This is a genomic window from Dysosmobacter sp. HCP28S3_G4, from assembly GCF_052065175.1.
Classification (GTDB): domain Bacteria; phylum Bacillota; class Clostridia; order Oscillospirales; family Oscillospiraceae; genus Oscillibacter.
On the sequence record NZ_JBQHUP010000017.1, the window covers coordinates 1 to 46,977 of the forward strand.

Annotated in this window: 57 protein-coding genes; all 57 read left to right on the top strand. The window is 63.6% G+C overall.

Features of this window, described 5'->3' with window-relative positions; genetic code table 11:
- On the top strand, window positions 1-847 hold an 847-nt coding region (locus ACTNBU_RS05755), incomplete at its 5' end, for a hypothetical protein (RefSeq protein WP_441031695.1).
- Between the two features lie 215 nt (window positions 848-1,062).
- A complete protein-coding gene (locus ACTNBU_RS05760) occupies window positions 1,063-1,707 on the top strand; it encodes a DUF7172 family protein (protein WP_441031697.1) in 645 nt (214 codons plus the stop codon).
- Window positions 1,708-1,731: 24 nt separating this feature from the next.
- Entirely contained in the window at window positions 1,732-3,579 is a 1,848-nt protein-coding gene (locus ACTNBU_RS05765) for a hypothetical protein (RefSeq protein WP_441031699.1), read from the top strand.
- 2 nt (window positions 3,580-3,581) lie between these two features.
- Complete coding sequence (locus ACTNBU_RS05770) at window positions 3,582-4,232, top strand: hypothetical protein (RefSeq protein ID WP_441031701.1); 651 nt, start codon at window positions 3,582-3,584, stop codon at window positions 4,230-4,232.
- A gap of 1 nt (window position 4,233) precedes the next feature.
- Entirely contained in the window at window positions 4,234-4,926 is a 693-nt protein-coding gene (locus ACTNBU_RS05775; RefSeq protein WP_441031703.1) for a LamG-like jellyroll fold domain-containing protein, read from the top strand.
- Between the two features lie 189 nt (window positions 4,927-5,115).
- A complete protein-coding gene (locus tag ACTNBU_RS05780; RefSeq protein WP_441031704.1) occupies window positions 5,116-6,471 on the top strand; it encodes a peptidoglycan DD-metalloendopeptidase family protein in 1,356 nt (451 codons plus the stop codon).
- Window positions 6,472-6,915 (top strand): hypothetical protein, encoded by a 444-nt coding sequence (locus tag ACTNBU_RS05785; protein ID WP_441031706.1) that lies wholly within the window; start codon window positions 6,472-6,474, stop codon window positions 6,913-6,915.
- Between the two features lie 11 nt (window positions 6,916-6,926).
- Window positions 6,927-8,120 (top strand): DUF4185 domain-containing protein, encoded by a 1,194-nt coding sequence (locus ACTNBU_RS05790; protein WP_441031708.1) that lies wholly within the window; start codon window positions 6,927-6,929, stop codon window positions 8,118-8,120.
- Window positions 8,121-8,573: 453 nt separating this feature from the next.
- A complete protein-coding gene (locus ACTNBU_RS05795; RefSeq protein WP_441031710.1) occupies window positions 8,574-8,948 on the top strand; it encodes a hypothetical protein in 375 nt (124 codons plus the stop codon).
- A 77-nt stretch (window positions 8,949-9,025) separates the two neighbouring features.
- Window positions 9,026-9,313 carry a hypothetical protein gene (locus tag ACTNBU_RS05800; protein ID WP_441031712.1) on the top strand — a complete coding sequence of 96 codons (288 nt, stop codon included), beginning with the start codon at window positions 9,026-9,028 and terminating at the stop codon, window positions 9,311-9,313.
- 52 nt (window positions 9,314-9,365) lie between these two features.
- Window positions 9,366-10,376, top strand: a complete 1,011-nt coding sequence (locus tag ACTNBU_RS05805; RefSeq protein ID WP_441031713.1) for a helix-turn-helix domain-containing protein — start codon at window positions 9,366-9,368, stop codon at window positions 10,374-10,376.
- Entirely contained in the window at window positions 10,369-10,869 is a 501-nt protein-coding gene (locus tag ACTNBU_RS05810) for a hypothetical protein (RefSeq protein ID WP_441031715.1), read from the top strand. Before ACTNBU_RS05805 ends, ACTNBU_RS05810 begins: the two co-directional genes overlap by 8 nt.
- A 328-nt stretch (window positions 10,870-11,197) precedes the next feature.
- Window positions 11,198-12,097, top strand: coding sequence for a YqaJ viral recombinase family protein (locus ACTNBU_RS05815; RefSeq protein WP_441031717.1), 900 nt, complete (start codon window positions 11,198-11,200; stop codon window positions 12,095-12,097).
- Between the two features lie 80 nt (window positions 12,098-12,177).
- Window positions 12,178-12,456, top strand: coding sequence for a hypothetical protein (locus ACTNBU_RS05820; RefSeq protein WP_441031719.1), 279 nt, complete (start codon window positions 12,178-12,180; stop codon window positions 12,454-12,456).
- Between the two features lie 2 nt (window positions 12,457-12,458).
- Window positions 12,459-13,334: a phage recombination protein Bet gene (gene bet / locus ACTNBU_RS05825; protein ID WP_441031721.1), complete on the top strand. Its 876-nt coding sequence runs from the start codon at window positions 12,459-12,461 to the stop codon at window positions 13,332-13,334.
- Window positions 13,335-13,336: 2 nt separating this feature from the next.
- Complete coding sequence (locus tag ACTNBU_RS05830; protein ID WP_441031723.1) at window positions 13,337-13,801, top strand: single-stranded DNA-binding protein; 465 nt, start codon at window positions 13,337-13,339, stop codon at window positions 13,799-13,801.
- On the top strand, window positions 13,801-14,196 hold the full coding sequence (locus ACTNBU_RS05835) for a hypothetical protein (protein ID WP_441031725.1): 396 nt from the start codon (window positions 13,801-13,803) through the stop codon (window positions 14,194-14,196). Before ACTNBU_RS05830 ends, ACTNBU_RS05835 begins: the two co-directional genes overlap by 1 nt.
- Complete coding sequence (locus ACTNBU_RS05840) at window positions 14,180-15,481, top strand: replicative DNA helicase (protein WP_441031727.1); 1,302 nt, start codon at window positions 14,180-14,182, stop codon at window positions 15,479-15,481. The genes ACTNBU_RS05835 and ACTNBU_RS05840 overlap by 17 nt, the downstream gene beginning before the upstream one ends.
- A gap of 123 nt (window positions 15,482-15,604) precedes the next feature.
- A complete protein-coding gene (locus tag ACTNBU_RS05845; protein ID WP_343095466.1) occupies window positions 15,605-15,892 on the top strand; it encodes a hypothetical protein in 288 nt (95 codons plus the stop codon).
- A 51-nt stretch (window positions 15,893-15,943) separates the two neighbouring features.
- Window positions 15,944-16,243 carry a hypothetical protein gene (locus tag ACTNBU_RS05850; RefSeq protein ID WP_441031730.1) on the top strand — a complete coding sequence of 100 codons (300 nt, stop codon included), beginning with the start codon at window positions 15,944-15,946 and terminating at the stop codon, window positions 16,241-16,243.
- Window positions 16,244-16,295: 52 nt separating this feature from the next.
- Entirely contained in the window at window positions 16,296-16,478 is a 183-nt protein-coding gene (locus ACTNBU_RS05855) for a hypothetical protein (RefSeq protein WP_428280620.1), read from the top strand.
- A gap of 20 nt (window positions 16,479-16,498) precedes the next feature.
- Window positions 16,499-16,930: a hypothetical protein gene (locus ACTNBU_RS05860; RefSeq protein WP_441031733.1), complete on the top strand. Its 432-nt coding sequence runs from the start codon at window positions 16,499-16,501 to the stop codon at window positions 16,928-16,930.
- 421 nt (window positions 16,931-17,351) lie between these two features.
- Complete coding sequence (locus tag ACTNBU_RS05865) at window positions 17,352-17,675, top strand: hypothetical protein (RefSeq protein ID WP_441031734.1); 324 nt, start codon at window positions 17,352-17,354, stop codon at window positions 17,673-17,675.
- Between the two features lie 157 nt (window positions 17,676-17,832).
- Window positions 17,833-18,138 (top strand): hypothetical protein, encoded by a 306-nt coding sequence (locus tag ACTNBU_RS05870; protein WP_343100140.1) that lies wholly within the window; start codon window positions 17,833-17,835, stop codon window positions 18,136-18,138.
- A gap of 45 nt (window positions 18,139-18,183) precedes the next feature.
- Window positions 18,184-18,954 (top strand): pentapeptide repeat-containing protein, encoded by a 771-nt coding sequence (locus tag ACTNBU_RS05875; protein ID WP_441031736.1) that lies wholly within the window; start codon window positions 18,184-18,186, stop codon window positions 18,952-18,954.
- A 2-nt stretch (window positions 18,955-18,956) separates the two neighbouring features.
- The gene (locus ACTNBU_RS05880; RefSeq protein ID WP_441031738.1) at window positions 18,957-19,814 is read left to right on the top strand and encodes a helix-turn-helix domain-containing protein; all 858 of its coding nucleotides are present in this window, start codon (window positions 18,957-18,959) and stop codon (window positions 19,812-19,814) included.
- A 17-nt stretch (window positions 19,815-19,831) separates the two neighbouring features.
- A complete protein-coding gene (locus ACTNBU_RS05885; RefSeq protein WP_441031740.1) occupies window positions 19,832-19,984 on the top strand; it encodes a hypothetical protein in 153 nt (50 codons plus the stop codon).
- Between the two features lie 193 nt (window positions 19,985-20,177).
- The gene (locus tag ACTNBU_RS05890) at window positions 20,178-20,492 is read left to right on the top strand and encodes a hypothetical protein (RefSeq protein ID WP_441031741.1); all 315 of its coding nucleotides are present in this window, start codon (window positions 20,178-20,180) and stop codon (window positions 20,490-20,492) included.
- Window positions 20,489-21,076: a pentapeptide repeat-containing protein gene (locus tag ACTNBU_RS05895; RefSeq protein WP_441031743.1), complete on the top strand. Its 588-nt coding sequence runs from the start codon at window positions 20,489-20,491 to the stop codon at window positions 21,074-21,076. The genes ACTNBU_RS05890 and ACTNBU_RS05895 overlap by 4 nt, the downstream gene beginning before the upstream one ends.
- Window positions 21,073-21,453 (top strand): hypothetical protein, encoded by a 381-nt coding sequence (locus tag ACTNBU_RS05900; protein WP_441031745.1) that lies wholly within the window; start codon window positions 21,073-21,075, stop codon window positions 21,451-21,453. Before ACTNBU_RS05895 ends, ACTNBU_RS05900 begins: the two co-directional genes overlap by 4 nt.
- On the top strand, window positions 21,450-21,938 hold the full coding sequence (locus tag ACTNBU_RS05905; RefSeq protein WP_441031747.1) for a hypothetical protein: 489 nt from the start codon (window positions 21,450-21,452) through the stop codon (window positions 21,936-21,938). Before ACTNBU_RS05900 ends, ACTNBU_RS05905 begins: the two co-directional genes overlap by 4 nt.
- Window positions 21,935-22,255: a hypothetical protein gene (locus ACTNBU_RS05910; protein ID WP_435546304.1), complete on the top strand. Its 321-nt coding sequence runs from the start codon at window positions 21,935-21,937 to the stop codon at window positions 22,253-22,255. Before ACTNBU_RS05905 ends, ACTNBU_RS05910 begins: the two co-directional genes overlap by 4 nt.
- The gene (locus tag ACTNBU_RS05915) at window positions 22,252-22,527 is read left to right on the top strand and encodes a hypothetical protein (protein WP_343095450.1); all 276 of its coding nucleotides are present in this window, start codon (window positions 22,252-22,254) and stop codon (window positions 22,525-22,527) included. The genes ACTNBU_RS05910 and ACTNBU_RS05915 overlap by 4 nt, the downstream gene beginning before the upstream one ends.
- On the top strand, window positions 22,524-22,784 hold the full coding sequence (locus tag ACTNBU_RS05920; RefSeq protein ID WP_441031748.1) for a hypothetical protein: 261 nt from the start codon (window positions 22,524-22,526) through the stop codon (window positions 22,782-22,784). Before ACTNBU_RS05915 ends, ACTNBU_RS05920 begins: the two co-directional genes overlap by 4 nt.
- A complete protein-coding gene (locus tag ACTNBU_RS05925; RefSeq protein WP_441031750.1) occupies window positions 22,781-23,236 on the top strand; it encodes a hypothetical protein in 456 nt (151 codons plus the stop codon). The genes ACTNBU_RS05920 and ACTNBU_RS05925 overlap by 4 nt, the downstream gene beginning before the upstream one ends.
- A 139-nt stretch (window positions 23,237-23,375) precedes the next feature.
- Entirely contained in the window at window positions 23,376-23,954 is a 579-nt protein-coding gene (locus ACTNBU_RS05930; RefSeq protein ID WP_441031751.1) for a 6-carboxytetrahydropterin synthase, read from the top strand.
- Window positions 23,955-23,983: 29 nt separating this feature from the next.
- Window positions 23,984-24,745, top strand: coding sequence for a 7-carboxy-7-deazaguanine synthase QueE (locus ACTNBU_RS05935; protein ID WP_441031753.1), 762 nt, complete (start codon window positions 23,984-23,986; stop codon window positions 24,743-24,745).
- 3 nt (window positions 24,746-24,748) lie between these two features.
- Window positions 24,749-25,336, top strand: a complete 588-nt coding sequence (gene folE, locus ACTNBU_RS05940; RefSeq protein WP_441031755.1) for a GTP cyclohydrolase I — start codon at window positions 24,749-24,751, stop codon at window positions 25,334-25,336.
- Window positions 25,329-25,802: a hypothetical protein gene (locus tag ACTNBU_RS05945; RefSeq protein ID WP_441031757.1), complete on the top strand. Its 474-nt coding sequence runs from the start codon at window positions 25,329-25,331 to the stop codon at window positions 25,800-25,802. Before folE ends, ACTNBU_RS05945 begins: the two co-directional genes overlap by 8 nt.
- 71 nt (window positions 25,803-25,873) lie before the next feature.
- Window positions 25,874-28,270 carry a terminase large subunit domain-containing protein gene (locus ACTNBU_RS05950; protein ID WP_441031759.1) on the top strand — a complete coding sequence of 799 codons (2,397 nt, stop codon included), beginning with the start codon at window positions 25,874-25,876 and terminating at the stop codon, window positions 28,268-28,270.
- 13 nt (window positions 28,271-28,283) lie between these two features.
- Window positions 28,284-28,562 carry a hypothetical protein gene (locus ACTNBU_RS05955; protein WP_417935921.1) on the top strand — a complete coding sequence of 93 codons (279 nt, stop codon included), beginning with the start codon at window positions 28,284-28,286 and terminating at the stop codon, window positions 28,560-28,562.
- A 60-nt stretch (window positions 28,563-28,622) separates the two neighbouring features.
- The gene (locus ACTNBU_RS05960; RefSeq protein WP_343095454.1) at window positions 28,623-28,934 is read left to right on the top strand and encodes a hypothetical protein; all 312 of its coding nucleotides are present in this window, start codon (window positions 28,623-28,625) and stop codon (window positions 28,932-28,934) included.
- A 3-nt stretch (window positions 28,935-28,937) separates the two neighbouring features.
- Window positions 28,938-30,389, top strand: a complete 1,452-nt coding sequence (locus tag ACTNBU_RS05965) for a hypothetical protein (RefSeq protein WP_441031761.1) — start codon at window positions 28,938-28,940, stop codon at window positions 30,387-30,389.
- Window positions 30,376-32,577, top strand: coding sequence for a phage head morphogenesis protein (locus tag ACTNBU_RS05970; protein WP_441031763.1), 2,202 nt, complete (start codon window positions 30,376-30,378; stop codon window positions 32,575-32,577). Before ACTNBU_RS05965 ends, ACTNBU_RS05970 begins: the two co-directional genes overlap by 14 nt.
- 259 nt (window positions 32,578-32,836) lie before the next feature.
- A complete protein-coding gene (locus ACTNBU_RS05975; RefSeq protein WP_441031765.1) occupies window positions 32,837-34,537 on the top strand; it encodes a major capsid protein in 1,701 nt (566 codons plus the stop codon).
- A 31-nt stretch (window positions 34,538-34,568) separates the two neighbouring features.
- Entirely contained in the window at window positions 34,569-35,291 is a 723-nt protein-coding gene (locus ACTNBU_RS05980) for a hypothetical protein (RefSeq protein ID WP_441031767.1), read from the top strand.
- A gap of 2 nt (window positions 35,292-35,293) precedes the next feature.
- Window positions 35,294-35,539 (top strand): hypothetical protein, encoded by a 246-nt coding sequence (locus ACTNBU_RS05985; RefSeq protein ID WP_343095443.1) that lies wholly within the window; start codon window positions 35,294-35,296, stop codon window positions 35,537-35,539.
- A 3-nt stretch (window positions 35,540-35,542) separates the two neighbouring features.
- A complete protein-coding gene (locus ACTNBU_RS05990) occupies window positions 35,543-36,301 on the top strand; it encodes a hypothetical protein (protein WP_441031769.1) in 759 nt (252 codons plus the stop codon).
- 691 nt (window positions 36,302-36,992) lie between these two features.
- Complete coding sequence (locus tag ACTNBU_RS05995) at window positions 36,993-37,385, top strand: hypothetical protein (protein WP_441031771.1); 393 nt, start codon at window positions 36,993-36,995, stop codon at window positions 37,383-37,385.
- Complete coding sequence (locus ACTNBU_RS06000) at window positions 37,385-37,888, top strand: hypothetical protein (protein ID WP_441031773.1); 504 nt, start codon at window positions 37,385-37,387, stop codon at window positions 37,886-37,888. The genes ACTNBU_RS05995 and ACTNBU_RS06000 overlap by 1 nt, the downstream gene beginning before the upstream one ends.
- 10 nt (window positions 37,889-37,898) lie before the next feature.
- Window positions 37,899-38,210, top strand: a complete 312-nt coding sequence (locus ACTNBU_RS06005; protein WP_441031775.1) for a hypothetical protein — start codon at window positions 37,899-37,901, stop codon at window positions 38,208-38,210.
- 64 nt (window positions 38,211-38,274) lie between these two features.
- Window positions 38,275-38,631, top strand: coding sequence for a hypothetical protein (locus ACTNBU_RS06010; RefSeq protein WP_441031776.1), 357 nt, complete (start codon window positions 38,275-38,277; stop codon window positions 38,629-38,631).
- A 47-nt stretch (window positions 38,632-38,678) separates the two neighbouring features.
- Window positions 38,679-39,227, top strand: a complete 549-nt coding sequence (locus ACTNBU_RS06015) for a hypothetical protein (RefSeq protein WP_441031778.1) — start codon at window positions 38,679-38,681, stop codon at window positions 39,225-39,227.
- A gap of 3 nt (window positions 39,228-39,230) precedes the next feature.
- A complete protein-coding gene (locus tag ACTNBU_RS06020; protein ID WP_441031780.1) occupies window positions 39,231-39,779 on the top strand; it encodes a DUF7240 domain-containing protein in 549 nt (182 codons plus the stop codon).
- Between the two features lie 40 nt (window positions 39,780-39,819).
- Window positions 39,820-45,285: a tape measure protein gene (locus ACTNBU_RS06025; protein WP_441031781.1), complete on the top strand. Its 5,466-nt coding sequence runs from the start codon at window positions 39,820-39,822 to the stop codon at window positions 45,283-45,285.
- Complete coding sequence (locus tag ACTNBU_RS06030; RefSeq protein WP_441031782.1) at window positions 45,282-46,577, top strand: hypothetical protein; 1,296 nt, start codon at window positions 45,282-45,284, stop codon at window positions 46,575-46,577. Before ACTNBU_RS06025 ends, ACTNBU_RS06030 begins: the two co-directional genes overlap by 4 nt.
- A gap of 2 nt (window positions 46,578-46,579) precedes the next feature.
- A partial coding sequence (locus ACTNBU_RS06035) for a hypothetical protein (protein ID WP_441031784.1) occupies window positions 46,580-46,977 on the top strand: 398 nt, incomplete at its 3' end.

Consider the following 46,977-nt stretch of genomic DNA (forward strand, 5'->3'; position numbering starts at 1 on the left):
CTGTCTGTTCAAGCGCCGTCGGCTCCCGTCCGGGCGGTTCTGGGATCAACGCGACGCATCGCAGGTGATGCAGCAGCTCGTGGTGGATGGGATGGGCCCGTCCGACCCGCTACACATCGCTGATCACATTCACGCCCTGGACTCCCGAATCTGGGTCGTGGTGAACGAGACGGCTAACAGTGTCCTCGTGGATGATGTGGTCGATGATCTGACCGAGGTTGGGTTGGAGTGGACGTTTGTCGGCGGGTCGTTGATGGTCGGACCGGTCGGGGCTCGGCATCGTACCGCACCACTGTCGGATCGGCACCTCGGCGATGATGTCGTCGTGACGAAGGTGGGCAAGGATGTGGTCACCGACGTGCTCGTCAAGGGTGAGGGTGTGTGGGCGCAGCGGGCGATTGAGGATGACCGGATCGTCCTCCAGTCCATCGTGAAGGGGAACAAGCTCGTGACGGTTCAGGAGTGCGAGACGAAGGCGCAGGCGACGTTGGACCAGTTCGCGGTCGCCCCGGTGGCGGTGAGTGTCGGTGGGGCTGGGTTACGCGCCGACGCGCCGGTGTCGTTGCATGAGCTCGTTCCCGGCGTGCGTGTGCCTGTCTCGTCGGTTCAGACCGGCGTGCGGGTCGGCTGCGACCTGATGATCGAAAAGGTTGCGTTCTCACCGGATGGGATCAAACTGTCCCTCGTTCCTCCGTCGGTGTCGTGGGAGGCTCGCGAGGAGTTCCCGCCGCCGTTGACGAACGACTTCAAGTCGCCGTGGGAGAAGGAGCAGGCCGGTAAGGCCAACGCTTCGCAGAAGGATAAGGCCGACGATGCGGACTGGGTCAAGCCCGGAACGCCGTTATAGGAGAGCAGGATCATGGGTAGGACAGCGCGGACGGATGCGGAGTACATCGCGGAGTTGGAGCGGCGTGTCAGGCGGCTGGAGCGCGCTCTGGGGCCGTGGCAGTTGAGTGTGGGCCGGTATGGGGACCTCGTCGCCGATAATCTGGACACCGGAGTGAGAACCGTTGTAGCCCGGCGTGAGTCGGAGCCGCAGGGTAAGAAGGAGACATAGAGGTTATGGCTAACACCATTTGCACATCCCGTCAGTTCTCGACCGAGAACGGGGTGCTGCATCTATCACGGGCCGCGATGCCCCGCGTGGTGCTGGAGACTCGCACGCCCTCGGTTAATGACGGGGAGATTAAAGAGCACTCGCCGATTGATAACCAGAAGATTCTGATTGAGCAGCGCGGGCACTGGAAGAACGACTTCGGAGTTCCTGTGACGGTTCAGGTTCAGATCCAACGCGCTCGCCGAACCATGAGCACGACGTGTCCGCACACTGTGTTTCTCCGAGAGTCGTACACGACGCGGGTCGGGACCGATGGGCTTACGCAAATCATGGCCCCGGAGCCGACGACGGAGCCGACGTGGAACACGGAGTGGGGCGCGGGCCTGTTCGCACCGTTCAATGGGATGGGTGGGGACGAGTGGCCCCCGATTACGACGTGGCAGTCCACCCCGGAAGCCACCTCGACGCTGGACCAGATTCGCGTTCCAGCGGGACAATCGCTGGACGTTCGGTTCCGCGTCTCACTGGTGACGAACGCTTACGTCCGGGTGCCGTGGGGCGATGCTCACCCGCGCGATGGTAGGCCGACCGCGTTCGTCTGGGCATTCTCGAACACCATGCGATTCTTCGCCTTCCCCGACCCCGTATAGCTCGACTAGATAGGACACACAACAATGGCACTTGAACAGGATTACGGACGCATCCCCGTCCCGGCGGATAACGTTCCCGAGTTCGGTGTGGTGGTGCGCATCCAGGGCACTCACGCCGTCCTCACCGCCGACCGGGATGGGAAGCCGACCCCGTTCCTCCGACACAACGAGCAGATGATGGTGCGGTTCACCCCGCACATCAAGCAGTTGCTGGAGGAAGGGTGGGTCGATCTGATCGACTACATTGAGTTCCCCGCGGCGGCGCAGTACTTCCCCACTATGGCGGAGGTGTTCCAGATGATCGAGGACCGGGCTAAGACGCTGCCCGGCGAGTCGGTGCTGGGCATCCGCGTGGATGGGGATGCGCTGGTGATGCGGGTAGGCCGGGACTTGGAAACGTCCCGCGAAGTCCGGGCGGTGATTCCACAGTTCGGTGATTTGTCGGCGCAGGTTGAGCAGGCGGAGACGGCTGCGCTTCGGTCGGAAATGGCTGTGGAGCAGGTGATGAACCTGGTGAAGGACGCGGCGCAGGTCGCGGCGGATCAGGTGTCGGTGGAAGCGGAGCAGTACGCTGCGCTCGCTGCTGCTGCTGCGGAGCGTTCCGTCACGGCGGCGGAGGAAGCGACGCGACAGGTCGAGTCCATCGGCACGGTCGCCGGGCCGGAGGGTCCACGCGGGCCGGAGGGGCCGATGGGTCCGCAGGGTCCGCAGGGTCCGCAGGGTCCGCAGGGTCCGCAGGGCCCGAAGGGCGACACTGGTGCGGCGGGTAAGGACGGTAAGGACGGCGCTTCGGTGTCGTACGAGTCGATGGTCGCGACTTACGCTGATCTCCCGAAGGGTTTGTCCTCGTCTGATAAGGGCAAGGGCTGGGTTGTCACCGCTGATGGTCGGATTTACGTGTGGGATGGGGCGAAGTTCCCGCCCGAGGGCGCTGCACCATTGTTCCGTGGCCCGCAGGGCGAGACTGGTCCGCGCGGCCCGCAGGGCATCCAAGGCACGCAGGGCCCGAAGGGCGATACTGGCCCGCAGGGTCCGATGGGTCCGCAGGGTCCGAAGGGCGATGTTGGGCCGACCGGTCCGAAGGGTGATACCGGGCTTCAAGGTGTGCAGGGTCCGAAGGGCGATACCGGCCTACCCGGTAAGGACGGTCGGTCGTTGATCGTTCGCGGGGAGGTCGCATCCTCGGCATCACTGCCCCCATCGGCGGCGGTGGGTGACACCTACGTCATGACCGATAGCGGTAAAGCTGTGATGTGGAATGGTACGTCGTGGTCGGACCCGTTTGCGTTCGTCGGTCCGCAGGGACCGCAGGGTGATAGGGGACTCCGCGGCGATACTGGCCCGCAGGGTCCGCAGGGCCCGGCTGGCCCGGCTGGCACCCTATCGGCTGACCAGGCGACCGCGCTGTTTGGCGCGCCGTCGTTCCGCACGAAGCCCTACGGTGTGCTCCGCTGGACCGGGCCGCAGTACGACCCGCCAGCAGCACGGTTTACCCGTATGCGCGCCTACTCGGACGGGAAGCTCGTTGTCGGCAAGAACTACGGTGGCGTGGCGAACGCATCCACGAATGATCCGTACCTCGTCGCCCCGGTTGATGGGTGGTACAACCTGTACGCCCGGCAAGGTTTCGCCACCATCCCCGGCGCTAAGGGCTGCGGCCTGACAACGGACATTAACGCGGGTGATCGGGGGCTCGTGTTGTGGAACGATATTGGCTTCGGTCAGATCAGTATGGCGACCGGCGTGGAGTTCCTCACCGCAGGGACAAGGTTGTACCCGTGGATTTGGACGACCGAGGGTAACGCCGGGGCGACTGGCAACATCCGAGGAATGGAATCACAATTCCGCATGATCTTCCTAGCAGGAGCGTAACGATGGCTGAAATTAACTACGACGATCTACTCAATGAGATCATCGAGCAGATCAAGAATGACGATTCGGCGGACTCCGCGACGGTGGAGCGGCTGGTGCAGCGGCTCCGCGAGTTGCAGGCCACCGCGTCGGCGGAAGTCCTCGGTCGGAAAATCATCGCCGGGGACGGGCTCGCCGGGGGTGGGACGCTGGAGCAGGATGTGACACTCCGCCTGTCGGATGAAACGAACGAGTACATCCGGCTCGCGGCGGCTGCGACGACCCCGAAGCAGCTCGCGGAAGCGATCGCCCCGCTGCTGACGAAGGCCGAAGCCGGGGCGACCTACGCGACGAAGGCGGAAGCGAAGCCCGCCTACGTTATCCCGTTCAGCGTGCCGGGCACGATCAACGGCGAGGAAGTGTCCCCGCCCCTACTGATCGGCACGGGCGCGGCGGGGTTGAAGATCACGCATATCGGTGTCGCGGTCGGCACCCCCGGCTCGGCGGTGACTGTGACGCTGCGCGGTGGGGCGACCGGGTCTATTACCGTGGGGGATGGGGTGGTGTCGAAGCAGTCGGCGATGTCCGTCCCCATCACGGGCCCGGTGCGGGTTGCGATCTCGTCCGCGTCCTCGGCGGGTGTGACGGTTACGCTTCGGGTGCAGGAGTCCTAGCATGAGTATCAAGGACTGGGTCAGGACGGCGCGGGCGGTTCAGACACATGAGTCATTCGACGGGCGGCTCAACACGGGCGGGGCGATGATTGGCTCCCCGGTGTACGTGCAGGGCGTGGATGGTCAGGCGCTGTCGATTCCCGCGAACGCTGGTGCGACTATCCCGGTGTCGTCCGCTGCTGCTGCAGGCTACCCGGTGTCGGTATCACTGTGGTTCCGGTACTCTGCGAGTTCCGCGACCGCGGAGCTGTTTCAGTGGGGCAACATTCCCGGCATGGGTGCGCGGGTGTACGGCGCCAATTCGGTTTATCCTCCAGGCACGGTCGAGGGGTGGGTGCGGTTGTCCTCGGGCGGGTTCGCGCTCCGCGCCCGGTCGGAGCAGTTATCACCGGATCGGTGGCACCTCGTGACCCTCACCGTCGAGGGGACGACGATATGGGGCGGGTGCCGCGCCCGCATGTATATCAACGGCACGCTGGTTGCCGTGCAGTCGTATAGCGGCGGGCTGTTCAACCTCGTGAACTTCGACCGTCCCCGTACCATGACCGTCGGCGTGTCCGCCGGGGCGGTTGTGGTGGACGAGCTGATCATCCAGGAAGCGCTGCTCGGAGATTCCGAGGTTATGGGGCTATATCAGTCTGCGGAGTCGCTGACGCGGGGGACGAAGCGGAGCGGGTGGGGCGTGGTATTCTAGACCGCAAGCAGGACCAGTCCCCGCTGACCTCCAGACAGCAGATTGGGGGCCGGTTCCGAAGGGATTAAGGCCCGTGTTGCTACGACCTCCCCCTCGCCTAGTGGGCAGCTATGGCGAGGGGGCTTCCTCATGTATAGGGGACGGGGCGGTCGCGCCGGTTAGACTCAACCTATGAGCAGACAGTGGCCGATGCCGAAGAACACATTCACCATCACATCCCGGTTCGCGGGCAGGATCAACCCCGTGACGGGCCGACCAGAATCACACTCCGGAACAGATTTAGCCGCCCCGGACGGCACCCCGTTCTACGCCGTCCAGTCTGGAACTGTGCAGTACATCGGACCCGCTTCGGGCTATGGGCAGTGGATCGTCGTGGACTCGTCCGACGCGGACGGCGGGGGCTGCGTCGAGTACGGGCACATGTGGAACGCCTTCGCCACGGGGCTGAAACTGGGCGACCGGGTGGAGGTCGGGCAGCTGCTCGGCTACGTCGGGTCGAATGGCCAGTCCACGGGCCCGCACCTCCACGTCACGGTGTGGGAACGTGGCTACGGCGGGAAGCGCGTGGACCCGGAAACCTGGCTCCAGGACGCGGCCTACCCACCGCCCGGTGGTGGTCGCGCCCCCGTCACCGGCGAATCACCAGCCGGGGGCGATGTGCTCTTCGGCGTGGACATCTCGAACCATCAGAACGGCTTCTCGTTGCGCCGGGTGAAGGAGGAAGGCTTCGCGTTCACCATCATCAAGGCGACCGAGGGGACGTGGCGCGACCCGGTGTTCCGGTCGCACCTGGACGACGCGAAGGCTAACGGCGTGCTGGCCGCTGCTTACATCTACGTGCGCGAGGAAACATCGCCGGAGGATCACGCCGCCGCGCTGGAAGCGCAGCTACCCGAGAAGGACGTTCCCGTCGCACTCGACATCGAGGACAAGAGCGGCTACGACCCGGGCCTGTGGCACGGCATCGTGTCCGCGCTTCGCGGGCGGGGCTACCGGGTGATCCTGACCTACCTCCCCCGGTGGTACTGGACGAAGGCCGGGAAGCCTGACCTGTCCGGGCTCCCGCCGCTGTGGTCCTCGAACTACCCGTCCACGACCCCGGGTTACGCTTCGGCGCTGTACTCGACCGCAGGGGACGCTGGCTGGGCTGGTTACGGCGGTCTGGAGGTGGCGATGTGGCAGTTCACCGACCGGGCCGTCGTCGCCGGGATGAAGGTGGACGCGAACGCCTTCCGCGGCGGGATGGATAAGCTCCGCGCCCTGTTTCAGGGCGAGGGGAACACCACCCCGCCCGGGGCGGAAGTCGGCCCTCCAGTCTTCGCGTCGAAGCTGACCGCCGAGGACTACGCCCGACTGTCGTTCGAGCAGCTCGCCGGGTACAAGTACCGGCAGGACGGGCTCCCCGACTTCGCCGGGTGGGATGCCGAGTCGGTCATCGCGTCCGCGAAGAAGAAGCTAGCGGACACGGGCGCGTGCACGCCCGTCGAGCTGCTGTTCCTCGCTAACGAAGATCTGATCAACCGAATCAAGAAGGGTGAGAAGTAAGTGAAAATCAAGGGAATTGACGTGTCCATCATCGTTCGCGGGGTGATCTACGCCGCGGCGTTCGTGTTCTCGGCCGCGATGCTGCTGTCGGGTAAAGCGACGAGTGATCAGGCGCAGGCGTGGCTGGATTATGCCCCGGAGCTCGCTGGCATGGTCGCCGGTGGTCTAGCGCTGGTGAAGCTGAACCGCGGGTCGAACTCGACGGCGACCGAGGACGATGTTCAGGCCGCGCAGACCGCAGCCACCGTGGCCGCGATGGAGCGGATGTACCAAATGAGCCGGGAACTGCTCGACACCATCAACGAGAAGAAGCAGCCATACCAGTCGGTCGGCGCTGCGGACAGTAACCCTCCGATGGACGAGTCGGCGGAGTACGGTCAGCACGCAGCCCCGGTGAGTGTTGATCGTGTTGGTTCGCAGCACGGTTCCATCTACCCCGGATAGGAGCAGAAATGATGTCATTCATTAATCAGGTATTCAGCTGGGCGCGGAAGATCATCCCAGCATCCATCGTCCCCGACGTGCCGGTTGGCACGTTCATCCACACCTCGGCGGGCAACGGCGGGACTGACCAGCCCACGCAGCGGTTCGGCATCGGCGGGACAGACCTCGGCTTTTTGTTCGAGGGCGGCAAGTCCGTCAATGGCGGGAAGGCACTATGGGTCGGCGGGGTCTTCGGCGATACCTTCACCGGCGGGACACCGGGCCAGGGTGATTGGCGCTCGCCCGTGGGGCTCCGCTCGTCAAACCGGGATGTCACCACGCGCGGCATCGTGTGGGACAACGCAATCCACGGAATCAACTACGCGAACCAGATGTGGCCCTACCGGCACGTGGGCGAGTCCGGGACGGTGAACGGCAGGAACTTCGACGCATTTACCATCATCCCGAATGATGTGATTCAGCTCCCCGATGGGAACTACCTCGGCAACGGCTTCCGTGTGAAGCGGTGGGGCCAGGGCGGTGTGCAGCGGATGTGCTGGACCCTATCCGCAGCCTGGTTCTGGTCGAATGAACCGCACGCCGAGGTGTGGGACGTATGCCGTCACGAGAACAACCTGGGCACCCTATACGAGTGGGTGAATCGCGGACGCGATCATTACTTCCAGAACAACACTATGGTGATGCTGCCGGGCGACGAGAACGTCTATGTGTTCGGCACGCCGGAGGGGCGGAAGCGCGGCCCGGATAGCGGTATCTACCTCCGCCGGGCGAACTGGCGGCACCTATGCAACGACGCGTCGTGGGAGTTCTGGGGCTGGACCGGTACACGGTGGGAGTGGGGACGGCACATCAACCCGACCCCCATCCTTCTCCCCGACACGCCCGAAGGCGCGATCGGTGAAATCAATGCGCAGTACATCCACGGGAAGGTGGTGCTCACGTACTGCGACGAGAAGCGTGGCGTGATTGTTCGCCTGGCGGATCGCCCGGATGCGCTGTGGACGAAGTCGCGGGAGATCGTCACCCGCCTACAGGAACCGTCGATGTACGCGCCGAGCATCCATCCGTGGTCCCCGTCGCTGGAGGATGCCTACCTTCATCTATCGTCCTGGCGGCAGTGGGATGGACGGACGATTGACTACTGTGCTCGCGGCTACCGGGTAAACCTCACCGGGAACACCCCCGGGGCGGAGGGGGCGGCATGACCCTGCTGGAGAAGGAGAAGGAGCCACCACTGGTCCGGCTCCGCCGTGGGCTCGGGTCGCCCTGGACGGGGCTGGGAATCTACGGAGTCGGCACGCTCATTAAAGGCCTGTTCTACCTGCCGATGCTGGGGAACCCGAGTCGGCTCCCCGCCGTCGAGCAGTGGGGCGGTCCGAACCTGTGGGCATTTGTGTGGATCATCGTCGGTGCGTTCGCAATCTGCGCGGTGCTGACCCGCCGATGCGGAGCTATCGCCGCCGGGGGCCTGTTCTTTATCTACCTGATATGGGGAGGTATGTACCTAATCGCCGAGGTCTACGGTAACTACCCACTCGGGTCGATGGCGTCTGTGGTGTACCTACTGGTAGCTGCGACGATCTTCTGGGCGTTCTCGCGCCCCCGGTGGAGCAGATCATCGTCAAATCAACGCACTGCGAGGGTGAGGGAGATTCCGAATGAGCGAAAGCCTAGCCGCGGTCGTCGTCGGTCTGGTGGGCCTCGCCGGTGCCGTGCTGACCGCATTTATCACCGGCCTATTCGATAACCGGAAATCGGTCGCGGACCAGTATCAAGCCCTGGTGGACGATATTCAGGACTTCGCGAGCAATAAAGCTGCGGAGCAGGATAAGAAAATCAAGGTGCTAACCGCGAAGCTGGAGGACGTGCAGCGTGTCGTGGCGGAGCAGGGCGAGCAGCTCCGCGTGATTAGCAGCAAGTATGATCTGGCGATCGGGTTCATCCGGCGTGCGCATCAGGACAAGACGGTCGCGGATCTGCTTCCGCCGCTTCCGGAGCGGTTGTTGGATGATGTTCGTCGGCAGGTGTCGTGAGTGTTGTACCAGACCAGAAACTTCTGGTAAACTATACGTGTAAGATTCATATCCACAGGAAAGGCAGTACAAGCACCATGCAAGCCCCCGTGATCGGCTCCGCCGCCCTTCACCGACTATCCGAAGCCGACGCGAACAAGCGCGTCTACAGCATTCTCGATTGGATCATCAACCACGCCGACGACAACGGAGTCGTGGAAGTCTCGATGTCACAACTGACTAAGGTATTCAACGTGACTATTGCGATGATCCAGCAGCCACTCCAGCTACTCGAACAGCTCGGCCTGATCACCCGCGAACGACGTGGCCCCTACCCATCGGTTATCCGACTGACCCCCGTCGTCATCCCCACCCTGAAGCATTAAAAAGACCCCCCGCGCTAACGAGGGGTCCCAACTCACAGAAAGGCGTTCTGCTATGAACGACTATACACCAACGTCCGCATGGACCGCAACTTACGACCGAGATCGCCGGAAACTATGGGGCGAACCTGGGAGCGTGTGGACTGTCTTCGACATCCTCGCATCAATGGCTAACGGATCATCCGGGCGGTGCTGGCCGTCCGCGGCGTACATCGCGAAGGAAACCGGATTGAGCCGCGCGTCGGTGAAGAACGCGCTCCGCCGTCTTGACGAGCTCGGAGTGATCAGCGTCGAGCACCGGGAAGCGACAACGAGTGTTTTCACAGTCCCCCTGGCGACCATGAAGGGGGTTAAACCTGTAGCCGGGGGGGCGGGTAAATCCCTGCTCGAAACGGGGGGTAAGGATTTAACCCCAAATAAAGAATTAACTAATAAAAAATCATCTAACAACACGGGCGGCGCTCCGCGCCCGTCGGAGGATGTCTTCCACGAAGAACCGAAGGACACGTCGGCAGGGTGGATTGACGAGCGGACGGCTCACGCCGCCGCCGAAGCTGGCATCACGGCGATGGAGGACGAAGGGGTGCCACTGCGCACCATCGTGGAGCAGACGGCGCAGCGGGCGAACCAGTATCAGATCGTCACGGACCTGTCCCCGCTCCCTCGGACGATCCGCTCCGGTGAGTGGACGCTGGACCCGGAGGGTGATTGGCGGTCGGTGGCTCGCACCATCGTCGTCGGCAAGTGCGGCCCGGTTGAGGGCAGGATCATGAACATGTTCCTCGACGGCATCGCCCCCCTCGTCGCCACGGGGGAGGTTCCGCTGCACCTGATCGAGGAAGCCGCGGCATCCGGCGGTGGTGGCTTGTACGCCATCGGAGCTGTCCGGCACGTCGCGGTCGGCCTGTCGGCGCGTCGAATGTCGTGGTTGTGGCGCATCCGGGCGATCCGCAGGGGCGGCAGCGGCGGGCGGGTGATTGACACGATCATCCCGTCTCGGACGAGCGGTGTCACCACCCCAACCGAATTGTCATTTACCGAGATTGAGGAACCCGCTTATGCGTAATTTCACCGAAGCGCTCGCGGCCCGGTGCCGTGGCCTACTCGGAACCGACCAGGTTCGGATCACCGACGGGCAGACCATTATCCGCTGGACGGCGGAAGTCGAGATAGAGGGAGGGCCGTTCACGACGGCGACGTTCGAGGTCACACCCCGCCCGTTCACGATGGACGCGGTGAATGAGGTGTGCGCGGAGTACAGCGTGTATGACGGATTAGAGCTGGACATCGCCCTGACCGATCTCACCAAAATCATGCCGACAGTGTTCCCAGATAAACTCGAACGAGCTCGGGAACTAGTGCAGCACGACAGCGTCATGATCTACCCCAACGACGTGTACGACCGCGTCGAGTACGTGATCATTAACCCCGACTCTGGGCAGACCATCACCGGCGACGCGGCCCCGGACACCATCCCGCAGATCATGGCCCGCGACGCGGCCCCGAACGCGATCACGCTGGTGTTCGTCCCCGACAACCTCATTGGGGGCGTGTGGTGAAGGAGGGGTTCAGCGTCGAGGACAAGCGCATCATGAGCCGCCGGTCATACGGCGTGTGCGAGCTATGCAACAAAAAGCCGGGCGGGCACTACCACCACCGGAAGCCCCGCAGGATGGGCGGGGTTCATGGCGACGCTGATGCGGACGTGAACCGCCCGTCGAACGGGCTGGTTCTATGCGCGGCCTGTCACGACCGGGTGGAGTCCCGGCGCGGATGGGCGCACGACAATGGGCTGCTGCTGAAAGCGAACCAGCGACCCGAGGAAACACCGGCACGGCTTCCCCGCTACGGCGGGGCTGTGCTTCTGGACGATGAAGGAAACGTGGCATGGCAGATGTGGTAGATGTGCAAGCGATCATCAGTGAGCATGCGACCGTCGCGGAGGGCGTGGAGCCCGGAACGGCGGAATGGCGGCGCAGGGTCACCGCGTCGAAGATTGCGGGCATCATGGACTGCGACCCGTGGGGCGGAACCCCGTGGATCATGTGGCACCAGCTCGCCGGTCATTTCGACGCGCCCGAAGCGGATACCGAGGCGACCCGGCGCGGTCGGCACCTCGAAGCCGGTGTCGCTGATTGGTGGGCCGAGGACAACCCGGAATGGACCGTCACAACGTGCGGAACGTTCCAGTCGCGCCGGTGGACATGGGCCTACGCAACCCCCGACCGGCTGCTGGCAACCACGAGCCGCGTCGCGCTCATGGAGATCAAGACCCAGGCCGACACGAGCGGATGGGGAACGCCGGAAACCAACGGTGTCCCGCTGCACTACTGGCTCCAGGGCTTGTGGCAGTGCGCTGTCACTGGGCTGCGCGATGTCGTGTTCGTGGTCCTCGGCCCGTTCCTGGAGCTCACCGAGTATTGGGTCACCTACACTGATTTCGATATCGAAATGACGGTGGACACGATCGGGGAGTTCGTCGCGACGCTTCCGGGGGGTGTGTGCGAGCGGGAGCCGGAGCGGACGAATCCGTCCTCGGAGTGGCCGGTGTTGGCTGCTATGACCCCGGCGACGGTGCAGGCGGTTGAGGTGGGCGATGTGTATTTCGAGTACGCGGCTGCGAAGCTGCGCGAGAAGGAAGCGGCGGCGGAGTTGGATGCAGCTCGGTCGCGGGTCATCGTCGCCGGTGTGGATGGCGAGTGCATCACGGCGGATGGTCGTGTCGTGGCGACGCGGTCGGGCGATCGGTGGCGGTTTAAGCCGGTTCCGAAGCAGTGGCAGCGTTGAGGTTGATTTCCCCACAACTATCCGGTAAACTTTAAGTAGGTGTTTATGGTGAACACCGTGACCAGCATAGAAAGGCAAACATGCTCAACCCCGAAGCGCCATACGAGCGCTACCCAGACAACCACCCCTACATCCTCGACCCCGAGGGGACCGTCAGGAACAACCTCCCCGACATTATGGCCGACAACGGACTCGGCACCAACACCGAAGACCTACAGTGCCGCAACGAAATCATGCGAGCAATGGTCTACACCGCAGCCATGTTCGACAGCCCCGAAGACTTCGCCCGCTTCGCCCGCGTCACCGGTGACTCACTCCACCGCCTAGCCGACGAAGTCGAAAACACGGAGGACAGCTAACCATGACTGACCAGTACAGCAGCCGATCCCTCACCATCGCCGCCGAGCAGGACACTTTCACACCGGTGCAGATCGAAGCACTCCGATCCATCGGCCTACAAGGCGCAGCCCCCGCCGAGATTCAGGTGTTCTTCCACACGTGCAAGCGGACCGGCCTGGACCCCTTCGCCCGGCAGATCTACATGATCAACCGCCAGGGCAACTGGACGATCCAGACCGGCATCGACGGCTTCCGACTCGTCGCGCAGCGCACCACCGAGCGGACGCACGGAACGCTCGGATACGAGGACCCATTGTGGTGCGGACCGGACGGAGTGTGGCATGACGTGTGGGTCGCGGACGAGCCGCCGGTGGCATCGAAGTCCGTCGTGGTCCGTAACGGCGAGCGGTTCCCCGCCGTCGCCCTGTTCCGCGAGTACGTCGGAACCCGGTGGGATAAGAAGCTTGGCAAGAAGGTGCCGAACACGATGTGGCAGGAGAAGCCCGCCCTGATGCTGCAGAAGTGCGCCGCAGCCCTCGCCCTCCGGTCCGCGTTCCCCCTCGACCTATCCGGTGTCTACACCAACGACGAGGTTCAGGCCGACATTGTGGAGCCGGAGCGTCCCGCCGCGCCGCGTACCGATTCCCTCCACCCGGAGGGGTTCGACCCGGAGACGTGCACTCGCGAGGAACTGCAGGCGGCGTGGAAGCGGGCGAACGCGGCCCGGCAGGTGGGTGAGATGAACCGCATTTCGCAAATCGCCACGCGCCGGTTCAGCGGCGATAATGACAAGAACGGGCAGCAACCAGCCGACAAGGCCCCGGAGCAGGCCGAGCAGCCCGCCGAGGACACCACCATCATCGACGGCGAGACCGTCACAACCGACAAGGAGCAGTAGACATGAAGCAGGGAGAGAACCCCCTATTTTTCGAGGGCGGAGTCAAGGAAGACCCGCAAGTCCGGTACACACAGGACAACAAGCCGTGGGTCACCCTCGACGTAGCCAGCACGTCCCGCCGGTTCGACAAGGAAGCGAACGAGTGGGTGGACGGAACCACGACGTGGATTCCCGTCGCGCTGTTCGGCAACGGCGCGGAAGCAGTTGGCCAGCAGGTGCGGAAGGGAACAGTCGTCATGGTGTTCGGCAACCTCGTTCAGCGGTCGTGGACGACCGAGCAGGGCGAGCGCCGGAGCCGCCTGGAGTGCCGCGCATCATCCATCGGAGTCAAGTGCCGTAAGACCCGCGACGGCGCGGGCGCGGCCCCCGGCGCGGACATGGGCGACCCGTGGGGCTCCACCCCGTCCGGCAACACCGGCGGGGGAACCGGCGCGGCTGGGTTCGACAGCGACGAGCCGCCGTTCTGATGCGGTCCTGGAACCTCCCCATGTCGTTCACCCGCCCCCCACTGTCGCTCAACGACCGGGGACACTGGGCGAAGAAGGCGGCGGCGGTGGCGGCGGTGCGGAAGGAAGCAGCCTACCGCGCCCGCGCGACCGTCCCCCGGAACCTCGGCCACATCACCACCCGGCTCCACTACCTACCGCCGGATAACCGCCGCAGAGACGAGGACAACCTCGTCGCCACGGCGAAAGCGTGCTGGGACGGGCTTGTCGATGCGGGCATCGTCCCGGACGATACGAGCGAGTACATGACCAAGATCATGCCCAGGATCCATCACCACGAGAAAGGCCAGAAGCCGCGAATGTGGCTCGAAATCACCACCACCGGAAGCGAGGACACGAATGCAGCGGACAAGTAAATCGGACAACGTTTTCACACCGGTTGAGTCGGAAATGTTCGTCCTCGGCGCGATGATCCAGTCGCGCGATGCTACCGCCGAGATTCTGTCCTCGGGTATGAACCGGCAGATGTTCTACCGCCCGGATCACCAACTCGTTTTCGAGACAATCGAGCAGATGGAAGCGGAGGGGGCGCAGATTGACCCTGTGTTCCTCGCCGACCGGATCAACGCCGCTTCCGGGCGAACGATCGGAGATGTCGCCCAACTGATCTTCGACCTGATCTCAAAGGCCCCAACTCCGATTTCCGCGATGTACCACGCCGAGCGCGTGCGGGCGGGTTACCTACGCCGGGAATCGTACGCCGCCGCGGCGAAGATCAAGCAGCTATCGGAATCGCCCGAAGTCGAACCGATCGAGGTTGTGGAGCAGGCCCGCGCCGAGCTCGACAACCTAGGGACGGTCAGCGTGTCCGATGCCCCGTCAATGGTGGGCGACATGCTCGAAGCGACGCGGGACTACTACCGACAGGACACCGGGCGGATCACATGGTCGGGCTTCGAGTCCCTGGACTCCATCACGGGCGGGCTCAGGGCGGGGCAAATGATCATCGTCGCGGCCCGGCCCGGTATCGGTAAATCGACCCTCGCCCTGGACTTCGCCCGCAACGTCGCCCGCACCGACCGGGCGGCGTTGATGTTCTCCCTAGAAATGAGCAAGCAGGAAGTGACAGCACGGGCGATCAGCGCCGAGTGCTCCATCGACCTCGGGCGGTTCACGCACTCGACGCTGATGGATGATGAAGCGCAGCGGCTCGCGGATCACGCCGACGATATGAGCAACCTTCACTTGTGGGTGGATGATGCGCCGGGGATCACAATGGCGGAGATTCGGGCGAAGGCTCGGCGGTTAGCTCGCGAGCGCCCCCTGGGGTTGATGGTCGTGGACTACATCGGATTGATTAGCGCTGTGGGAAAGGTTGAGTCGCGGCAGATTGAGATTGCGCAGTACAGCCGGGCGCTGAAAATGCTCGCGAAGGAACTGGACTGTCCGGTTGTGGTGGTCGTGCAGTTGTCCCGGCAGGCGGAGATGAATGGCGCGCCGCGGCTGCACCACCTCCGTGAGTCGGGCGCGCTGGAGCAGGACGCGGATAAGGTCCTGTTGCTGTCGCGGAGTGATGGTGGTGATTTGACGGTTGATCTGGCGAAGAACCGCAGTGGTCAGCTGGGAAGCGTGGAGCTTACGCCGGTGCTGCATTACTGCCGGTTCATGGATCAGAAGTGGTCGCCGGGCGGGTATCAGTAGGGCGGTTCGGAAAAAAGTTTAAGTGTTTTTCGTTTTTTACTTGACTTACACCACCATATCACCTATACTATAGTTACAGGTTAAGGGAAAGGCCCGTAACCAACCACCAGAAAGGCAGAAACAATGAGCACCATCATCATCGAAAAGACCACCACCGAGAACCAGACCAACTGGACCGCCGGAGACCACACCCTCACCAAGAACACCTACGACAACGGCAGCGTCGAATGGCGGGTAACCAGCAACTTCAACACCAACTGCACCCTCCACATCGACCTCGCAACCAACGAACTGCGCTACGCAGCAGCCAGCACCACCGCAAAGGTCGAGGACATGGACAAGCTGATCGAAGAACTGCAAAACGTGAAGCAGATCGCCGAAGCCTTCCAGCAGATCATCGCCACCAACTAACCCCTCCACTCACCCCGCCCCCCGGGGCGGGAACACAGTAAGAAGCACACCATGACCATCGAGATCGACAAGTTCGACAACGTCGCAACATTCGAAACCTACGGCTACGTCCTCATTCGCGAAGAGCTAGACCCCGACTACATGGAACCAGGCGAACCGCCGGTCATGTGGCGCATCGCGTGCCGGAACATCGACAACACACGAATCGAGATGACCGTCAAGAACTTCACCAAGACCATCGAGTTCCACATCCTCGACACCCCACTCCAGGACATCGACACACACCTCAATAACGTGCAAATGGTCAAAACCATCGCCCGCATGTTCGAGTCCATCATGCAAGACGACTAACCCCCCATTCATCCCCGCCCCCCCGGGGCGGGACTCCAGAAAGGAAAACATCATGGCCGGTAAGCACCGCGCAGAAGATCGACACACCAGCAGCTACGACTACGAACTGATAGACGACTACTACGACGAACCCGTCACCATCATGGACTGGGTCGTGTTCATCGCCCTAATCATCATCGGCGGCACGTTCGGCTGGTTGCTGTTCCACTGGTTCAGCCCACTGTGGATGAACTAAGAGAGGGAGGACATACCACCATGAGCAAGAAAATCACCACCAAACCCGCTCCCCGCGCGAACGAGCTTCGCGACATCATCGCGGAGATCATCGGACGCGACGAGAACAAGAACGCCCCGGCGAAGGACCTCGCGACGATCATCGTGGGCGAGATGCTGAACGGCCAGTGGGTACGCAACGACCGCGAGCGCGCTATGGCCGCGAACGTTGGCCCGTCGCTGGTCATGACCTATCACCTGGATATGTCCGCAGACGAGTCTACTGGGTCTATCCACTGGACCACCACGAGCCCGAGCGAGTTGCTGGCGATGCTCGCGGAGACGGTTAGCTGGGCGATCAAGGAAGCGGAGGACGAGTTCCACGTCGCTGGCCCGGAGCTGCTGGCGATCCTGGTCGCGGCTATCGCGCACCACCGGGCAGAGGACGAGCGGAATGGGGGCGAGGATGACTAGCCCGCACCCCGCGGAGTCCCGCGCCCGCGACGAGCTCCGCACCGTCCTGATGAACCCGCCAGATGACCCTGGCGTGCTGCGGAGCCGCATGGTGGATGTGTTGAGCGAGTTGTGCCACGCGCCATTCGAGCGGTGGCCGCAGTGCGCCGTCGAGCTCCGACACATCATGCTCGCGCACCCGGAGACGGACAAGACGCAGCGCCCCGCCCGCGAATGGATGTGGAGCCGCTTGTCCACGATCGAGAAGATGCAATACAGGAAGACCAACAAGTTCTAGGAAGGACTGATCACAATGAAACTGCCGAAACTGCCCTATATAACGACCCTCGCGACGATGACGAGCGATAAGCGCGACGAGGACGAGCTGGTTCGGTGGCACGCCGAGCATATCGCCGATGGAATGGCGGTCGGGACCATCGACATGCTGGGTGACGTGTATGCCCGCCTACTGCTGGAGTCGCTGATTTCCACCGGGGTCTACTGGTCGTGGTGGGAGCTGGTGACAATGGAGGACGAGAACACGGTGCGGTTCGAGCTTGTGGACCGGACTGTCGTGGTGACTTTCGAGCGGCTATTTGAGCGGCTCAACGAGATTAGTCTGCCGGGTGAGGGGCGGTTCGTGGACGAGTTTAACCAGCGGTTGACTGACCGGGACTACGAGGGTCTGTATGGGATGTGTTCGGACTCGGCGCAGGCGGATGATGTGCTGCAAATGCTGCTGTTCGGTCGGGAGGTGTTTGCATAATTGTGTGCGTGACCTGCGTGTTTGATGGTCGCGAAAAAATGTCAAAGTTTTTTAAAAAAAGTTGCAAAATAACTTGTACGACATGACTAGATGGTATATACTATAGTTACAGGTTAAGGAAACACCTTAACCACCACCACAGAAAGGACAGCCCACAATGATCACCATGGTTACCAAGACCGGAACCTACCGAGGACACACCCCCTGGACCATCGCCCGCCGACTCCACGGCACCAAAGCACAAATCAAGTGGAGCACCGACCCAAACAACCCAGAACGCGGAACCATCGTTGAGAAGAACGGGGTGAATACCTACACCGTACTCGGAACCATCCTCGACATCACCAACGCCGACGGCACCGATTGGACCATCAACGACCGCATGGCCGAGTTGAAGCTCGACCCAGAAATCGACGATGCGTTCTTCGACACCGCAACCGGCGAAGAAATCATCATCCACTAACCCAAAGCCCCATCCGGGGCGGGCCACCCACAGAAAGGCACCACCATGAAACAAGTCATCGACGGGCTTGTTCAATTCAACCAAGCAATCAAGAAAGCACGGCTCACCGATGGGACCTTCACCCTCCAGGGCTACACCATCACCGACGTGAACCTCGGAGACATCACCATCACCGGCGGCGAGTTTGTCGACTGCACCTTCTACGGAAACGACCTAGCCGACGGCGGGTTCACCCGCACCGCCTTCACCGAATGCCGATTCGAGTTCCTCGGAGCCACCGACGCGGAGATGCGCGAGAACGATTTCAAGGACTGCTACTTCCGGGGGCTCGACGCGCTCCGCGCGGACTTCACCGGAAGTCAGTTTGAGGGCTGCACCCTCCAAACCACCGTGTTCATCAACACGAATCTGGAGAACACCATGTTCTTCGACTGCGAGCTGTACGGCGCGACCATGACCCTCGCGAACCTCAAAAAAGCAGGATTTATCAAGTGCAACTTCCGCAACTCCAGCGCGACGTATGCGAACTTCACGATGACGAACCTCACGGACTCGAACCTGTCCGGACTGTCGTGGTGCGGCTCGGTGCTTTCCAACACGCCCCTGGGCACGGTGTACCTGATGCCGACGGGCCGCGGTCTGGTGGTAGACGCGCTCGGGAAGCACCTCACACTGGACGAGTTCGCGGAACTGACGTTCAAGGAGGAACCGGCGAAAACTGCCGCGGTTGAGGGTATTCACCAGCTCGCCGCAGCACACCACCTGTCGTACGCGGATGATCTCGAAACAACAGTGTCCAAATGGAAGGAGCAGTGATTATGGAAGCCAAGAAGGCCACTCCCGAACAGCCGCCCCATGCCGACATTTGCGCATCACCCAAGTGCCCGAACCACGCCCTACGCGAAGTCGGGTACTGCAAGAAGCACGCCTACCTCCACGGCGCGGTTCACCACAAAGTCTCGCCCGTCATGGCCTGCAACCATATCAACTGGCTACTACAGACCGGCTCGACCCGGACGGGAGTCGCGACCGCATCCGGTCTATCCACCGAGACCGTGGACCGCATCCTCAACGAGAACACCACGGCGATCCAGCAGCGCACACACAACGCGGTCCTGGGAACCCCGCCGAGCCGGTCCATTCAGAAGATCAGCACGTGGCAGCTCGCCCGGCGTATCCGCGCCCTCCGCGCCGCCGGGTGGACGGTCAGCGACATCGCCACCGACAGCGGCCTATCGCTCCCCACGATCCTCCACATCCAGCATGAGAGGTGGCCCACGGTCCAGCGACGCACGGCGATCAGCCTGCGCGACACCTACAGCCGTCTATCGTCCCTCCCGGTGAAGAAACCGCACTACCGCGTCGCGAGACAGGGCTGGGCGCTCCCGATGGAGTGGGACAACATCGACGACCCCAACGAGCACCGCGACCGCCCGCCCCTGGGCGACGACAACCCGGGAAACATCGACAAGACCCGCATCCCGGTGGATGACCAGCTGCTCGCGAAGCTCCGAGAACTCGTCGCACACTACGGCAGCATGGCCGAAGCGGCGCGGCATCTCGGGTGGGACGGGAGCCGGGTCCGTACATACCTTACCGGGCGGGTGAAGTCCATCCAGGAGCGCACGTACATCCGAATCATGAATCACCAACCAGAACAGGAAGACAAGCAATGAGCATCAACCGACACCGAATGGCCACCTACATCACCATCGCTACTACGGCGGCGATTATCGCCGTGAAGGCACAGCCCGGGACCAAGACTCACACAGCATCCGCCGAGCTCGCCACCGCGATGCTCGCGAACGTCATCGCCCGCGCCGTGAAGGCCAGGTGTGGAAAGTGACGTACCTCGACCCTCGCAAACTCCGCGTGCGGTACCGCTCCAGGTTCGCGGTGCACCTCGTGTTCACCATTGCCTTGGCGATCATCGCCGAGACAGTATGCAGCGGTGCCGACCTCCACGATGACCTCAACTTACTAACCATGTTTTCCGCTGGGATGGCTCTCACATCCTGGATAACCCTGAAAGATTTCTCATGAGACCCACAATCCGCCGAGGAGGCTTCGGCCGCTGGACCGTCCACGAACCAGACGGCACCGCCACCAACTTCCGCACCCACGCCCAAGCCATTCACCACGCCGACGAAATCGCCCGCACCATCACCATCACACTCCCGCCGTACCGACCACAGCGCAAGGTCGAAGAGGTCATCGTCACGAGCACCGAATACGGCGGGACCTTCTACGGCCCACGGGAAATAGAACAAATAGACATCACTCCCAGCTCGGTAAAGACCATCGCCCTCGCCCTACTTGCTACTGCTCACCACCAGGAGAGGAACCAGAAATGAATCGTGAAGAAGTGCTTGACATTGTGAAAAGCGCACGAGAGGACAATAAGCTCCCGGACCTGCGCGGCGCTGACCTGCACTACGCTGACCTGCGCGGCGCTGACCTGCGCGGCGCTGACCTGTACGGCGCTGACCTGCACTACGCTAGCCTGCGCGGCGCTAACCTGCGCGGCGCTAGCCTGTACTACGCTGACCTGTACGGCGCTGACCTGCGCGGCGCTGACCTGTACGGCGCTGACCTGAGCGGCGCTAACCTGTACGGCGCTGACCTGTACGGCGCTAACCTGCACTACGCTAGATGGGGCGGACTAGAAATCAACCACCTACCCAGCGGCACCCTCCACCTCACCCCCACCCCCGAAGGCTGGCGAATAACCCTCGGCTGCTGGAACGGCACCCCCGACCAACTACGCGACCTCATCGCAAAGGACCAAGGCTGGCCAGAAGCCGAAGGCGACGAAATCACCCGCCGCCGACCCTACATCGAAGCCGCGCTTACCCTATGCGACCTCCACATGCAAGACCACGAAGACATTATCCCCACACTCGCCGAAAAGTGGACAGACAAGGAGAACAACCAATGACCGACAAACAACCCCGCACGCTTGCGGACATGACATCCGAAGAGCTCGAACAATGCCGGGGTATGTGGTGCGACTTATCCATAGAAGCCTGGATCGTGGTTAGTGCCTATTACTCCGAGCAATACAAGCAGACACTGGTGGTGCTGCTTGACCCCGTAGACGGCGAATTGCTAGAAGGCGTGCCCGCAACAGCAGTAACCCCCCGTTTCGATCTGCCCCGTGCTTGGACCCCGGACGGCACGCCCGTGGTGGCCGACCCGGAGGAATACACCGCCGACGGGCGTAGTCGAGTCTATTTCGAGGGCATTGAGAAAGTCGCCTTCCCGCCCGGCACCCGAGTCCGCCGCTGGGTGAGCGACTGGGAGGAAATCGAGTGACTATCTACACCGAGTATCGAGCCACGACGGCGCTTGGTGTCGACCAGGACGGGAACCTCCAGTGGCAGTCGCCGGAGTACTGGCATTGGTACACAGACGAGCAGGAAGCCCGCGAAATCTACGCCGACATCGTAGGCGGACCGTCCGATCGGCTCACGGCGCTCATGTCCCGCCAAGTGACCCCATGGGAGCCAGTAGATGGCCCCATCGCCCCGGACGGCGACCTCATGCCCGCGTACCGCGCCGAGCTGTGGTTGCCCCGCACCCGGGGTGGTCAACCAGAACGCAGCCGGGTAACCATCCCCAAATCCACATACGAAGCCGCCGAAGCATTCAAGGACCTTGCCCACCACCACGGCGACCGTGGGTGGCGCGTCTACGCCCGACTACAGTCGCCCATCACGATCCTCGAGCAGCGCGGCGCTGCGCAGCTCGTACCCCGCCCAGCCGGGCACATCTACAACCTCGCAAAGGATCAATCATGACCATCACACCCAAACAGGCACGCGCACGCCTGGAACAGAAACCGGACGCTAACCGAATCGAGCGCCGCGCCTACCGCACTATCGCCGGGATGCAGTGGGAGTACGCCCCGCAAGCCCACCTCAACGGAGCCTGGAAACACTACACCGGATGGGGCAACCGTAGGCGACCGGAGCCGCCATTCAACACGCCAGCGCACACATTCGAGGTCGGCTGGTTCAACAGCGAAGAAGAAGCGCGACGGATAGCGCCACCGCCAGATTGGGCAGAATACCGCATCGTCCGCAGACTCGTATCCAAACCGGAGGTAGTCGAATGAGCTTCGCAATTTACGGCACGCTCATCGGCATCGGAGCGGGAATCGCAATCGGAACCGCAGCGACCTGGGACGAGCGCCGATCCCGCATCCTACGCATCACCATCACCGCCGCCATAGCCGGGGCTCTAATACTAGGAAGCTTCGGCGGATGCCTGGCATACACGACAGATACACTGCAATGCCCGCCAGGGCAAACCGAGGTGTACGCCGAAGAGAACCCACACGGCCTAAGCGGCTGCGTCCCCAACGACCTACTGAAAGACCTCAAATGACCGCCAACACCGACTGGCTCAACATCATCGCCCACACCTCCCGCATCCTCCACGACATCGTCGAGGGCCACCCCGTGTCCACAGCCGACCTCCACAAGGCCGCAGCCGTATCCGGCTGGATCGCCGAAACCCCACAAGCAGACCAAAACATCGTCGCCGAGTTGTACACAGACAGCACCCCGGAACGCCTCGCAGACTTGGGGCGCGCCTTCCTCGCCCTCGCCCTCAACCGCATGGAAGAACAGGAAACAGAATGACCATCACGCCAGACCAAGCAAAGACCCTCAGCTGCGACGACTACCCCCGCCCGTGGGAAATCGGCCAAGTGCCCGTCTTCGACCCATGGGATGACTACGAGGATGCCTGGTACGCAGGCCCCGCCATCGTCTACGACGAAGACATCGCACCCCTAGTCGCAGCCGCCCCGGTCATGGCCGAGCAAATCGCCGGAATGCAGTGGGAGTACGGCATCGATCGAGAAAACTTACAGTGCAACCACATCGACCATCCAAACGGATGCCGATTGACGATGTGGTGCCAGAGTCTCGACAGCGCTCGTGACGGAGTCGAGATCGCGCAGCAATCAGACCCTACCGCCCGCATCGTCCGCCGCCTCGTCGGACAACCAGAAGAGACACCACAACCACACCTGCTACAATCACACACAGGTGAGTCCACCAACGCGCTGCAACGCAAGGACCCACCATAAAGGGGCACATCAGAGAGATACCAAGTCCATCACCAAGAACCCCCGCGACAAGGTTCGGCAAAACCTCGCGGGGGTTCACCCATACCCACCCAAAAAAACAACAAACCAAAACAACAAAAAATTAAGATAACATCAAACCATGACAAAACTCGGACACACACAAACCATCCCCACCAACCAACTCCACACCCACCACAAGAACCCACGCCGCGGCGACGTCCAAGCGACCGCCGACTCCCTGCGCGTCAATGGGCAGTTCCGACCCATCGTTGTGAACCGGGGGACGCATACGGGCCGTCCGATGGAGGTGTTGGCTGGGAATCACACGTTAATGGCGGCGCGTGATTTGGCGGAAGAGGGGGTGTCGGACTTCGCGGAGTTGGACTGCTACGTCGTGGACGTGGACGAGGATCAGGCAACGCGGATCGTCCTGGCGGATAACCGCACGGCAGACATTGGCTCGTACGATAACGAGGAGCTGCTGGCCTTGTTGGAAACCCTGGGCGACGAGTTGGACGACGTTGGCTTCGTCCTGGACTACCGTGCTCTCGCGGGCTTCGGCGCGTGGTTGGACGAGAAGTTCGACCACCAGCACCTGAACGACCGGGTGGGCTTCAACCCAACAGCGGAGAACATGACCCGGTTGCTGTACGAGACCGCGCGGAACATGGGGCTCCCCGCCATAGCGGTGTCGTGGTCGGAGACTCCGAAGACGTGAGCGACGTACCGACCGAAGGGAACGCTGTGATGGACTACGACTACATGACCGCAATGCTCGACTGGCTCGACCAGCATCCCGAAGCGAATGTGGAGCGCCTACCCGTGTCGGAAGTGTTCGGCCCGACAATTCAAGGCGAGGGACCGCACGCCGGGCGGACGTGCCACTTCATCCGCCTGGGCGGCTGCAACCTATCCTGCTCGTGGTGCGACACCCCGTATTCGACGGGGCAGCACGGCATCCCGCTTTCAACCGTTCCCCGGGTGATGGTGGACGATGTGGTTGCGCAGATCCCCCACGGAGCGATGGTGGTGCTCACCGGTGGGGAGCCGCTGATGCACGCACGCCGCGCCGGGTTTAGGGCGCTGCTCGTCCGGTTGAAGAATCACGGGTGCGAGGTGCATGTGGAGACGAACGGCACGATTGTTCCCCATGAGCTCGCCCCATTGTTTGACCACATCACCGTGTCCCCGAAGCTCGGCGCTCCGATGCGGAACCAGCACCATAACCCCACCCTCGGGCAGTGGGATACGTGGGAGACCCCGTTCTGCTTCAAGTGGGTTATCGACGTGGGCCGGGACGAGGACGTTCCCGAAGCTGTTACGCGGGCGGTTGATCTGTCGTTAGAGCACGGCTGCGACCGTGGGGATGTGTGGGTCATGCCGGAGGGCGCGACCCCGGAGCTGCTGGCCCGCCGGTTCACCGCGATATGCGACGCAGCAGCCGAGCAGGGAATCAACGTTTCGCACCGACTCCACGCCCTCGCGTGGGGCGACAGCAAAGGACACTAGATTATGCACAGTTACACCGAGGATCAGATCATGGCGGCAGAGTCCGCGATCAGTGGGCTGCTCGCAGCCTTCAACATTGACGAGGGCGACCACACCGACAACACACCGCACCGCGTGGCGAAAGCATGGGCGGATGTGCTCGGCGGGTACACGGAGAACCCGGCGGATCACCTCGCCACGACATTCACCGCCCCCCAGAACCCGGGGCTGGTGGTGGTTCGGAACATCCGCATGCAATCAACCTGTGCCCACCACCTGTTGCCCATCACCGGCACGGCGACGGTCGCGTACCGGCCCCGCCCCGGCGAGCGGGTCGTCGGCCTGTCGAAGATCAACCGACTGGTGGACGGGTACGCGCGTCGGCTCCAAGTCCAAGAGAACATCACCGCGCAAGTCGTGGACGCTATCGCCGATCGGCTGAACCCGCTGTGGGTCGCGTGCGCAATCACCGCCGATTATGGGTGTATGACCCTCCGCGGAGTCCGCGACGAGTGCTCCGACACCATGACGTTCAACGAGTGGGGAGTGCGGGACAGCGCGGATGTGGATGCGTTCTGGGCGGCGCACGTGGGCGGTGGTCGCCGTGGCTAAGAAACGCCCCGGCCCGCGCGTCGGCATGACCGAGGAAGAACGGCTGCAGGAAATCGAAGAGATGCTCCGCCTACGCCGAATGGGCGCGTCCTATGAGGCGATCGGTCGTGAGTTCGGCCTGACCGCTCGGACTGTGTGGGGCAAGATTGACACCTACCTTAAAGAGACACCGAAGCACGAGGCGGCGCAGCTGCGTGTCATCGAGGGCCGGAAGCTAGACCACTACGAGTTGAAACTCCAGGCCGACATCAACAAGGGCGATGTGCCCGCGATTAATACCGCTATCCGCATCTCGGAGCGTCGGTGTCGCATGATGGGGCTGGACATGCCGCAGCAGCATGAAATCACGGTCAGCAAGGAGGAAGAGGCGTTGGCTGATCAGTTGGTCGAGGAGTTCCTGGAGGACTTCCGCCGGGCCGCGCGGGAGGATGAGGAACACGACACGGAGTCGGAGTCGGAGGTGTAACGGTGGTTCGAGAGCCAACCCGGTCGGAGATTCTCGGAGCATTCGACCGGCTAAGTGGAGAAGCGCGGATCATGGCGATGCGCCGCGCCGTCACCGCCCTGCGGAACAAGAACAACCGCATGAGGTTCCGCACGCCCGGCGAGTTGGCTATGAGCGTGGACCGGAAGATGCGACAGACCCCGGCCCTGGAGCTGATCGACAAGGAAATCGCTAAAGCCCTCCGCGATGGTGGTCGGCTGATCATCACCATGCCGCCGCAGGAAGGCAAATCAACCCGCGTGGCAATCTGGACACCCATCTGGGCGCTGATGCGGAACCCCGATTCCCGTATCGTCGTGGCATCGTATGCGGCTTCGCTGGCTCGTCGTAACGCCATGGCTTCGCGTGAGATCATCGCCCAGTACGGTTCGGGGGCTATTGATCCACTGTCGGGCGCGGCGATGCCTGACCGCCTTGGCCTGGCGCTGAACCCGAACCACCGGCAGGCGACATCGTGGTCGGTCCTCGGGGCGCAGGGCGGCGTGTACGCATCCGGCGTGTCCGGTTCCCTGACGGGTAGGGCGGCTGATGTGTTGCTGATTGACGACCCGTTCAAGAACCAGCAACAGGCCGACTCCGCCCGCGAGCGGGAGAAAGTCTGGGAGTGGTGGACTTCGGTGGCGCAGACTCGTCTCGCCCCCGGCGCTGCTGTGATCCTGATCATGTGCATGACGGGGGACACTCCCGTCCTCATGGCGGACGGGAGCGAGCGACCACTGCGGGATATTCGACCGGGTGATGAGGTGGCGACGTATGAGGGGGGACGGTTGACTACCTCCACGGTGAAAAACTGGCGAAACAATGGCCCTGATTCCATCTACCGGATTAGAATGAAATCGGGTGTAGAAGTCCGCGCAAACGCACGGCACCCCTTCCTGACCGTGAAGGACGGCAACGAAACATGGACGAGACTAAGAGACCTGAAGCCGGGCGACATCATCCGGAGGGCTACTGGGGAAAGTGGCGAGGAGTCACCTGCTCCGCAGAAGGGTGTGACAAGCCCGCGAAATGCAAGGGCATGTGCATGTCCCACTACAACCGGAAACGGTGGGCAGACGGACACCGGCCCCCGTCTGCCAACCCGGAATCCCGTAGAGCCGCCCGAGTCAAGCACCGATACGGAATCACTGCCGACGAGTACAACGCACTCCTGCAACAGCAAGGGGGACGGTGCGCGGTCTGCGGCGAGTACCCTACGCCCGGGAACACTCGCGCCCACTGGGACGGGAAGCTGTGCATCGACCACGACCACGAGACCGGTCGAGTCCGTGGCCTGCTCTGCAACGACTGCAACCTCGCCGTCGGGTACGGGAAGTCACCAGACGTCCTCCGACGGTCCGCTGACTACCTACAACGTCACTCCTGACGAGGTGGAGTCCATCACCCCCTGCGGGGTGGAGGACGTGTTCGATGTGCAGATCGACCGGACGGAGAACTTCATCGCCAACGGGCTCGTGAGCCATAACACCCGCTGGCATGAGGACGACCTCGCCGGGCGGTTGATCCAACATGATTTAAGACAGACTCCGGAGAACCGTCTATGGCGGGTGGTGAACATTCCCGCGGTGGCGGAGGAAGGTGTGCCCGATGCGCTCGGTAGACAACCGGGCGAAGCGTTGGTGTCGGCGCGTGGTCGTTCCCGCAGGGACTTCGAGACGATCCGGCGGAGCGTCGGCGAGCGCGTGTGGACAGCCCTATATCAGGGCGTGCCGACCCCCACCACCGGAGGTTTGTTCGCGGCCGAGGATCTGAACAAGCACCGCTGCCAGTCGTCGGACATCATCGGGCGTGTGGTGTCGGTAGACCCCTCGGACTCCGGCACGGGCGACGAAGCGGGCATCCTAATCATGGGCTGGGACGACTACGGCAACGTAATCGTGGAGGAAGACCACTCGGCCCCGATGACCTCGGCGACGTGGTCGAAGGAAGCGGTGTCGCTCGCGATCAGCACCGGGGCGGGCGACATCGTGTACGAGGCGTTCACGGCGGAGGCGACTTACCGGGCGGTGCTGGAGAACGCGTGGCATGATATTCACCGGCAGGCGGAACTGCTCCGCCAGACCGGCGGGGATACCGTCGCGGCTGCTCAACTATGGCATGACGAGGGGCGTGGCGGCGATGGGCTCGGCGCGATGCAGGAAACATTGGGCATTCTCGATTTGGTGCCTGTGGAGGATAGGATGCCGTTCCGGCTGGTTCCGTGGCGAGCCAGGGGCGATAAGACCGCCCGCGCGGCTGGTGCCCGGCAGGCATCGCAAACCGGCAGGCTGCGGATGCTCGGCGAGCACCGCGTGCTGGAGAACCAAATGAGAACATGGCAACAAGGCCAGGCATCACCCGACCGGGTAGATGCGATGGTCAATGGGTACGAACACATCCAGAAAACAATCGGTGTCACCACGAGCATTGCCTTCCCCGGCGAGTGGTAGGTAGGGAGAGATCATGGCGCATTACACGATCGGCTTGTGGGAGCAGATGCGGTTCACGGATCTGTCCCCCACGGCGAAGCGTATCGTCGCCGCCGCGTGGATGAACCGTGGCAAACCACTGACCGAGGATGCTCGGCTCACCTCCGCCGACCGGGGGCGGATCGGCAAGATCATGGACGAGGAAGGCTTCGAGGTGCTGCAGGACATCCTCGCCACCACCGACGAGCTCCGTGCGGAGAATAGGCGACTCCGCCGCCGCCTAGCCGACGTTCAACGCGGACTGGTGGGCTGACCGGTGCTGATAGTCTAAGCGTGAGCTACATTCACCCATCATCAGAGGAAGTGACCCCCTATGGCCCACGTCATCATCATCGTGTGCGCCGCACTGCTCGGCGCTCGCATCACCCGGCTAATCACGGCTGACCAGATATTCCAGCCATTCCGAGACTTCGTCCTCCGCCGGTGGGGAGTCGAGTCCCAAGTGACGTACTTCGTCCACTGCCCCTGGTGCGTCGGCGTGTGGGTCGCGATCATCCTCGCCGTCGTCGCGTGGCTCACCGTCCCCGGCGACTGGCCCGTCACCGCGTGGTGGGGCATCCCCGGCATGGCCGCAGGTATGTCGTGGCTCAACGGGTTCACCGCCTACACCGCTAAGGGGGAGTAAGCCGTGGGCATCCTGAACAGTCTCACCGCATCGGTGAAGAAAATGGAAGTCGGAGTGCCGCAAAGCAACAGCAGCGGGTTTCAGGACGATAAGAAAAAGACCGCGTGGCAGGCCGAAGCCTGGGAGATGTATAACACCGTCGGCGAGCTATCGGCGGTGTGTCAGTGGATCGGATCATCCGCCGCCCGGGTGGGCTTGTACGCCGCGGATGTGGACCCCGACACTGGGCGTACCAACTCCCCGTCGGATAACCGCCTGGCTCGGCAGATCGTCCGCGATATCGGCGGCGGTGCGGAGGGAACAGCGGAGCTGCTGCGCCACGCAGCGACGTTGCTCACCGTCGTTGGCGAGTTCTACATCGCGATCATCACCGACGACAACACGGGCGAGGAACAGTGGTTGGTGATCCCCACGAATCACGTGTCGAAAACGATCCGTGGCGAGTGGGAGATCAAGCTGGGCGAGAAGAAGCACATCATCAACGACGACACCGAGTCGTTGTTCAAAGTGTGGATCAAGTCCCCGAACGAGCCGACGGAATCGCGGTCGTCGGTGCGGGCGGCTCTTCCGGTGCTTCGTGAGATCAGGGCGATGGATCGGATCATCGCGGCTGCTGCTCGGTCGCGCGTGTCGGGTAACGGCATTCTGATTGTCCCCGCCGAAGCGGAGCTCCCCCGCCGCCGACCGCCCCGCGCCGCCGACGCGCCGGGGCTTCCCCCACGCCCGGCCATGCCGACCCAAGAGGACGACGCGACCTCGTTCTCGAAGAGTCTTTACACAACAATGAAGTCGGCGCAGGACGACCCGGACTCGCCCGCCGCTGTGACCCCTATCGTGGTGAAGGTTCCGTCGGAGCACGCGGCGCAGTTCCGTCACTTGACGTTGGACACCGGTATCGAAGCGAAGGCGGTGGACACGCGGGAGCGGGCGATCCGCCGCCTAGCGTTGTCGTTGGATGTGCCCCCGGAGGTGCTGCTCGGCATGGGCGACTCGACGCACTGGAACGCTGGCCTGGTGGACGAGTCGGCGCTGCGGCAGCACATTAGCCCGCTTGTGGAGGTCATTTGCGACAGTCTCACCGAGTCGGTGCTGCGCCCGTTCATGCCGGAGGGCGAAGCGGGGAGTGTCGCGGTCGCGGCGGATATGTCCGCGTTGGCGCAGAAGCAGGATAAATCGCAGGCCGCATTGGATGCGTTCGACCGTGGCGTGTTGTCCGCTGCCGCGCTCCGCCGGGAACTCGGGTTCAGCGAGGACGACGCGGACGACAAGGACTCGGATGTGGCTCGCCGCGCCCTGGCGGAACGGTTGGTGACGAAGGCACCGTCGTTGTTCCCCTACCTCGCGGAGGTGCTGGGTTTCACCCTCCCGCAGAACGTGTTGGACCGTCCGATTAGCTCGAATGTTGGTGCCCCGCTGCGGGCCGTTACGGCGGGGGGTGATCATGGTGGCGCGTAGTCGTTTCAGCGCGGAGCCGAACCGGGGGACTGACGAGCTCGTCGGTATCGTCACCGCTGCTGTGAAGGAGTGGATCGCCACGGTCCGGGAGGATGTGGATATGATCACCGCAGCCGGTGAGGAATGGGCTGGGGAGGTGACGGTGAACGTTATGCCCGCGCTGGGTGCGGAGTTCATCGCCACGGCGGCGGCGGACGCGCCGAACACGGGGTTCGTGTCCCCGGACGTGGCTATCCCCTGGCCGTCGGGTGTGTCCGGCCCGGCGACGGTCGCTGACCTTCTCGCGGAGTTCCCCGCGACGTTCGCGGGTGTGGACCCGTCGCAGATCAGTTTCATCATCGCATCCCCGTCGTGGCGGCACCTGTTCGCGGACTACATGCGCACGACCGAGAACCTCGTGGTGGGAATGCAGGACACGGTGTTCCAGACGATGCAGGGTATCTTGTCGAAGGCTGGGACGGGCGGGAGTTTCGAGCAGCGGGAGCTGGTTAGGCAGTTCCTATCGTGGGATGCCGAAGGGGGCTATGAGGGGTGGATGCGCCGGGCGGAGCGGATCGCCCGGACGGAGCTTCATCAGGCCCGCACGGCGGCGGTTCACGCTTCCGCGACGATGACCGCCGATGCTGGTGTCCCGATGGTGAAAGTGTGGTCGGCGGCTCATGACGAGCGGACGCGGGTCGCGCACGCCGAAGCGGACGGGCAGACCCGCCCGGTGGACGAGCCGTTCGAGGTGGGTGGGGAGCTGCTGCGCTACCCCGGCGACCGGGCTAACGGCTCGGCGAAGAACACGATCCAGTGCCGCTGCACCGCGACCTACGTCGAGGATGAAATCGGCGCGGACATACCGTGGGCGACGCGGATCAATAGTATGAGAGACGTAGAGCGACAGATCAGGGAGTTAGATATGGATGCGTTGGCAGCTAGTGGCGCGAAGGGCCTGGAGTGGAAGGGCCGTCTCGCCCCGGTGGGTGAGCCGACCGGTGATGGTCGTATTTTCACGACCGATGGTGAGTTCCGGTTCCGGAAGTTTCCCCTTCCACTGCTGTGGCAGGAAACGACGAGCGAGGGCCACGACTCGTCCCGTATCGTCGGAACCATCGACCGGGGCGAGGTCACCCCGGACGGGTTCACGGCGGAAGGCACAATCTTCTCGGATGAGGATAAGGTCATCGCCCTGCTGGAGAAGGGCGTGATCCGCCCGTCGGTTGATTTGTGCGACATGCTTGCCGACACGTTTGAGGTGGAGGATGGTCCTCGGCTGGAGGTGCATTCGGCGACGATCATGGCGGCGACGTTGGTGGCGAAGCCCGCGTTCGAAAACGTGGGTATTCAACTCACCGGCGACGAGTCGGAGGTGGATACCGACGGCCTGGTCGCGTCGGCTGGTGCGGTGTTGGACCTGCCGAAATATGATTCGGCGGCGTTCGCTGACCCTGGCCTGGACGGGCCGACTCCGATTACCGTCACCCCGGAAGGGCGTGTGTTCGGGCACCTCGCGCTGTGGGATACGTGTCACGTCGGTCAGCCCGGTAAGTGCGTGACCCCGCCCCGTTCGGCGGCTGGGTACGCGCATTTCCACCAGTCCACGGTGCTCACCGATGATGGTCCGGTGGCGGTGGGCCGTCTGACTGTGGGTGGTGGTCATGCTGGTGTGCGCGCTGGTGTGCGTGCCGCTGCGGAGCATTACGACACGACCGGGTCGTGTTGGGCGTTCGTCCGCGCCGGTGAGGATAAGCACGGCATCTGGGTCGCTGGTGAGGTGAATCAGGACGCGCCCGCCGCGAAGCTCCGCGAAGCCGCGACCGCACCCCTATCTGGTGACTGGCGGCGCGTCGGCAACAGCTTGGAGCTCGTCGCTGCCTTGTCCGTGTCCACCCCGGGCTTCCCCGTGCGGCGGGAGTACGTCGCGGATGGTCAAGCCCTGGCGTTGTGCGCGTCCGGGTGGGCTGCTCCCGCTGTCGAGGAATTGTCCCCGGTGGATGCCGCCCGCGTGGCTGCTATGGATGCGGTGCGTGAGGTGTTCGCCGCCCTCCGCGCCGAAGGGAACTCCCCCGGTGAGCTTGCGCACGCGCCGGGGCTCCGCGAACGGTTCAAGGCCGCGCAGGGCGTCATCGGCTTCGACGTGGAGCCGGACGTGCCCGCCCGCTATCAGGCGGTGCGGGACATCATGGAAAGCAAGGAGGACTAACAATGGCTTGTGGAGCATGTGGCAGCGGAGGAAGCTTCACCCCGGCGACGTACACCGTCCGCTCAACCGACGCGGATGGTCAGGTGCAGGAGCAAACATTCCTGTCTAAGACGCAGGCGGTGATGTTCGCGTCGCGGAACGGCGGTGGGGAGATCATCACGAATAGGGGCGAAGCCCGTAGCTAGACTGTGGGAGGTGAGGGGCATGTCGCCCTGTACACTCCCGACGTAGAGGGACGAGAGACCGACAAGGAGACCAGATGAACACGCTGGATGACATTCTCAAGGCCGTGGCGAACATGCCTACCGACCCGGCGGAGATTGACAAGATCATCACCGCCGCTAAGGCGGTCTACGATAAGCTGACCGCCGACGCGGGCGATAACCCTACCGAGGAGCAGGTCGCCGCGTTGGAGAAGCTCGCGGAAGCCGTGACGCAGGCGCGTGCTGCTAAGGCCGAGGCCGCTAAGGCGGATGCCCAGGCCGCTATCCGAGGTCGCCGGGACCGCGCCGCCGCCGCTGCTGCCGCGTTCGCGGATGATAGCGACGAGGGTGGTTCCGACGATTCCGAAGAGTCCGAAGGGGCCGACGGCGAGCAGGACAGCACCGATGATTCCGACGACTCCGACGAGTCCGAGGATGACGACGCGGGCGAGTCCACCAACGAGGATGATTCCGACGACACCGATACTGACGAGAAGGAGTTCGCTGTGAAGCGACGCTACGGCGGAGCCACCGCCGGTTACCGGGGCGAAGCAAAGTCCACCACCCCGTTCACCCTCGACCCCGCCGCGCCGAACTTCAAGTCCGGCGAAGCAACCTTCCTCGACTTCGCGGAAGCGTTCAACGGCATTTCGTCCGGTCGCGCCCTGCGCGCCACGACCGTCGGCCAGCAGACCCAATCTCACTTCGGACACATCCGCCGCGACCTCCCGACCGAACTCGTCGCATCCGACGAGGCGAGCCTGGTCGCCGCGATTGACCACGCCACCGACGAGTCCCGCCTTGACGGCGGTTCCCTCGTCGCGGCTGCTGGATGGTGCGCCCCATCCGAGACCATTTATGATTTCCTGCCCACCCCGGCTGCGGCGAACCTGTTCTCCCTCCCGGAGATCAGCCTGTCCCGCGGTGGTTTGCGCTACCCGGTGGAGCCGGACTTCTCGACGCTGTACGCCACCAACCGCGGCACCATGACCGAAGCGCAGGCGATCAGCGGCCAGACCAAGGACTGCATCGAGATTCCCTGCGCCGAGATGCAGGAAGTCCGCATGGATGTCCTGTGGACGTGTGTCACGTCGAATCTGCTGGCTAACACCGGCTGGCCGGAGCTGACCGCGAAGTTCCTGGAGAACGCCACGAAGGGTCACCTCCACCGCCTATCCGCCGCCCGTCTGGCGAAGGTCATCGCCCTGTCAAAGAAGGTCGCCGTGGGTGTGCCTGCCCTGGGCACCGCGGGCACGGTGCTGAACAGCATCGAGCTCCACGCGGAGACGCTGCGCCAGAAGTTCCGCCTGGGCACCTCCACCCTGGAGGGTGTCGCCCCCGCATGGCTGCGATCCATCCTCCGCGCCGATTTGGCGTACCGCGATGATGTCCTCCCGGAGCGTGTGACTGACCAGATCCTCGACCAGCACTTCGCGGACCGTGGCGTGCGCTTCCAGTGGGTCGATGATTACCAGCCGCTCAACGGCGACCCGGCATCCGCTGGCTACCCCGCCGAGGTGAAGGTGCTGCTGTACCCCGCTGGCACGTTCTTCTCCGCCGTCCAGAACGTCGTGAACCTCGGCGCTATCTACGACAGCACTGGCCTGTCCAAGAACCAGCGCACCGAAATGTTCCTGGAGGATGGTTTCGCCGTGGGCCAGCGTGGCTACGAGTCCCGCGAGCTGACCATCCCCGTCGCGATCAACGGCCAGGTTGGCCTGCGTCACGCGACAAACCCCGCCGTCCCCGCAGAGTAACCTAACCGGATCGTAGAAAGGAGGTGTCGGCATGGCAACAGTTGTGAAGCCGATGCAGTTCGTCGGACGCGCCCCGCTGCCGACCCCGTCGCGATCTGGCCTGTACGCGGTAGCTCAATTCGTGGACGTGGAGCGCCCCGTCATTCACGGGGTGGAGGTCAGCGTCCCATCCATCGGCGGTCATGGTCTATGGCCGGAGCCGTGCAACCCCGGCCAGGGGCCGAAGCACGGCGGTAATTCCGCAACGTTGATGCAGTTCCCCGGTAACGCTGTGTGGGCTGCGGAAGAGTGCGCCGCCGTGGGTCTTTCCGAAGCGGAGTTGTCCGCCCGGGCGGTGGAGAAACTTAAGGCGGTTGAACCGATTGATGTGGAGCGGCATTTCGCCGCGCTGCTGAAAAAGGAGCCGAACACCGCGTCGAGTATCCCGCAGGCCGAAGCGACGATGCTGGCCGAGGGATTGACCCCGACGGTGCATGTCCGCCCGTCGGACCTTCCCCGTCTGATTGAGTCCCGGCAGGTCATCTCGACTGCTGGTGTGCTCCGCACGATCATGGGGAGCCCCGTGGCGGCGGGCGCGGGGTATGAGACTGACCTGGACGGCACCTACGTCACCGGATCTGTGACGGTGTACCGGAACCAGATCGAAACTCATAACAGTTTCACCCCGGCGACGAACCTCCGGTTCACCGTGGCGGAGCGTGCCTTCGCCGTGGTGTGGCTGGGTACTTCTATCAAAATCAACGAAGGGAGCTAGCGGTGGCTGGCGTAATTTTCGAGACTGACGGTGATGTGGTGACGGTGTCGCCCATCATGGGTCGGCAGCAGGATTTCCAAGATGTAGCGGCGAAGCTCGTCGCCGCTGGCGAGGTTCAGACGGTCACCGCATCGCGTGGCGTGGCGCTCCGCGTCACCCGCGATACCGCTGTGGCGGCTGGTGTCCTCGAAGAGGATAAACCGGCGGCTCGGTCCGCCAAGAAAACGACTACTAAGAAGGACGGCTAAACAATGGCTGCAATCAACCAAGCACTCCCGGTTATTAAGGGCTTCCGGATGCGCGCGACCCGCGTGGGCCGCTGCGGACTCCCCCTAAAGGGCCCGAAGAACCAGATCGTCACCGACGGCTTCATCGAGTTCGGCATGGAGCGCGAAACCTCCGATGGTGACGACATCGAGCAGAAGAACGCGTCCGGTGTCGTGTGCGCGACCGACCGCACCGAAGACCAGTTCAAGCGCTACAACCTCACCCTCCAGTTGTGCGGCATTCAGCCGGACTTGCTGACGATGTTCACCGACCAGGCGGCGGTTCTCGACGCTGACGGCGACACCGCGGGTTTCCTACAGCAGACCGGTGGCAACACTTCCGGTTCCGTGGCGCTGGAGCTGTGGGCCGGTACTGGCGGCGGTGATGACTGCGAGGTGCCGGAAAACGACGACATTTTCAAGTCTGTTGAGGGTGGTAAGACTGGCGGTCAGTGGTGGTACATCCTGCTCCCCTGGGTGCGTGGTGCTACCCTGGGCGACCTGACCATCAACGGCACCGACGCGGCGGAGGTTACCGTGTCGGCGTACACCGGCAGCGGTGCTCATTGGGGCCAGGGTCCCTATAACGTCGTGCCGGGTGCGGATGGTAGCGCGGGTCGCCTGCTCGCCCCGGTGCCTGCTCGCACCCACCTGTTGATGCAGCGCACCACCATCGCACCCCCGGAGGTGACGAAGGGCGCGGTGGAGCTTACCGTGCCGTCCCCGTATTTCTCCGCTGCCTAATCATCCGGTATAGTGGTGGGTGGTGGCCCTACCGATTAGGGTCGCTGCCTCCGCTTCCAGATGTTGCGGTGGTGACAAGAAACCATTTTTTCTTGCGCGTACCCATGATTCCCCCGCTGTCCACTCACGGCGGGGGATTCGTGGTTGTATGCTGGTGGTGCGATGCTGCTTCACCGTCGGGTGTTTTCAACCGCTGTGGTGCTCGGCGGGGAGTTTGCCGCCCGGCTGGTGGGCAGTATCGCGCCGAGAATGAGGGATTGTCCGAATGAGCCCCGTTCCTGGTTGATGATGGTGTGGAGACCGTCGCCCCTTGTGGCCTTGTGATCTCGTTGTCTTGTGGTGAGCAGCGATTGATCCGGCGTATGGGTGCGGAGGACCATCATTACCCGGGGGCGGGGTTTATTCGTTTCCCGACCCGGGGAGGGGTGTCGTGGTTGGTAGCATTACCGGTATGAGTGACCTTTGCGAGTGGCCGGTAGACATGTCGTGCTTCCCCCCTATCCCGGAGGGTAAAGAGGATGTGGCCCGCCTGGCTGTGGATACGGCTACGGAGATTCTGTGGGCGCTGACGGGTCGGCAGTTCGGGGTGTGCCCGGCGGTGTATCACCCGGGGGTTGAGCAGTGTTTGCGGTGCGAGCCGACGCTGTGGCGGGGCGAGTGGTTCAACGTGGATGTGTCCACAGCGGAGTGTATGCGGATCGTGCTGCCCGGCCCGGTGTTCGAGGTGACTCGGGTGGAGCTTTCGGACGGGTCCGATGGTGAGTTCGCGGTGTCGGGGGATGCGGTGGTGGTGCGTGGGGCTCGCCCGACGGCGATTCACTACCAGCGGGGTATTCCCGCGCCCCCCTCGGCGGGGTTCATGGTTGGCAGGCTCGCGGCGGAGCGGTATCTACAATGTGTCGATTCCGGGCGGTGCCGACTCCCCAAATACGCCACGCAGGTGACCCGGCAGGGAGTGTCGGTGCACATGGCCGACCCGGCGGAGGTTATTGGGGAGGGGCTCACCGGCCTGCCGGAGGTTGATTCGTGGATACGGTCGGTGAACCCTAACGCACTAGCGGAGGACTCGGAGGTGCTCGGATAATGGCGAGGACCGATCAGGTGTCCGCCGCGCTGGTGCGGTGGATGGATAAAGCGTTCAACGATTCCGAGGCCCCACCGGTCGGTGGCGTGTCCGGGGGGACGGAGCTCCGCCCCGGCGTGAGTCTCCCCGCGTTGGACAATTTCGACACGTGCGTTCTCGCGTGGGTCATGTCCGGCATTAGGTTCCGGACGGAGACGTTCCCGTCGCCCGCGGAGATTCCGCAGTGCGGTGGGCGGCTCGCCGTCGAGTTCACCGTCGGCATCGCCCGATGTTCCGAAGCGTTGGGTGATGGTGGTGTCCTCCCGTCGATTGAGACGATGGAGCGGGAGTTCGCGATCCAAGAGGACGACAAGGACCGGTTGTGGGCGGCGACGTGCCGGGCGGCGAAGGAGCTGGAAATGGAGCATCACGTCCGCTCGTCGGCGTTGTACCCGGTTGAGGTGTACGGCCCGGAGGGTGGCACCGTGGCCGTGTACCGGTCCATAATTTTCGAGTTGATGTAGGAGATCAATCATGAGCAACAGTTTCAACATTCGTATCCGCTGGGTCCGCAACGTCATGGGCTGGCAGCGTGGAGACGAGACGACCGTTACCCGCACGGCCTATATTGACAACCTAATCGCTAATGGCATGGTGGTTGTGGTGGAGGATTTCGCTCCGCAGCCCCCGGCGGAGAACGCGACCCGGGCGGCGTGGGCGGAGTTCCTGACGAAGATGGGGATTGACTTCCACGAGCAGACCCCGCGCCGTGATTTAATCCGCATGTGGGATGACCGCACCGCCCCGGCTGCGGTGGACGATGGGAACCCGTCCGATGCCGAGTAGCGGTATCGTTTTCACCCCGAACCGGGCCGGCATAGCGGAGGTCACGGCGGGCGCGGCTGGGCCGGTGTTCAAGCTGGTGCGTAAAGCCCAGGCGGAAACACAACTCGTCGCGAACCGGATTACCCCCACGGATACTGGTCGTCTCCGCGGCGCGAATGAGACCACGCCGATTGTGGTGCAGGGAACGAAGGTCGTCGCCGGGGTGGAGAACAAGACGTCGTACGCAATGTTCGTTCATGAGGGCACGCGGGCGCATGTGATTGAGCCGAGGAATAAACGCGTCCTCGCGTGGGTACCGCGTGGCGGGACGGTGCGGTTCGCGAAGCGGGTGCATCACCCGGGGACGAAGGCGCAGCCGTGGCTCGCGAAATCGGCGGAGCTCGCAGCGAGCCGGAACGGGTTCACCTTCCGGAAATCGTGATAAGTTGGTGTGGAAACACACCACACATATCCCCTAATGGAGGAATCATGGCAAACGATAAGGCAGCGGCGTTCAAGGCCGATGTGGAGTCCGCGGAGGATCGTCGGGAGCAGCTTCGACGCGAGCTCGCGGAGCTCGACGGTGATGCGGATGCCCCGGTTGCGGAACATGGAGATTTGAGCGTCGATTCGTTTGACGGCATCGACCCGGAGACGGTCGAGGTGGAGTCGAAGATGCTGGGCCGGACGCTGCTGGTGACCCGCCCCACCTCGGCCGAGATGACGCTGTTCGCATCGGATGTGTCTTCGCGCCTGATCAATGATGTGCAGCGCACCGCGATCATGTCGGACTTCTGCCAGACTCATATCGACCCGGAGGATTTCCTAGCGTGGCGTGACGAGGTGCTACGCCGCGGTTCGTCCCTGTTTTTTTATGAGTCCATCGCGGCGATGGTGGACATGCTCGAAGAGCTCGTCGTGGATAACGACTCGGAGCAGGAGTGGGAGTCGTTCGCGAACCGGCAGGAACGCCGGAAGGCGGAGCGGGAGAAGGCGGCTCGTCAGAAGGCCCGCGAAGCGAAGTTGCGTAAGCGTTAGGCCGTGGCGCTGATCGTTCGCGCGTACAGCCGGGACTGGGAGTTTTCGTCTCCCGGCCCGGCTGTCGCTCTACGTATCCACGAGCTGGCGGGCATGAGCCCGAATGACCAGTACCTAGAAATAGTGGACATCGTCGTGGAGCACCTATCAGACGACGATGCGGTTTGGTTCGACGCGCGGGGTAAATACGAACTGCCGGAGGATGCCCCGGCGGAGCTGCTGATCGAATGGCTGGAAGCGGCGACGGGTAAGCCGTTCTCGGCGGTGGCTGCGTTGTCGTCGGCGTTGGTGGAGAGCTGGGCGCAGGTTCGGGGCCGGCTAATCACGTCGGGCATCCCGGAGCCGATGGTGCAGATCCGGCAACTCGGGTCGATGCTCGACGCGGTAGAGTTCATGATCCTAGAGTCCCACAAGGACGACAAAGAGAGAGCGCGGTATCGGCAGAAGGTTTACAAGCCGCGTGTCAAGACCGGGGCAATTGAGAAGCCCGCGGGGTTCGACCCGTCGGACATGGCGGCGCAGGCGGCGATGCTGGAAGCGCTGGACGCTTAGCACGGTAGAGTATGGGGCGTAGGATCGGGAGGTTCATGGTATGGCGACTGTCGGCACGGCGCGGGTGACGATTGAGGCTGATTTCAGCAGGTTCGAGCAGGACGTTCAGACGTTCTTCAACCGCAGCGGCAAAGCGGCGGGGGATGCCCTCAACCGGGGCGTGAAATCGGGTGCCGATGCGGCGCAGAAGTCCGTGAAGGACGTGGGCACGGAGTTCCAGAATGTTGCTGCGTCCGCGTCCTCGGCGGGGCGTGATGCGTCGTCGTCGTGGGCGGCGGAGATGGGGAAGGTTGGCACGTCGGCGCAGAAGTCCGCGGCGGTGGCTTCCTCGGCGCTGACTGATCTGTCGGGTAAGGGCGCGTCGGCGGCGAGCCGGGTGTCGTCGTCCTGGGCATCGAACATTAGTGGTGTTGCGTCCTCGACATCCTCGGCTGCGTCGGCTGCGTCGTCCTCGTTGGATGGTGTGGGACGGGCCGCGTCGGGTGCCGCTTCTGGTATCCGCGTGTCCTTCGCGAACGGCTTCGGCGGTGTCGCGTCGGCTGCGTCCGGGATGGTGAGTCGCGTGTCCGCGACGATGGGTAGCGTGGCTTCCTCGGCCCGTGGCGCGGCGGAGTCGATTAAAACGTCCATCACCAACGCACTGAAGGAGTCGGAGCAGACCGCTGATCGCGTTCCGAGCGCTATCGGCAGGATCGGCGTGGCCGTGGGCGCTATCGCCGGGCCTATGGCGATCCTAAAGGGCGGGTTCGACCGCCTGATGAACATCCAGCGTGCCGAGGTGATGTTCAAATCCGTGGGCCTGTCGGCGGAGCAGACGAAGAATCAAATGGCGAAGCTGACCGAGCAGGTGACGGGAACGTCGGTGTCCTTGGCGGATGCGGCGAAGTACTCCGCTATGTTCGCGCAGTCTGGTGTGGAGCTCGGCAAGCCGATGGACTCCGCGATCCAAGCGTTCACGGCCCTATCGTCCATCGCGGAGGGCTCGGGCGTGGACGTGGGGCGTGTGATGCAGCAGATCAGCGCCCAGGGCAAGGTCACGGGCGAGGACATGGCGCAAATGGCCGACGCTGGTGTCAATGCGACGAAGTACCTCGCGGACAGCATGGGCATGTCCCAGGCTGATGTAAAGAAGGCAATCTCGGACGGCAAGATTTCGTTCGAGGACTTCGTCACGGCTATCAATAAGGGCACGGGGTCGCTGGCGAAGGATATGGGGCAGACCCTCCCGGCGAAGATTGCGAACTTCAAGACCTCACTGTCCGCGTTCGGCGCGACGCTGCTGGAACCCATGATCGGCCCGATGACGAAGGCTGTGGAGTTCCTCACCGGCGTGTTCAAGGGGCTGAACCAGCCGATTAAGGACTTCGTGACGTGGCTCGGCGAGGGGTCGCTGGCGGCGGATGCCTTCAAGGGTGTAATGATCGTAGTTGGTGGTGTCGTCGCGGGTGCCGTGGCGCTTATGGCGGTCGGTGCGTTGGCTTCGCTGGGGAGCATGATCGGCGGGTTTGTCCTGGGCGGACTGCAGGCCACCATCACCGGGGCGAAGATGGTCGCGGCGGCGTGGACGACCGTTGCTGGGTGGGCTAGGGCCGCTGGTGCTATGGCGATTCAGGTGGCGAAGATGATCGGTCAGTGGGTCATGCTGGGCGGTCAGGCACTTGTGCAGGCCGGGCGTGTCGCCGCCGCATGGATCATGGCCGCGCCGAAGAACCTGGTGCAGTACACGATAGCGTTCGTTCAGATCATCGCCGGGTGGGTGCGCATGGCTGCGGTGGCGACGGTTCAGGCGATCAAGGCTGGGGCCGCGTGGATCATAGCCGCACCAAAGAACCTGGGTACGTACGCCCGTGCGTTCGGCGCGATGATCGCCGGGTGGGGACAAGCCGCCGGTGCCGCTATCGTGAACGCTGGGCGCATCGCCGGGGCGTGGATCATCGCCGCCCCGAAGAATCTTGGAGCCGGTGTCAAGGCGTTGGGCATGATAGCCGGTGGGTGGGTCCGCGCGGGCATCGCCGCCGTCGCGAACGCCGCTGTTATCGCCGGGTCGTGGCTCGTTGCTATGTGGCCGGTGGCCCTCGTCATCGCCGCTATCGTCGGCATCATCGGTGTGTTCAAACTTCTGTGGGATAACGTCGCCGGGTTCCGCGAGTTCTGGCAGGGCGTGTGGGACGGCCTTGTCAATGTGGTGGCTACCGCGTGGACGTGGATCAAGAACATCATCGTCGGGACGTGGGACGCGATCGTCGGCTGGTTCCAGTCCGGCTGGGTGCAGGCAGTGTGGCAGACCCTCGTGGATGGGGCACAGGCCGCGTGGAACATCATCACGGCGGTGTGGGGCGGCTTGGTTGATTTCTTCGGCGGGATCTTCTCTGGACTCGCAACCGCGTTCAGCGCCGTGTGGGACGTCATCGGTACTGCGTTTATGTGGGTGTGGGAGTCCGTCCTATCGCCCATCTACACTTGGATTGCTGACACGTGGGGACGCATCGCGGAGATCATCGCCCCGGTGTGGGACACCATCACCGAGAAGGTCGCGGCGTTCGGGTCGTGGTTCATGGACTTCTGGAACACGACGCTGTGGCCTATCGTGTCGCAGGTCGTGGACTTCTTCAAGCGGATTGGTGAAGCGGTCGGCGGGTTCATCTCGGATCATTGGCCTGTTCTGCAGAAGGTGCTGATGATCATTGGTGGTGTGTTGCTCACGCCTATCATCATTGGTCTTGGTCTGGTCGTCGGCGCGATCGTCGCGGTCGTGACGATCGTTGGTGTGGTCATTGGTGCCATCACCGGGCTCATCTACGTGCTGGTGCAGCTCCCCGGGTGGATTAGCCAGGCCGTCACCGCGATCAAGGACTGGTTCGGCCAGGCGTGGCAGTGGACGAAGGACAAGTTCGCGGCAATGGGCGATGCCGTGTCCGGGTGGTGGCGTGATCACGTCGCGCCGTTGCCGGGGCGGGTGGGTCAGGCTATCGGCGGGGTAATTGATTGGTTCAAGGGCCTGCCGGGGCGTATCCGCGGAGCCCTGTCGGATGCTGGGTCGTGGCTAATCGACACCGGCAAGAACATCGTCCAAGGTCTGATCAACGGCATGACTTCCCTCGCCGGGAAGATCGGCAGCTACTTCCTCGACAAGATTCCGGGGTGGATCCGCAAGCCGTTCGAGTCGGCGCTGGGTATTCACTCCCCGTCGCGCGTGTTCGCGGGCTACGGCGAGAACATCGGGCAGGGCCTAATCAATGGCGTGCAGTCTATGGCTGGGAGCGTGAAGGGCGCGGCGCAGAGCTTGGCAAACTCGGCGGCTGATGTGTCGCTGCCGGAGGTCGCGGCCCCCACGGTCGCCGCCCCGGTGGTTCCCGCCCCGGTGCCCGGAATCGCGGTAGACAGTGTCGCCCAGATGCCCGGTGATGGTGCCGCCCTGGGCGCGATGATGCAGCAGCAGCAGGAGTCGATGCTGGCGTGGGGAGCCACCGCGCAGCAGCAGACCGGCGAGGTGGTGAACCCCGCCCTCGCGAGCGTCGGCACGACCGCGCAGACCATGAACGACACGCAATTCCAGCCGGTGATGCTGGGTATGCAGACCGCAATGTCCGCGACCGGCTCGGCGGTGTTGGCTATGACGAGCACGGCGTGGACCCCGGCGATGCTGGGGATGCAGGCCGCGTCGAACGCTACTGGCGCTAACACGTCGTGGAATGCTTACGGCGTCGTGAACCCCGCGTTGTTCAGCATCGCGAACACCGCGTGGAATGTTCTCAACACGGGCGTGAACCCCGCTATGGCTGGTATCCGCGGGGCGCTGACGTACACGGCGAACACGTTCGGGTGGGCTGCTGGCAACATCGCGCAGCAGTGGAATCAGGTGCGTGAAGCCACCGCCCGCCCCGTCCGCTTCGCGATCCAGTCGGTGTTTAACGACGGCATCGTCGGGATGTGGAACTCCGCGTCCGAGTTGCTCGGGACACAGAAGATGGCCCCGTACCCCGTACGGTTCGCCACGGGCGGTCTGGTGCGAGGCCCGGGTGGGCCGAAGGACGACAAGATCCCCGCGCTGCTGTCGAACCACGAGTACGTCCTCAACGCTAAGGCCGTTCGGAACATCGGCGTGGATAACCTCAACGCCCTGAACTCGGGTGGGTATCGCGTCGCCCCGCAGGTCCTCCGCGACCCGGAGAAGCGCCGGGCGATGCTGCGCGACAAGACGTTCACGAACGTTGCGGCGCGGTATCAGGGCGGCGGTCTGGCGGAGGGAACCCCGGCGTGGAAGGCGCTGCTCCGCGGATACAACTGGGCCCGGTCGCGCAACGGTCGTCCCTACGTGTGGGGCGGCTCGGCGCATGGCGATGGTGGTACGGACTGTTCTGGCTTCATGTCGGGCATCGCGGATGTGATCCTCGGCGGGTCCGGCGCACGTCAATGGGCTACAGGCAATTTCCCCGGTTCGCAGCAGGGCGCGTGGAAGCCCGGCCTGGCGGCGGGCTTCGCCGTCGGCATCTCGGATGTCCACACCGCCGGAACGATCGGCGGAGCGCCGGGCATCCCCGCGGTGAACGTCGAGTCCGGTGGCATCAACTCACGTGTAAAGTTCGGTACCTCGGATGCTGCTGGTGCGAATGATTCGCAGTTCAACCGTAGATTCTCGCTCATTGTGACTGATTCCGGCGCGTTCGTGCCCGGCATGGGCGGCGGCGCGTCGATGGTGGACATCATCGGCGGGTTGACGAAGCCATTCCAGGAACGCATGAGTTCCGCAGCCGCCGGGTGGGCGCAGTCGCACGCTGGCATCATCAACACGTATCCGCAGAAGCTGTCGGAGACGCTGGGGAAGATCACCCGCGACAAGATTACGAAGCTGTCCGAGGAAATGATGGGCGACCCCGGCGGTGTCGGCGCGGAGCGGTGGCGACCTATGGCGAAGCGTGCCATGGCCCGCGTCGGCTTCAACTGGCAGGATAAACGCCAAGTCGATGCCATGATCGCGCAGATTCAGTCCGAGTCCGGTGGTATTCCGAACCGGGCGCAGGAAATCGTGGATGTGAACGGCACCGGCGCGTCGGCGGGCCTTGGCCTGCTGCAGATCATTCCGACGACGTTCGCGGCGCACCGTGACCCGGAGCTGCCGAACGACCGCACGAACCCGTTCGCGAACATGGTCGCGGCGCTGCGGTACTACAAGTCCCGCTATGGCATGGACCTTACGACTATGTGGGGTCACGGGCATGGTTACGACCGTGGCGGGTTGATCACGGATCGGGGCTTGTTCTCGAAGCAGACGACGCAGGCGGAGCGGGTGCTGTCGCCTAGGCAGACCGGCGCGTTTGAGGAGCTCGTCGGGTTCCTCGGGTCGGCTGATTGGCAGTCCCTCCGCGACGCTGGTGCAACCATCACCGGCGACAGCGGCGGGCGGAGCGTAAGGACGGTTGAGGTGACCCTGAACTACTACGGGAGCGGCGACGGCGAGGACGTGGCCGATGCCGTCGAGCAGCGACTTATTAGGAGCGCGTGGTGAGTTACAACGGCTATTTGAGTCTCGGAAGCGCGGAGTTGATTAACTCCCGCCGGGCGGCTGGGCACGCCCTCCACGGTATCTGTTCCCGCTCGTTTGAGCTGATTTGGGATGATTCGTGGGGCCAGCAGCACGTGTGGCTCGGCGACGAGGACTACATCACCCCGGAGCAAACCGGGGCCCCGTGGGTTCAGGCGGGCAGGCCGGAGTCGTTGGAGTTCGGCGGGGTGTACGGCCTGAATATTGACGGGCTCGACACGACGAAGATTGATCAGGATGTCACCGAAGCCACGGGCGACGGCGGTTCGGTCGGCAGGCGTAGGCTCCCCACTCGCGAGGTCAAGGTGGAATGCTTGCTTATGGCGGCGACTTCCCGTGGCCTGGAGTGGGGACTGCGGTGGCTGACCCGTTCTCTGCTCGCGGATGGGTGCGGGGGGGATAGCGGCCCGCGTGATTTGGTGTTCCTCGAATCGTGCCCGGATTATCGGCAGTGGGAGCGCCCGGCTGATGTCCGGGAGCGTGCCGGGCAGCTGACCCGGATGCTGACGAGCGTGGTGGTGACGAAGACCCCGGAGGTGACGAACCGCTACGGCGTGTCGAATGACCGTGGGGACTACGCGCCGTGTATGGCGGTGGTGGAGTTCGAGCTGACGGCGCTGGTGCCGAGGGTATGGCGCAGCCCCGTTGTGTTGCTCGGGCCGCGGAGCCTGTCGGCGGGCGAGGTGATGACCGCTAGGTTCCAAGAACTCGACGCGGATGGGACGTGCCCGGCGAACTGTGATGACGACGAGGGCGTGCTACTAGATCCGAAGATGGGCGACCTGTGGACGCTGCCCCGCCCGACCGCGCCGGGCGTTGAGATCGGTTGCATGCCGATTGATTCGCGACGATCCGTGTTCACAATCAGGGAGGGCGCTATCCCCCTGACCGGTGAGATGCTGCCGACCGTCGTGGTCCGCTCCACGGGGCGGGAAGAAAGGAACATCCGCATCCGCTGGGCGCGTGGGCTTGTGGTCGATGATGGGGCGGCGCTGGACTGCCAGACCGTCGGCGAAGCTATGGCAACGTACCTCCCCGCGGATAGTGTCCTCACCCTCGACGGGCGTTCCGGGGCGGCGTGGGCTGACCTTCCGGATGGTCGGCGTGTTGATGCCACGCCGGTGATGGTCGGGCGTGCCGGTGGGCCGTGGCGACCCCCGGTGATGACGTGCGGCGCTCCCTACACCCTCGTGGTTGATGCTGGGCAGGACACGACCGCGACGGTGGAAGTCACCGGCGTGACGGGGGAGGTGTAGCCATGCCGACGTTGGGACAACCGAGGTGGGGCGCGACCATCGCGGAGCCTTCCGGGCGGATCATCTGGCAGTCCGGTGAGGACATTAGCGACTGGGACTTCGACCGGGTGCTGTGCGACATCTCGAAGGCGAGTATCAAAATCGCGGCATCGCCGGTGTTGTGCTCCCGCGTGGAGCCGTGGCTGCACACCCTCACATTCTGGGCGGGTAGCGAGGTCGCGTGGCACGGTCTGGTGACGGAGACGAAGGCGGCGAAGGGGTCGCTGACCGTCACCGCGTCGGATGGTGCCTGTCTGTTCAAGCGCCGTCGGCTCCCGTCCGGGCGGTTCTGGGATCAACGCGACGCATCGCAGGTGATGCAGCAGCTCGTGGTGGATGGGATGGGCCCGTCCGACCCGCT

Coding starts and splice junctions, on each gene's coding strand:
- ACTNBU_RS05760 (WP_441031697.1), top strand. CDS start 1,063: ATGGCTAACACCATTTGCACATCCCGTCAGTTCTCGACCGAGAACGGG.
- ACTNBU_RS05765 (WP_441031699.1), top strand. CDS start 1,732: ATGGCACTTGAACAGGATTACGGACGCATCCCCGTCCCGGCGGATAAC.
- ACTNBU_RS05770 (WP_441031701.1), top strand. CDS start 3,582: ATGGCTGAAATTAACTACGACGATCTACTCAATGAGATCATCGAGCAG.
- ACTNBU_RS05775 (WP_441031703.1), top strand. CDS start 4,234: ATGAGTATCAAGGACTGGGTCAGGACGGCGCGGGCGGTTCAGACACAT.
- ACTNBU_RS05780 (WP_441031704.1), top strand. CDS start 5,116: ATGCCGAAGAACACATTCACCATCACATCCCGGTTCGCGGGCAGGATC.
- ACTNBU_RS05790 (WP_441031708.1), top strand. CDS start 6,927: ATGTCATTCATTAATCAGGTATTCAGCTGGGCGCGGAAGATCATCCCA.
- ACTNBU_RS05795 (WP_441031710.1), top strand. CDS start 8,574: ATGAGCGAAAGCCTAGCCGCGGTCGTCGTCGGTCTGGTGGGCCTCGCC.
- ACTNBU_RS05800 (WP_441031712.1), top strand. CDS start 9,026: ATGCAAGCCCCCGTGATCGGCTCCGCCGCCCTTCACCGACTATCCGAA.
- ACTNBU_RS05805 (WP_441031713.1), top strand. CDS start 9,366: ATGAACGACTATACACCAACGTCCGCATGGACCGCAACTTACGACCGA.
- ACTNBU_RS05810 (WP_441031715.1), top strand. CDS start 10,369: ATGCGTAATTTCACCGAAGCGCTCGCGGCCCGGTGCCGTGGCCTACTC.
- ACTNBU_RS05815 (WP_441031717.1), top strand. CDS start 11,198: ATGGCAGATGTGGTAGATGTGCAAGCGATCATCAGTGAGCATGCGACC.
- ACTNBU_RS05820 (WP_441031719.1), top strand. CDS start 12,178: ATGCTCAACCCCGAAGCGCCATACGAGCGCTACCCAGACAACCACCCC.
- bet (WP_441031721.1), top strand. CDS start 12,459: ATGACTGACCAGTACAGCAGCCGATCCCTCACCATCGCCGCCGAGCAG.
- ACTNBU_RS05830 (WP_441031723.1), top strand. CDS start 13,337: ATGAAGCAGGGAGAGAACCCCCTATTTTTCGAGGGCGGAGTCAAGGAA.
- ACTNBU_RS05835 (WP_441031725.1), top strand. CDS start 13,801: ATGCGGTCCTGGAACCTCCCCATGTCGTTCACCCGCCCCCCACTGTCG.
- ACTNBU_RS05840 (WP_441031727.1), top strand. CDS start 14,180: ATGCAGCGGACAAGTAAATCGGACAACGTTTTCACACCGGTTGAGTCG.
- ACTNBU_RS05845 (WP_343095466.1), top strand. CDS start 15,605: ATGAGCACCATCATCATCGAAAAGACCACCACCGAGAACCAGACCAAC.
- ACTNBU_RS05850 (WP_441031730.1), top strand. CDS start 15,944: ATGACCATCGAGATCGACAAGTTCGACAACGTCGCAACATTCGAAACC.
- ACTNBU_RS05855 (WP_428280620.1), top strand. CDS start 16,296: ATGGCCGGTAAGCACCGCGCAGAAGATCGACACACCAGCAGCTACGAC.
- ACTNBU_RS05860 (WP_441031733.1), top strand. CDS start 16,499: ATGAGCAAGAAAATCACCACCAAACCCGCTCCCCGCGCGAACGAGCTT.
- ACTNBU_RS05865 (WP_441031734.1), top strand. CDS start 17,352: ATGCTGGGTGACGTGTATGCCCGCCTACTGCTGGAGTCGCTGATTTCC.
- ACTNBU_RS05870 (WP_343100140.1), top strand. CDS start 17,833: ATGATCACCATGGTTACCAAGACCGGAACCTACCGAGGACACACCCCC.
- ACTNBU_RS05875 (WP_441031736.1), top strand. CDS start 18,184: ATGAAACAAGTCATCGACGGGCTTGTTCAATTCAACCAAGCAATCAAG.
- ACTNBU_RS05880 (WP_441031738.1), top strand. CDS start 18,957: ATGGAAGCCAAGAAGGCCACTCCCGAACAGCCGCCCCATGCCGACATT.
- ACTNBU_RS05885 (WP_441031740.1), top strand. CDS start 19,832: ATGGCCACCTACATCACCATCGCTACTACGGCGGCGATTATCGCCGTG.
- ACTNBU_RS05890 (WP_441031741.1), top strand. CDS start 20,178: ATGAGACCCACAATCCGCCGAGGAGGCTTCGGCCGCTGGACCGTCCAC.
- ACTNBU_RS05895 (WP_441031743.1), top strand. CDS start 20,489: ATGAATCGTGAAGAAGTGCTTGACATTGTGAAAAGCGCACGAGAGGAC.
- ACTNBU_RS05900 (WP_441031745.1), top strand. CDS start 21,073: ATGACCGACAAACAACCCCGCACGCTTGCGGACATGACATCCGAAGAG.
- ACTNBU_RS05910 (WP_435546304.1), top strand. CDS start 21,935: ATGACCATCACACCCAAACAGGCACGCGCACGCCTGGAACAGAAACCG.
- ACTNBU_RS05915 (WP_343095450.1), top strand. CDS start 22,252: ATGAGCTTCGCAATTTACGGCACGCTCATCGGCATCGGAGCGGGAATC.
- ACTNBU_RS05920 (WP_441031748.1), top strand. CDS start 22,524: ATGACCGCCAACACCGACTGGCTCAACATCATCGCCCACACCTCCCGC.
- ACTNBU_RS05925 (WP_441031750.1), top strand. CDS start 22,781: ATGACCATCACGCCAGACCAAGCAAAGACCCTCAGCTGCGACGACTAC.
- ACTNBU_RS05930 (WP_441031751.1), top strand. CDS start 23,376: ATGACAAAACTCGGACACACACAAACCATCCCCACCAACCAACTCCAC.
- ACTNBU_RS05935 (WP_441031753.1), top strand. CDS start 23,984: ATGGACTACGACTACATGACCGCAATGCTCGACTGGCTCGACCAGCAT.
- folE (WP_441031755.1), top strand. CDS start 24,749: ATGCACAGTTACACCGAGGATCAGATCATGGCGGCAGAGTCCGCGATC.
- ACTNBU_RS05950 (WP_441031759.1), top strand. CDS start 25,874: ATGGCGATGCGCCGCGCCGTCACCGCCCTGCGGAACAAGAACAACCGC.
- ACTNBU_RS05955 (WP_417935921.1), top strand. CDS start 28,284: ATGGCGCATTACACGATCGGCTTGTGGGAGCAGATGCGGTTCACGGAT.
- ACTNBU_RS05960 (WP_343095454.1), top strand. CDS start 28,623: ATGGCCCACGTCATCATCATCGTGTGCGCCGCACTGCTCGGCGCTCGC.
- ACTNBU_RS05970 (WP_441031763.1), top strand. CDS start 30,376: ATGGTGGCGCGTAGTCGTTTCAGCGCGGAGCCGAACCGGGGGACTGAC.
- ACTNBU_RS05975 (WP_441031765.1), top strand. CDS start 32,837: ATGAACACGCTGGATGACATTCTCAAGGCCGTGGCGAACATGCCTACC.
- ACTNBU_RS05980 (WP_441031767.1), top strand. CDS start 34,569: ATGGCAACAGTTGTGAAGCCGATGCAGTTCGTCGGACGCGCCCCGCTG.
- ACTNBU_RS05990 (WP_441031769.1), top strand. CDS start 35,543: ATGGCTGCAATCAACCAAGCACTCCCGGTTATTAAGGGCTTCCGGATG.
- ACTNBU_RS05995 (WP_441031771.1), top strand. CDS start 36,993: ATGCGGATCGTGCTGCCCGGCCCGGTGTTCGAGGTGACTCGGGTGGAG.
- ACTNBU_RS06000 (WP_441031773.1), top strand. CDS start 37,385: ATGGCGAGGACCGATCAGGTGTCCGCCGCGCTGGTGCGGTGGATGGAT.
- ACTNBU_RS06005 (WP_441031775.1), top strand. CDS start 37,899: ATGAGCAACAGTTTCAACATTCGTATCCGCTGGGTCCGCAACGTCATG.
- ACTNBU_RS06015 (WP_441031778.1), top strand. CDS start 38,679: ATGGCAAACGATAAGGCAGCGGCGTTCAAGGCCGATGTGGAGTCCGCG.
- ACTNBU_RS06025 (WP_441031781.1), top strand. CDS start 39,820: ATGGCGACTGTCGGCACGGCGCGGGTGACGATTGAGGCTGATTTCAGC.